This is a genomic window from Clostridium folliculivorans, from assembly GCF_024341905.1.
Taxonomy (GTDB): domain Bacteria; phylum Bacillota; class Clostridia; order Clostridiales; family Clostridiaceae; genus Clostridium_AR; species Clostridium_AR folliculivorans.
The window spans coordinates 1,195,099-1,252,769 of sequence record NZ_BQXY01000001.1; the positions used below are offsets into that span (position 1 = coordinate 1,195,099).

At 32.4% G+C, this 57,671-nt stretch carries 57 protein-coding genes and 2 riboswitches (2 of these 59 only partly in view); of the genes, 45 read left to right on the forward strand and 12 right to left on the reverse strand.

Annotated elements, in window-relative coordinates; genetic code table 11:
- The 15 genes from OCU55_RS05395 to OCU55_RS05465 form a co-directional block, all read left to right on the forward strand.
- On the forward strand, positions 1 to 2,669 hold the 3' portion of the coding sequence (locus OCU55_RS05395; RefSeq protein WP_261851279.1) for a PRD domain-containing protein. Its footprint begins 19 nt before the window's first position; 2,669 of the gene's 2,688 nt are visible here — the last part of the coding sequence; its start codon lies beyond the left edge, outside the window; the stop codon is at positions 2,667 to 2,669.
- A 63-nt stretch (positions 2,670 to 2,732) separates the two neighbouring features.
- Complete coding sequence (locus OCU55_RS05400; protein WP_261851280.1) at positions 2,733 to 4,013, forward strand: PTS sugar transporter subunit IIC; 1,281 nt, start codon at positions 2,733 to 2,735, stop codon at positions 4,011 to 4,013.
- A 33-nt stretch (positions 4,014 to 4,046) separates the two neighbouring features.
- The gene (locus OCU55_RS05405) at positions 4,047 to 4,349 is read left to right on the forward strand and encodes a PTS sugar transporter subunit IIB (RefSeq protein WP_261851281.1); all 303 of its coding nucleotides are present in this window, start codon (positions 4,047 to 4,049) and stop codon (positions 4,347 to 4,349) included.
- Between the two features lie 20 nt (positions 4,350 to 4,369).
- A complete protein-coding gene (locus tag OCU55_RS05410; protein WP_183277891.1) occupies positions 4,370 to 4,675 on the forward strand; it encodes a PTS sugar transporter subunit IIA in 306 nt (101 codons plus the stop codon).
- Between the two features lie 62 nt (positions 4,676 to 4,737).
- Complete coding sequence (locus OCU55_RS05415; protein ID WP_261851282.1) at positions 4,738 to 5,502, forward strand: ChbG/HpnK family deacetylase; 765 nt, start codon at positions 4,738 to 4,740, stop codon at positions 5,500 to 5,502.
- Positions 5,503 to 5,670: 168 nt separating this feature from the next.
- On the forward strand, positions 5,671 to 7,083 hold the full coding sequence (locus OCU55_RS05420; protein ID WP_261851283.1) for a glycoside hydrolase family 1 protein: 1,413 nt from the start codon (positions 5,671 to 5,673) through the stop codon (positions 7,081 to 7,083).
- Positions 7,084 to 7,170: 87 nt separating this feature from the next.
- On the forward strand, positions 7,171 to 8,067 hold the full coding sequence (locus OCU55_RS05425; protein ID WP_261851284.1) for an ROK family protein: 897 nt from the start codon (positions 7,171 to 7,173) through the stop codon (positions 8,065 to 8,067).
- Between the two features lie 168 nt (positions 8,068 to 8,235).
- Complete coding sequence (locus tag OCU55_RS05430) at positions 8,236 to 9,351, forward strand: alpha/beta hydrolase (RefSeq protein ID WP_261851285.1); 1,116 nt, start codon at positions 8,236 to 8,238, stop codon at positions 9,349 to 9,351.
- A 270-nt stretch (positions 9,352 to 9,621) separates the two neighbouring features.
- Positions 9,622 to 10,503, forward strand: a complete 882-nt coding sequence (locus OCU55_RS05435; RefSeq protein ID WP_261851286.1) for a LysR family transcriptional regulator — start codon at positions 9,622 to 9,624, stop codon at positions 10,501 to 10,503.
- A 147-nt stretch (positions 10,504 to 10,650) separates the two neighbouring features.
- Positions 10,651 to 11,463 (forward strand): MBL fold metallo-hydrolase, encoded by an 813-nt coding sequence (locus OCU55_RS05440; RefSeq protein WP_261851287.1) that lies wholly within the window; start codon positions 10,651 to 10,653, stop codon positions 11,461 to 11,463.
- 47 nt (positions 11,464 to 11,510) lie between these two features.
- Positions 11,511 to 11,855, forward strand: a complete 345-nt coding sequence (locus OCU55_RS05445; protein WP_261851288.1) for a MerR family transcriptional regulator — start codon at positions 11,511 to 11,513, stop codon at positions 11,853 to 11,855.
- A 15-nt stretch (positions 11,856 to 11,870) separates the two neighbouring features.
- Positions 11,871 to 12,452: a histidine phosphatase family protein gene (locus OCU55_RS05450; RefSeq protein ID WP_261851289.1), complete on the forward strand. Its 582-nt coding sequence runs from the start codon at positions 11,871 to 11,873 to the stop codon at positions 12,450 to 12,452.
- An 8-nt stretch (positions 12,453 to 12,460) separates the two neighbouring features.
- The gene (locus tag OCU55_RS05455; RefSeq protein ID WP_261851290.1) at positions 12,461 to 13,786 is read left to right on the forward strand and encodes an MATE family efflux transporter; all 1,326 of its coding nucleotides are present in this window, start codon (positions 12,461 to 12,463) and stop codon (positions 13,784 to 13,786) included.
- Between the two features lie 206 nt (positions 13,787 to 13,992).
- Positions 13,993 to 15,207: an MFS transporter gene (locus tag OCU55_RS05460; RefSeq protein WP_261851291.1), complete on the forward strand. Its 1,215-nt coding sequence runs from the start codon at positions 13,993 to 13,995 to the stop codon at positions 15,205 to 15,207.
- Positions 15,208 to 15,371: 164 nt separating this feature from the next.
- Positions 15,372 to 16,349, forward strand: a complete 978-nt coding sequence (locus OCU55_RS05465) for an aldo/keto reductase (RefSeq protein ID WP_261851292.1) — start codon at positions 15,372 to 15,374, stop codon at positions 16,347 to 16,349.
- Positions 16,350 to 16,532: 183 nt separating this feature from the next.
- Here the strand turns inward: OCU55_RS05465 and OCU55_RS05470 are convergent, their stop codons facing one another.
- A complete protein-coding gene (locus tag OCU55_RS05470) occupies positions 16,533 to 16,673 on the reverse strand; it encodes a hypothetical protein (RefSeq protein WP_261851293.1) in 141 nt (46 codons plus the stop codon).
- 219 nt (positions 16,674 to 16,892) lie between these two features.
- Here OCU55_RS05470 and OCU55_RS05475 point away from each other — a divergent pair, with 219 nt between their 5' ends.
- From OCU55_RS05475 to OCU55_RS05545, 15 genes are all read left to right on the forward strand, one after another.
- Positions 16,893 to 17,723: a DUF4351 domain-containing protein gene (locus OCU55_RS05475; RefSeq protein ID WP_261851294.1), complete on the forward strand. Its 831-nt coding sequence runs from the start codon at positions 16,893 to 16,895 to the stop codon at positions 17,721 to 17,723.
- Positions 17,724 to 17,964: 241 nt separating this feature from the next.
- Positions 17,965 to 18,750, forward strand: coding sequence for a histidinol-phosphatase HisJ family protein (locus OCU55_RS05480; protein WP_261851295.1), 786 nt, complete (start codon positions 17,965 to 17,967; stop codon positions 18,748 to 18,750).
- 295 nt (positions 18,751 to 19,045) lie between these two features.
- The gene (gene mntA / locus OCU55_RS05485) at positions 19,046 to 19,474 is read left to right on the forward strand and encodes a type VII toxin-antitoxin system MntA family adenylyltransferase antitoxin (RefSeq protein WP_261851296.1); all 429 of its coding nucleotides are present in this window, start codon (positions 19,046 to 19,048) and stop codon (positions 19,472 to 19,474) included.
- On the forward strand, positions 19,464 to 19,892 hold the full coding sequence (hepT, locus tag OCU55_RS05490; protein ID WP_261851297.1) for a type VII toxin-antitoxin system HepT family RNase toxin: 429 nt from the start codon (positions 19,464 to 19,466) through the stop codon (positions 19,890 to 19,892). The genes mntA and hepT overlap by 11 nt, the downstream gene beginning before the upstream one ends.
- Positions 19,893 to 20,168: 276 nt before the next feature.
- Complete coding sequence (locus tag OCU55_RS05495; RefSeq protein ID WP_261851298.1) at positions 20,169 to 20,522, forward strand: DnaD domain protein; 354 nt, start codon at positions 20,169 to 20,171, stop codon at positions 20,520 to 20,522.
- Between the two features lie 480 nt (positions 20,523 to 21,002).
- Complete coding sequence (locus OCU55_RS05500; RefSeq protein WP_261851299.1) at positions 21,003 to 21,296, forward strand: hypothetical protein; 294 nt, start codon at positions 21,003 to 21,005, stop codon at positions 21,294 to 21,296.
- Between the two features lie 97 nt (positions 21,297 to 21,393).
- Positions 21,394 to 21,846, forward strand: a complete 453-nt coding sequence (locus tag OCU55_RS05505) for a GNAT family N-acetyltransferase (RefSeq protein WP_261851300.1) — start codon at positions 21,394 to 21,396, stop codon at positions 21,844 to 21,846.
- 306 nt (positions 21,847 to 22,152) lie between these two features.
- Complete coding sequence (locus tag OCU55_RS05510; RefSeq protein WP_261851301.1) at positions 22,153 to 22,911, forward strand: SagB/ThcOx family dehydrogenase; 759 nt, start codon at positions 22,153 to 22,155, stop codon at positions 22,909 to 22,911.
- A 544-nt stretch (positions 22,912 to 23,455) separates the two neighbouring features.
- Positions 23,456 to 25,762: a putative bifunctional diguanylate cyclase/phosphodiesterase gene (locus OCU55_RS05515; protein WP_261851302.1), complete on the forward strand. Its 2,307-nt coding sequence runs from the start codon at positions 23,456 to 23,458 to the stop codon at positions 25,760 to 25,762.
- Between the two features lie 152 nt (positions 25,763 to 25,914).
- Complete coding sequence (locus OCU55_RS05520) at positions 25,915 to 26,238, forward strand: thioredoxin family protein (protein WP_261851303.1); 324 nt, start codon at positions 25,915 to 25,917, stop codon at positions 26,236 to 26,238.
- Positions 26,239 to 26,407: 169 nt separating this feature from the next.
- A complete protein-coding gene (locus tag OCU55_RS05525; protein WP_261851304.1) occupies positions 26,408 to 27,061 on the forward strand; it encodes a TetR/AcrR family transcriptional regulator in 654 nt (217 codons plus the stop codon).
- Positions 27,019 to 27,744, forward strand: a complete 726-nt coding sequence (locus tag OCU55_RS05530) for an alpha/beta fold hydrolase (protein ID WP_261851305.1) — start codon at positions 27,019 to 27,021, stop codon at positions 27,742 to 27,744. Before OCU55_RS05525 ends, OCU55_RS05530 begins: the two co-directional genes overlap by 43 nt.
- Positions 27,745 to 28,128: 384 nt before the next feature.
- Positions 28,129 to 28,869 (forward strand): DeoR/GlpR family DNA-binding transcription regulator, encoded by a 741-nt coding sequence (locus OCU55_RS05535; protein ID WP_261851306.1) that lies wholly within the window; start codon positions 28,129 to 28,131, stop codon positions 28,867 to 28,869.
- Between the two features lie 304 nt (positions 28,870 to 29,173).
- On the forward strand, positions 29,174 to 30,574 hold the full coding sequence (locus tag OCU55_RS05540) for a glycoside hydrolase family 1 protein (RefSeq protein ID WP_261851307.1): 1,401 nt from the start codon (positions 29,174 to 29,176) through the stop codon (positions 30,572 to 30,574).
- 263 nt (positions 30,575 to 30,837) lie between these two features.
- Positions 30,838 to 31,827, forward strand: a complete 990-nt coding sequence (locus OCU55_RS05545; RefSeq protein ID WP_261851308.1) for a bacteriophage abortive infection AbiH family protein — start codon at positions 30,838 to 30,840, stop codon at positions 31,825 to 31,827.
- Positions 31,828 to 31,953: 126 nt separating this feature from the next.
- Here OCU55_RS05545 and OCU55_RS05550 read toward each other — a convergent pair whose 3' ends face one another.
- Entirely contained in the window at positions 31,954 to 32,493 is a 540-nt protein-coding gene (locus tag OCU55_RS05550; protein WP_261851309.1) for a TetR/AcrR family transcriptional regulator, read from the reverse strand.
- 268 nt (positions 32,494 to 32,761) lie between these two features.
- Between OCU55_RS05550 and OCU55_RS05555 the strand changes: the two genes are divergently transcribed.
- The 3 genes from OCU55_RS05555 (at position 32,762) to OCU55_RS05565 (ending at position 34,729) form a co-directional block, all read left to right on the forward strand.
- Complete coding sequence (locus OCU55_RS05555; protein ID WP_261851310.1) at positions 32,762 to 33,949, forward strand: iron-containing alcohol dehydrogenase; 1,188 nt, start codon at positions 32,762 to 32,764, stop codon at positions 33,947 to 33,949.
- A 139-nt stretch (positions 33,950 to 34,088) separates the two neighbouring features.
- Complete coding sequence (locus OCU55_RS05560; protein ID WP_261851311.1) at positions 34,089 to 34,400, forward strand: hypothetical protein; 312 nt, start codon at positions 34,089 to 34,091, stop codon at positions 34,398 to 34,400.
- Positions 34,401 to 34,429: 29 nt separating this feature from the next.
- Positions 34,430 to 34,729 (forward strand): EFR1 family ferrodoxin, encoded by a 300-nt coding sequence (locus tag OCU55_RS05565; protein ID WP_261851510.1) that lies wholly within the window; start codon positions 34,430 to 34,432, stop codon positions 34,727 to 34,729.
- A 216-nt stretch (positions 34,730 to 34,945) separates the two neighbouring features.
- Here the strand turns inward: OCU55_RS05565 and OCU55_RS05570 are convergent, their stop codons facing one another.
- Entirely contained in the window at positions 34,946 to 37,486 is a 2,541-nt protein-coding gene (locus tag OCU55_RS05570) for a cation-translocating P-type ATPase (RefSeq protein WP_261851312.1), read from the reverse strand.
- 108 nt (positions 37,487 to 37,594) lie between these two features.
- Positions 37,595 to 37,690, reverse strand: a riboswitch (NiCo riboswitch).
- A 316-nt stretch (positions 37,691 to 38,006) separates the two neighbouring features.
- Here OCU55_RS05570 and OCU55_RS05575 point away from each other — a divergent pair.
- On the forward strand, positions 38,007 to 39,197 hold the full coding sequence (locus tag OCU55_RS05575; RefSeq protein ID WP_261851313.1) for an oxygen-binding di-iron domain-containing protein: 1,191 nt from the start codon (positions 38,007 to 38,009) through the stop codon (positions 39,195 to 39,197).
- A gap of 243 nt (positions 39,198 to 39,440) precedes the next feature.
- Complete coding sequence (locus OCU55_RS05580) at positions 39,441 to 40,655, forward strand: NAD(P)/FAD-dependent oxidoreductase (RefSeq protein ID WP_261851314.1); 1,215 nt, start codon at positions 39,441 to 39,443, stop codon at positions 40,653 to 40,655.
- 184 nt (positions 40,656 to 40,839) lie between these two features.
- Here OCU55_RS05580 and OCU55_RS05585 read toward each other — a convergent pair whose 3' ends face one another.
- From OCU55_RS05585 to OCU55_RS05605, 5 genes are all read right to left on the reverse strand, one after another.
- Positions 40,840 to 41,655, reverse strand: coding sequence for a hypothetical protein (locus OCU55_RS05585; RefSeq protein ID WP_261851315.1), 816 nt, complete (start codon positions 41,653 to 41,655; stop codon positions 40,840 to 40,842).
- Between the two features lie 299 nt (positions 41,656 to 41,954).
- On the reverse strand, positions 41,955 to 43,223 hold the full coding sequence (locus tag OCU55_RS05590) for an NRAMP family divalent metal transporter (RefSeq protein WP_261851316.1): 1,269 nt from the start codon (positions 43,221 to 43,223) through the stop codon (positions 41,955 to 41,957).
- A gap of 249 nt (positions 43,224 to 43,472) precedes the next feature.
- Positions 43,473 to 43,886 (reverse strand): hypothetical protein, encoded by a 414-nt coding sequence (locus OCU55_RS05595; RefSeq protein ID WP_261851317.1) that lies wholly within the window; start codon positions 43,884 to 43,886, stop codon positions 43,473 to 43,475.
- Between the two features lie 161 nt (positions 43,887 to 44,047).
- Complete coding sequence (rd, locus tag OCU55_RS05600) at positions 44,048 to 44,212, reverse strand: rubredoxin (RefSeq protein WP_261851318.1); 165 nt, start codon at positions 44,210 to 44,212, stop codon at positions 44,048 to 44,050.
- A 4-nt stretch (positions 44,213 to 44,216) separates the two neighbouring features.
- Entirely contained in the window at positions 44,217 to 44,975 is a 759-nt protein-coding gene (locus OCU55_RS05605; RefSeq protein WP_261851319.1) for a hypothetical protein, read from the reverse strand.
- A gap of 201 nt (positions 44,976 to 45,176) precedes the next feature.
- Here OCU55_RS05605 and OCU55_RS05610 point away from each other — a divergent pair, with 201 nt between their 5' ends.
- From OCU55_RS05610 to OCU55_RS05625, 4 genes are all read left to right on the forward strand, one after another.
- Positions 45,177 to 45,392 carry a heavy-metal-associated domain-containing protein gene (locus tag OCU55_RS05610; protein ID WP_261851320.1) on the forward strand — a complete coding sequence of 72 codons (216 nt, stop codon included), beginning with the start codon at positions 45,177 to 45,179 and terminating at the stop codon, positions 45,390 to 45,392.
- Between the two features lie 295 nt (positions 45,393 to 45,687).
- Positions 45,688 to 47,535, forward strand: a complete 1,848-nt coding sequence (locus tag OCU55_RS05615; protein WP_261851321.1) for a heavy metal translocating P-type ATPase — start codon at positions 45,688 to 45,690, stop codon at positions 47,533 to 47,535.
- A gap of 26 nt (positions 47,536 to 47,561) precedes the next feature.
- Positions 47,562 to 48,287: a Crp/Fnr family transcriptional regulator gene (locus OCU55_RS05620; RefSeq protein WP_261851322.1), complete on the forward strand. Its 726-nt coding sequence runs from the start codon at positions 47,562 to 47,564 to the stop codon at positions 48,285 to 48,287.
- Positions 48,268 to 48,834 carry a 5-formyltetrahydrofolate cyclo-ligase gene (locus OCU55_RS05625; RefSeq protein ID WP_261851323.1) on the forward strand — a complete coding sequence of 189 codons (567 nt, stop codon included), beginning with the start codon at positions 48,268 to 48,270 and terminating at the stop codon, positions 48,832 to 48,834. Before OCU55_RS05620 ends, OCU55_RS05625 begins: the two co-directional genes overlap by 20 nt.
- A 94-nt stretch (positions 48,835 to 48,928) precedes the next feature.
- On the opposite strand, the gene OCU55_RS05630 is transcribed toward OCU55_RS05625, so the two are convergent.
- The gene (locus tag OCU55_RS05630; RefSeq protein WP_261851324.1) at positions 48,929 to 50,509 is read right to left on the reverse strand and encodes a hypothetical protein; all 1,581 of its coding nucleotides are present in this window, start codon (positions 50,507 to 50,509) and stop codon (positions 48,929 to 48,931) included.
- A 34-nt stretch (positions 50,510 to 50,543) separates the two neighbouring features.
- Positions 50,544 to 50,627: riboswitch (cyclic di-GMP riboswitch) on the reverse strand.
- A 964-nt stretch (positions 50,628 to 51,591) separates the two neighbouring features.
- On the opposite strand from OCU55_RS05630, the gene OCU55_RS05635 reads away from it, so the two are divergent.
- The 3 genes from OCU55_RS05635 (at position 51,592) to OCU55_RS05645 (ending at position 53,465) form a co-directional block, all read left to right on the forward strand.
- Positions 51,592 to 52,608, forward strand: coding sequence for a hypothetical protein (locus OCU55_RS05635; protein ID WP_261851325.1), 1,017 nt, complete (start codon positions 51,592 to 51,594; stop codon positions 52,606 to 52,608).
- A 352-nt stretch (positions 52,609 to 52,960) separates the two neighbouring features.
- Complete coding sequence (locus tag OCU55_RS05640) at positions 52,961 to 53,290, forward strand: hypothetical protein (RefSeq protein ID WP_261851326.1); 330 nt, start codon at positions 52,961 to 52,963, stop codon at positions 53,288 to 53,290.
- Positions 53,291 to 53,306: 16 nt separating this feature from the next.
- Positions 53,307 to 53,465: a hypothetical protein gene (locus OCU55_RS05645; RefSeq protein WP_261851327.1), complete on the forward strand. Its 159-nt coding sequence runs from the start codon at positions 53,307 to 53,309 to the stop codon at positions 53,463 to 53,465.
- 242 nt (positions 53,466 to 53,707) lie between these two features.
- Here the strand turns inward: OCU55_RS05645 and OCU55_RS05650 are convergent, their stop codons facing one another.
- Positions 53,708 to 54,157: a hypothetical protein gene (locus OCU55_RS05650; RefSeq protein WP_261851328.1), complete on the reverse strand. Its 450-nt coding sequence runs from the start codon at positions 54,155 to 54,157 to the stop codon at positions 53,708 to 53,710.
- A 477-nt stretch (positions 54,158 to 54,634) separates the two neighbouring features.
- On the opposite strand from OCU55_RS05650, the gene OCU55_RS05655 reads away from it, so the two are divergent.
- From OCU55_RS05655 to OCU55_RS05665, 3 genes are all read left to right on the forward strand, one after another.
- Entirely contained in the window at positions 54,635 to 55,195 is a 561-nt protein-coding gene (locus OCU55_RS05655) for a hypothetical protein (protein WP_261851329.1), read from the forward strand.
- 80 nt (positions 55,196 to 55,275) lie between these two features.
- Complete coding sequence (locus OCU55_RS05660; protein ID WP_261851330.1) at positions 55,276 to 55,641, forward strand: hypothetical protein; 366 nt, start codon at positions 55,276 to 55,278, stop codon at positions 55,639 to 55,641.
- 95 nt (positions 55,642 to 55,736) lie between these two features.
- A complete protein-coding gene (locus OCU55_RS05665) occupies positions 55,737 to 56,123 on the forward strand; it encodes a hypothetical protein (RefSeq protein ID WP_261851331.1) in 387 nt (128 codons plus the stop codon).
- A gap of 442 nt (positions 56,124 to 56,565) precedes the next feature.
- Here the strand turns inward: OCU55_RS05665 and OCU55_RS05670 are convergent, their stop codons facing one another.
- A complete protein-coding gene (locus OCU55_RS05670; protein WP_261851332.1) occupies positions 56,566 to 57,534 on the reverse strand; it encodes an aldo/keto reductase in 969 nt (322 codons plus the stop codon).
- Between the two features lie 129 nt (positions 57,535 to 57,663).
- On the reverse strand, positions 57,664 to 57,671 hold the 3' portion of the coding sequence (locus OCU55_RS05675; RefSeq protein ID WP_261851333.1) for a MarR family winged helix-turn-helix transcriptional regulator. The gene runs 427 nt beyond the window's last position; the window shows 8 of its 435 coding nt (coding positions 428-435); the start codon falls outside the window, past its right edge; it ends in the stop codon at positions 57,664 to 57,666.

Here is a 57,671-nt window from a genome sequence, read left to right on the forward strand (position 1 = left end):
AGATTATTGACTTCATGATTAAGTGTTCAAATTCTGTTAATAGTGAAGAAGCTAAAGGAGTATCAACTCAATACTTATCAAATAGATTAGGAATGCAAAGGACCAATATAAGTAGTATATTAAATGAACTTGTTAAAGATGGTGTCGTAGAAAAAGTTAACGGTCGACCAGTTCTTTATAGAATTAAAAAGAAAACGTTGACACCACAAGGAGAGCAATCATGTTTTAAACAACTTATAGGTTGCAATGGAAGTTTAAAGAATGCAGTTCAATTGGCCAAAGCTGCAATACTTTACCCGCAACATAGTTTGCATTCACTAGTATTAGGACCAAATGGTTCTGGGAAAAGTTATTTTGTTAATCTAATGTATTATTTTGCTAAAGAAAATAAAATAATAGAAAATGAGGCGCCATTTATTAGATTTAATTGTAATAATTACAGTGATAAACCAGAGCAGATGGTTGAAATTTTATTTGGGATAGATAAAGGAAGTTTTCTTAGCAGGGCTAAAGGGGGAGTTTTATTTATAGATCATATAGAGTTACTTCCTGCTGAAGGCAGAAATATTTTAATACGACTTATTGAAAACAATTACGTAGAAGTTAATGGAATTAAAAGTGAATTCAATGCGATAATCATATGCGCTATAAATGATATAGCGAAACAAAGTTTGATTGATTACTATAGTTCATATTTTTCCATAAGGATACAACTACCGTCATTAGCAGAAAGAAATTTAAATGAAAGATTTGAATTAATTAAACACTTTTTCACAATTGAGGCTGCAAGATGTAATAAAACTCTTAATATCAATTCTGAGCTTCTAATATGTCTACTGCTCTATCAATGTGAAACAAATGTAAAACAGTTAAATAGAGATATCCAAATAGGATGTGCAAATGCTTATGTAAGAGAGTTTGAGAACAATAAAGATAATATCTCTATTCTTATGAGTGATTTTCCTTTTTATGTTAGATCTGGGTTCTTGAATTTTAAAAGATATAAATCAGAAATTAAAGAAATAATATCTGAAAATTGTAATTATGCATTTTCTAAAATAGAAGCAACTATGATTTCGTTAAGTGAAGAAAAACTGAATAAGAAAAAAAACATGTATGATTTCATAGATGAAAAGGTAAACGAATTAAGAGAAAGAGGAATTGAAGAACAAGATATAAATACTATTATAAGCATAGATGTTGAAAATCAATTTAAGAAGTATAGTAAAAAACTAATGAATCAAGTAGTAAATGAAGAGCAATTATCTGAAATAGTAAATAGTAGAGTTATATCATTAGTTAAGGACTTTCTTAACGAAGCCACTAAAAAGTTTAACAAAGTTTATCCTCATGCTATATTCTATGGATTATGTCTGCACTTAAATTCAACTTTAAATAGAAAAGATAAGTTTCAAAGATTGAGCAATGAACAGATTATGGAAGTTATCGGAAAATATCATGAGGAATATAGTTATTGTGTGAAATTTGTAAGCTTAATAGAAAAAGAATTTGCTAAAAGATTGCCGATAGACGAAGTAGTATTCATTACAATGTTTATTACGAGGGATTCTTTAGAAAAAGAAGAGAATAAATATCCAGTGGTATTATTAGCTCTACACGGGAATACGGCGGCAAGTTCACTAGTTGAAGTTATTAATAACATGGGGAGCAATGAGACATATGCCTATGATATGCCTTTAAACAAAAGTACAAACGTTGCTTACGAAGAATTGAAAACATTAATAATAAAAATACATCAAGGAAAGGGCGTTTTTGTAATTTATGATATGGGGTCCTTTGCAACCATGTTGGATATGATATCTTCAGAGACAGGAATAGAGATTAGAAAATTGGAAATCCCGATTACATTGTTAGCTTTAGATTGCAATAGAAAGATAATGCTTGGAATGGAAATAGATGAAATTCATAAGGGACTCATTAATACCTACAACAATATGATGTGTATGCAGGAAAATGTATACTATAGGGCAAAAAGCAAAAAGGTAGTATTAACCTTATGCATGAGTGGAGAAGGAGCAGCAGTACAAATCAAAAACTATATCATAAATAATATAAAGCCTCAAGACATTGAAATTATTCCATTAGCAATTACAGATAAGCAATTTCTTTTAGAAGAGGTAAATAGAATAAAGGAAAATCATAACATCATTTGTGTTATAGGAAGCTATAATCCACAGTTAATGGGAATACGATATATACCAATTACAGATATTTTTCAGAACAATGCAAAAGAATTGAGGGGACTATTAAATTTAGGCAATGAAGATATTGATGATGATGAAGAAGGCGATGATTTTAAAGTTATTTTTGATCACTTAAGCAAAGAACTAGAACTTGTAGATGTGGACAAACTTAGAGTTTATTTGCCAAAAGTAATTGGTGAAATTGGAGTGAATGAAAATTATCATCTTACTGAAGAACAAGAACTTGCTCTTATGGTGCATATAGCTTGTTGTATAGAATACATGCTAAAAAAAGTGCCAATGTCGTCTAATATACACAAGGAAAATATATTAAATGAAAATAAAGAACTATACAATTCTATCAAAAAAAGCTTTTCTGTTATAGAAAAAGAATTTGATGTAACCTTTAGTGATAATGAATTAGCAAACATAATATCTATAATGAAAATGTCACAAAAGGGTTAGAAACTTAAAAGTAGTTAGCTTTAGATTGAAACCTATTATTATTGAAAGAAGGGGAAATAAAATATGTCTAATATAATGCAGACCATGGAACAAAAGGTTATGCCTCCAATGACGAAATTGAACAATAATAAAGTTATAAAAGCACTTACAATGGGGATGATGGCTACAATGCCACTTACGCTTGGAACTTGTTTAGTTGCAATAGCTGCTAATTTTCCAATGAAAGCATGGAGTGACTTACTTGCGAAAACTGGAATTGGAGTGCAGATGAATGCAGTAATTAATGGAACTACACAGCTTATGGCATTATACATTGTAATTGCCATTGCATTTAATTATGCAAAGATTAAAGGTCATGATGGAATGACTGCCAGTATGTTGTCTCTAGGTTCATTTATTGTTTTAATGCCACAACAAGTTATGGTTGACAAGACTTCAATACTAGCACTTACAAAAGACTATTTGGGAAGTACGGCTATTTTCGGTGGAATGGTTATAGCGTTATTAATAACAGCACTATACTGTCATCTTGATAAAAAAGGTCTTGTCATTAAAATGCCTGATAGTGTACCAGAGATGGTATCAAAATCATTAAGTCCAACCTTTATCGCAATGATCATTTTCCTGATTGTATTACTTGTACGTATTGGTTTTGCTGCTACACCATATGGAAATATATTTGATTTCATAACTAAAACCGTTGGATTACCAATAATGAAATTTGGAGCATCTCCTTGGTCAGTTGTAGTTGTATTTATTATTATAAATTTCTTATGGTTCTTTGGTATACATCCAAACACAATATTAAGTGTATATATGCCAGTACTTATAACAGCAGGTACAGCAAATATCACGGCGTTCCAGTCAGGAAAACCATTACCTTACTTTGCTTTTTCAGCCTTGGCTGCATATATAGGACTTGGAGGAGCCGGTTCCACTCTAGGACTAGCGATTTGTATGTTGACTGGAAGGTCAGAACGTTATAAGACTATGGGAAAATTATCAATTGTGCCTTCAATATTTAATATAAATGAACCACTAATATTTGGTGTACCTATAATGTTTAATCCAGTTTACTTTATTCCAATGATTTTATCAACCCCAGTAGGTGCTGCGGTTGGGTTAGTATTCATTAAGCTTGGAGCTCATGCAAAAATGAATCCTACAATTCAATTACCTTGGACAATGCCACAACCTGTAGCAGCTGCTATTTCAACCGGATTATTTGCGGCATTAGGCGTTTGCTGTGCGGTTGCAGCTGTAACATTATTGTATTTCCCATTTTTTAAATACGCTGATAGACAAGCATTAAAAGAAGAACAAGAAGAAGTTATTGCAGTTTAGATTTATAGTAAATTAATAAAGGAGAGATGTAAAATGATTCGTATTTTATTATGCTGTTCAGCAGGTATGTCAACAAGTTTATTGGTTCAAAAGATGAGAAAATCAGCAGAAGAAAAAGGTATCGAGGCTGAAATATGGGCTATCCCTCAGCCAGAACTTCCAGAAAATAAAGATAAAGCAGATGTAATCTTGCTTGGACCACAAATTAGATTTGCTCTTGGTGAGGTTAGGGAAATGGTTGGTCCAGAGAAACCTGTAGATGTAATTGAACTTAGGGATTATGGAACAATGAATGGCAAAAAGGTCTTAGATTTTGCATTGTCAAAATTAGGCTAAATTAGAGAGGAGAACATGGCATGGAAAGTTTAGAAATGACTTGCTTTGAGATTATTTCATCAGTAGGTTCTGCACGTTCTTGCTATATTGAGGCAATTCAAGAGGCGAAAGTTGGAAATTTTGATAAAGCAAATGAATTAATGCAAGAAGGTAAAAGATTATTTCAAGATGGACATAAGTTTCACAAGGTATTGATTGAAAAAGAGGCATCTGGTGAAAAAGTGGAAACTAGATTATTGTTAATTCACTCTGAAGATCAGATGATGAGTGCTGAAGTACTAGAGATTATGGCACGTGAAATTATTGAACTTTATAAAAATAAATAGATACTTGGGGTGTTTTATGAACACCCCTTAATAAAACTTATAAATGAAGAAAGGAGATAAAAATGATTGATGTAATTATAAATGCAGATGATTTTGGTATGTCTGAAGCTTTTAACTACGGTGTTATTAAAGGATATAAAGATGGTGTTGTATCCTCAACTACATTGATGGTAAATATGGAGGCAGCTGAACATGCAGTATCTTTAGCTAAAAGTTTTCCTGATTTATTTATAGGGCAACATACTAATTTAGTGTTAGGTAAGCCTTGCTCCAATCCACAAGAAATTCCATCTTTAGTGGATGAAAAAGGATATTTTTGGAGTTCATCTTACTATAGAAATGGTAGCAAGAAATTTGTATATGAAGATGTAAAAAAAGAAACTATTGAACAAATGGAAAAGTTTAAGGAATTATTGGGGTATTATCCACAGCATATAGAAGGACATTCTGTTTTTGGTGAGGTTATAGAAAAAGTATTTAAGGATATAGCCTTAGAATATAATATCCATGCTTCATTATTCTCTGAAAAGCTAGAAGGATACAAAGAAACTGTGGGGCCAAACGATTTTAAAGTTATGATGGACATAATGTCAAAGGGAATTTCTGTGGATAATATACTTAATGATGATCTAAATCTCCTAAACTGTGATGGAAAGATAGTAGAACTACATTTTCATCCTGGATATTTAGATCAATTTATTTTAGATAATTCAACTCTTACTTTACCAAGGTGTAAGGATTTAGATACATTATGCGATGGCAAAGTTGTAAATTGGTTTAAAGAGCAGCCTATCAGACGTATTAGTTTTGGCGATTTAAGGTTATAGAAAAATACGCATAACTTCAACTCGAAAATTATTTTCAAAGCACATATGTGTTCTGAGATTATACTTTCAAAATATAAGTTTTAAACTGAAGTCATATATTTATATAAATAGATTTTGAAGAAGTGTAGATTAAATAAAAATTCAAAATAAAGGTTGGTGTAGTTAACAATGAATTACAAAACATTAAAAGATTTTCCTGAGGATTTTTTATGGGGGGCATCTACTTCGGCTTATCAAGTTGAAGGAGCATGGGACGAAGATGGAAAAGGTCTTTCTGTTCAAGACGTAGGCAAATACCCTGAAGGGACTACAGATTTTAAAGTAGCAAGTGACTTTTATCATCATTATAAAGAAGATATAAAGTTATTTGCAGAAATGGGCTTTAAAGCTTTTAGATTTTCTGTAGCGTGGACAAGAATATTGCCAAATGGAATAGGTGAAATAAATCAAAAAGGAATAGACTTCTATAATAATGTAATCAACGAGTTATTATCATACGGCATAGAACCAATTGTAACAATGTATCATTTTGATTTACCATATGAACTTGAAAAAAAGGGTGGATGGTCCAATAGAGAAACTATAGATGCCTTTGAAAATTACTCTAAAGTTGTATTCGAGTCTTTCGGTGATAGGGTTAAGTATTTTCTCACAATTAATGAACAAAATATGATGATTTTATTTGGAGCTATCTTAGGAACTGCAGGGGAAGATGGAGAAGATCCAGCAAAGAAGCTATATCAGCAGAATCATCATATGCTGCTTGCACAAGCAAAAGCAATGAAATTATGTCATGATATGTGTCCGAGTGCTAAGATAGGTCCAGCACCTAATATTTCCTCGGTTTACCCAGCTACATCAAAACCAGAAGATATCCTAGCAGCTTCAAATTTCTCATCTATAAGAAATTGGCTGTATTTAGATGCAGCTGTATATGGAAGATATAATAGTGTTGCTTGGAGTTATATGGAGAAAAAGGGCTGTACTCCAGTCATAGAAGATGGAGATATGGAAGTCTTAAAAGCTGGAAAGCCAGATTTTATCGCATTTAATTACTACTCAACAATGACCGTTGCTGAAAACAAGGAAGAGGATATGAATGATAAATCAAAAGCAGACCAGCAGCGTGCCTTTGCAGAAGGAGGAGTGTTTAAGGCTGCGGAAAGTGTTGGACTACCAAAAACTGAGTTTGGATGGCCAATTGATCCTGTTGGTTTCAGAAATACACTTCGTGAAATAAATGAAAGATATGATCTGCCATTAATAGTTACTGAAAATGGTTTAGGTGCTTATGATAAGGTTGAAGAGGGAGATATTATTGATGATGAATATCGTATAGATTATCTTCGTAAGCATATTGAGCAGGCAAGACTTGCAATTACCGATGGTGTAAAACTTTTCGGTTATTGTCCATGGTCTGCAATCGATCTTGTAAGCACACATGAAGGTTGTACAAAGCGCTATGGTTTTGTTTATGTTAATCGTGATGAATTTGATTTAAAGGATTTGAAGAGAATTAAAAAGAAAAGCTTCTATTGGTATAAAGATGTAATCAGCAGTAACGGAGAAAAATTAGAATAAGTTAATTGCAAAAGAAGCTCTTTAATTATTTTGGAAGAGTTTCTTTTAAATGAAGTAAATAGCTCGCAATTTAGGAAGGAATATTTTATGGAGATTTTAGTTATCGATGTAGGTGGTACTGCAATTAAGTATGCACTTATGAATGATAGTGCACAATTTATTGAAAAAGGATCATTACCAACACCTAAGGACTCAATAGAACATTTTGTGGATGTTATTGGTTCAATATATGATAAATACAAAGACAAAATTTCAGGGATTGCTATGAGCATGCCAGGTCGTATTGATAGTGAAAGAGGTTATTTATATACTGGAGGAGCGCTAGAATATAATTGCAATAAGAATATTGTATCTATCATAGAGAAACGCTGCCCTGTAAGAATAACAGTAGAAAATGACGGTAAGTGTGCCGCCTTAGCAGAAGCATGGAGAGGTAATCTTAGTGATTGCAATGATGGTATTGTAGTTATTTTAGGCACTGGTATTGGTGGCGGTATTATAAAAGATAAAAAATTGCATAAAGGAAAACAATTTGTGGCTGGAGAGTTTAGTTTCATTATTGCTGATAATGATGGAAAAAAGAAAGACTTTTCAAGATTTCTCGGAGCTCAATCTGGAGTACCAAGATTATGTAAGCTAGTAGCTGAAGCAAAAAAGCTTAATGAAGAAGAGGTTGACGGATATAAAGTATTTGAGTATGCCAATAATGGAGATAAAAAAGTGCTTGAAATACTTGATGACTATTGTTTTAAGCTTGCAGTACAGCTACATAACCTGCAGCATATTTATGATCCGGAAAAAATAGCTATCGGCGGTGGCATAAGCAAGCAAGATATACTATTTGAATATATCCAAAAAAATATAGATTGGATAGCAGATAGTTTGCCTTACATTATGGCAAAACCTCAAGTGGTCAGATGTAGATTCAATAATGATTCCAATTTAATTGGTGCATTATCTGTATTTATGACTACTAGAAATTAATAAAGAGTTACTATGTCGAAACTTAATTTATACTTGTTCGAAAATCACGCACCTATGAATTTTAGCATGTATAAATTAATAGTTGAGCTAGGAACTCTATAAAGGGCAGTAAAGTAAAAATCTATGAAATTCAGCTAAAAACAACATATTTAAAGGAAGGTATATAAATTGAGAAAATATGATGAGAAAGCCATTGAAAGACTTCAGAAGGAAACTTCTATTATAGATAATAATGGAATTAAGGTTGTTGTAAAGCCAATTCCAGGGGAAGATAGAGAAGGATATTTAGATCCACTTGAATTAGATCTTATGGAAAAGTTTTGGGCAACAAACGTAGGGGGAGAAGATAAAGCTGCAGAACCAACTTCAAAGGAAATGATGATTTCAGCAATTAGGGATAGTATGGGATTCCCAAATTATAATTTAAATACAGTTGAAATTCATACAAAATTTGAAGAGTTAACCTTTGACGAAAATAAAGTTGGATTGTGGAGGTATTATCCAAGAAAAACTGAAAAAAATAAAAAACGCCCAGCCTTCGTATTCATCCATGGTGGTGGATGGATAGGTGGAAGTGTTTATACAGTAGAAAATTTCTGTAAATTACTTTCAGAGCTTGCAGATGCAGTGGTATTTAATATTGACTATTCCCTAGCACCTGAAAAACCATTTCCAAATGGGCTGAATGACAATTATTCTGCTGTGAAGTATGTTTACGATAATGCAGAAGCTTATGGAATAGACGCTAATAAAATTTGCATTGGAGGAGACAGTGCTGGAGGTAACTATACTGCGGCAGTATGCCTAAAGGCAAGAGATTTAGGAACTCCAAAACTTGCAATGCAGGTACTAATATATCCAGCAGTAACAATGGCAGATGCTAAGGTAGAGGGATACCAGTGGAGTGAGGATTTCTTTGAAATGTGTGAGGAGCAAAAGCACATTATAAAAAACTGTATTGGACTTGGAAGACCGATAAAATTTGAGGACGATATGTTCCTTCAAAACTATATTTCAAATAAAGAGGATATTTATAATCCATATGTAAGTCCTATGCTTGCGAAATCCCATGCAAATCTTCCAAAGGCTATTTTAGCTGGGGCAGAATTTGATGGTTTGCGCTTGCATACAGAGTTTTATGCAAAACAGCTTTCAGATGCAGGGGTTGATTTTACAGTATTCCGTTATAAAGGGATGACTCATGCCTTTATAGATAAACTTGGACATGTTGCTCAAGCAGAGGATTTATGTATTGAAATAGCAAATGCTATGAAAAATCTTTAAGTAAAAAAGTACCTTATAGAGTAATTTCTATAGGGTACTTTAAGTTTTGGGCGATTATTTAATCTGAAGGCGCTAGTATGATTGTGTATTATATTTAAGAAAAAATTATAACTTAAAGTTAACTTGCTCCATTTTTATTTTAGGCATTATTAAAGCAGTGTATAATTTCAACAATATTCTTAAGTAGCGTCTTATTTTAAATTACCTGTAAAAAAGCTATAATATTAATAAAAGTGATTTTGACTTATAAAGATATATGGAGAATCAAATATGGAGATACGAGTATTAAGATATTTTTTAACAGTGGCAAGGGAAGAAAGTATTACTAAAGCCGCAGAAATACTACATATCACTCAGCCAACCTTATCCCGTCAGTTGATGCAGCTGGAAGAAGAATTAAGAGTTCAATTATTTATAAGAGGAAAGTCTAAGATAACTATTACTGATGAAGGGATGCTACTAAGAAGAAGAGCAGAGGAAATTGTGGATTTAGCTGACAGGACAGAAAGGGAATTTATTGGACAGGATAACCTTATTGGCGGTGAGATATTTATAGGTGCTGGCGAAACTCATGCCATGCATGTTCTTGCAGGTATGATTAAGAAGTTTAATAGCGAACATCCTCAGGTAAAATATAATCTATATAGTGGCAATGCTGATGATATTAAGGAAAGAATTGATAAAGGACTTATAGATATCGGTTTACTCACGGAGCCTGTTAATATCGAAAAATATGATTTTATTAGACTTCCTAATAAGGAAACATGGGGAGTTCTAATGCCCAAAGACAGTCCTTTGGCTGAAAAGGAGTATATAAAATCGGAAGATCTTACTAATATGTCAATTATAAATACTAAGCGTTCTATTGTTCAAAATGAAATTGAAAACTGGTTTGGTGCACACTATGAAAAACTCAATATCATTGCAACTTATAACCTTATTTATAATGCAGCAATTATGGTGGAAGAGGGACTGGGGTATGCCATATGTTTCGACAAGTTAGTTAATATAAATGAAGAAACCAATCTATGCTTTAAACCTTTCTATCCTAAATTGGAAACAGGAACGGTTATAGTATGGAAGAAACACCAAGTATTTTCTACTGCCACAACAAAATTTATTGAACAGATTATCAATGCTTTAAAAGCATAATTGAAGATGTAGAATAGGTATTAGAAATACTTTGTTATTTAAGATAAGATGTAGGTAACCAGATGGGGACCTACATTTTTTTATTTCAAATGAAGGTATAAAAATATAGATATAGTTAATTTTTTAAAATAAAGTGAGGGGATATATATGAGTAAATTAGAAGCTAAAAATCAAGCTCATGCACCGAAGACACAAATATTTGGAGCAGAAGCATTTGCTCTGTCAGATAAAACTATTATTCGCTGGCTAGGAAATGCAGGAACATTCGTTAATAGTAAAGGAACTTGTATTATGATTGATCCTCTTTTAGAAGGGTTCGATTTGCCACTACTTATAGACATGCCAATTTTACCTGAAAATGTGCCTCATTTAGATGGGGTATTTGTGACTCATTGCGATAATGATCATTTTAGTAGAGTTACTTGCAAGAAGCTTGCTAATGTTTGTAAAGAATACCACGCTCCACATTATGTATCGGAATTAATGAATGAAGAAAAGTTGCCTGGATTTGGACATGATATTGGAGAAGTTTTTGAAGTAGGAACTATTAAAGTTACTTTAACACCTGCGGATCATGCTTGGCAAAATGAAAAAAAGAAATATGCTCGAGTGTTTAAATTTGAAGACTACTGCGGCTTCTGGTTAGAAACTCCGGACGGTACTATATGGATTCCTGGTGATTCTCGATTACTACCTGAACATCTAGAGATGCCAACACCGGACGCAATTATTTTTGATTTCTCTGATAACTCATGGCATATTGGACTTCAAGGCGCTATTAAACTGGCAAATGCTTATCCTAATACTCCATTATTACTTTCTCATTGGGGGAGTGTAGATGCTCCAAATATGGATGCATTCAATGCTGATCCAAAGGATTTATATGGACTTGTCGAAAATCCAGAACGAATTTATGTGCTAGCACCTGGTGAGGCTTTTGCTCTTACTAGATTAAATTGAAAAACATATTGAAATAAGGTTTGACATTTTTAAAGGGAGGTATGAGATTGAAGATCAAAGAAGTAAGTGAAAAGTTCAATATTTCTATTCCAACATTAAGATATTATGAAAAAATAGGATTATTTGATCATGTGAAAAGAATTAATGGGGTTAGAGAATATGAGGACAAAGATATTAAAGATCTTAGTATGATTATTACCTTAAAAAATGCAGGACTGATCAATGAATTAATTTTAAAGTATATGGAATTGTCAAAGCAAGATGAAATCTCAAATGATGAAAGAATCTTTATCTTGAAACAACAGAGGCAGAAACTATTAGATGAAATACATCATAAACATAAGAATTTAGATTCTTTAGACTATCTAATATACAAGATAAAAAATAATTAATATCGAGATAATAAAATGGCAAAAATATTATATTTAATGAGACATGGACAAACTCTTTTTAACTTACGACGAAAAATTCAGGGATGGTCTGATTCTCCACTAACTGATAAGGGTGTAGAACAAGCAAAAACTGCAGGAAGATATTTTAAGTCTAACAAGATAACTTTTGATCATGCCTATTGTTCCACATCTGAAAGATGTGCTGATACCTTGGAGATAGTAACTGAAAACAATATACCTTACACAAGACTAAAGGGATTGAAAGAAATGTATTACGGTACTTTTGAAGGTGAAAGTGAAGATTTAAATCCAAAAACTCCTAAAGAATGCGAAACATTTTATTTGCCATACGGAGGTGAGTCCTCAAATACTGTAAGAGATAGAATGATGAAAACCCTAACTGAGATAATGGCAAAGGAAGATCACCAGAGTGTTTTAGCAGTGTCACACAGCGGAGCTTGTTTCAATTTTTTAAGAGCGCTTCAAGACCCTATGGAGGAATTAGAGAAAGGATTTACAAACTGCTGTATTTTTATATATGAATATGAAAATAAACAATTTAAATTAAGAGAAGTTATAAGACATTGCGAAAGTTGAGGTGTTATATGTTTTCAAATAGAGCACTAAAGAAACTAATTATTCCTCTATTTCTAGACCAAATTCTTATTATCACAGTAAGTATAATTGGAACAATGATGGTTTCTTATGCTGGAGAAGCAGCTGTTTCAGGGGTATCTTTGATAGATATGATTAACATGCTACTCATAAATGTTCTTGCTGCACTTGCTACAGGTGGAGCAGTGGTAGTTTCACAGTATATTGGGCGTAAAGAAAAGGAACAAGCATGTTTTGCCGCAAGTCAATTAATAACCGTTACAACAGTTATTTCTACTGGAATCATGCTAGCTGTACTACTATTTAATAAACCACTTCTATACACCCTCTTTGGTAGAGTAGACAAGGATGTTATGACTGCTGCCATTACCTATTTTGTTATTTCAGGATTATCATATCCATTTTTAGCCGTATACAATTCCTGCGCTGCATTGTTCCGGTCAATGGGTAATTCACGCATTCCTATGACTATTTCCATAGTTATGAATGTAACTAATGTAGCGCTAAATGCAATTGGTATATTTGTGTTTCATACTGGAGTTGTGGGGATTGCTCTTGCTGCACTTATTGCTAGAGGTATTGCCGCAGTTATTATGATGTATCTATCATTAAATAAAAACAATGAGATATTTATTCGCTTCTCTGAGATTTTTTCATGGCAGGGAAGCATGATAAAAAGAATCCTAAATATAGCAATTCCTAATGGGTTAGAAAATGGTATAGTTCAATTAGGTCGTGTTCTCCTTGTTAGTATTATTGCACTGTTTGGTACAACTCAAATTGCTGCAAATGGCATAACCAATAGCTTGGTTGGTATAGCCATCAGCTTTGCAACAGCAATGAATCTTGCAATAGTAACAGTGGTTGGCCAATGTGTGGGGGCAGGTGATTATGAGCAAGCTTCTTACTACAATGAGAGGCTTACAAAGGTCAGCTATATAGGAACACTTATTATTAGTTTGGCTCAAATTACATTGCTTCCTATGCTTTTAAGCTTATATACCTTGTCTCCAGAAGTTCGTCATTTAACTTATATACTTGTAGTGATTCATAACTGCTTTGCAATTTTTTTGTGGCCACTTGCCTTTACTCTTCCAAACGGGCTACGTGCTTCAGGGGATGTACGCTTTACCATGATAGTTTCTATTGGTTCAATGTTTATTTTGCGTATAGCTCTTGGGTATATTCTTGGTATTGCATTTAAGATGGGAGTTATAGGAATTTGGGTCGCTATGGGCTTTGACTGGATGCTTCGTTCTATTATATATATTGTTAGGTTTAAGAGTGGCAAATGGAAAGAGTTTAAGGTTATATAGTAGATAATAATGAAATGTTCTACTATTTCAGATTCTTTACACCTATAAGCTAATTGGGGGAATTTAAATTAACTAAAATTTCTTGACTTCGTGCTACACGAAGGTGATAGATTAAATTTATCACAGTTTTCAACAAAGGATTGATGTTAGCAATGATATTGGGGATAGGTTATCTAAACCTAAATGTACGGGGGGCATAAAAGAAAATGGATAATAAGATAAACAATACATGGAAAATTTACTTGCTGACTTTTATCAGTTTTTTATCTGGTACCTTGCAGTTTGTTATTGGCGGAATACTAGATAAAATTGCAGTATCAGTAGGAGTACCCATATCTACAGCAGGACAACTTGGTACTGCATTTTCTTTAGCTGGTGCTATAGGCACACCAGTTATTATCATGATTACTGCAAAGATGGATGGACGTAAGAGGTTACTTATGGGGCTAACTGCCATATTACTCAGTACATTTTCAACAGTAGTCCTTCCAGGCTTTGGCTTTTTGATGGTTTCTCGTATAGTGCTTGGTATAGGGATGGGCGTTTACGGAATAAGTGCATATTCGATAGTTGCAAAGCTGGCTCCACCAGAGCGTTTGGCAAGAGCGATGTCAAACCTATCAATGGGATCTAGTGCATCACTGGTAATAGGTGTTCCTATAGGTCGTGTTGTAGCAAATTCATATGGTTGGAAGAGTATATTTTGGGCAATAGGATTTTTTATTATTTTGGCAATGATAGCTGCAATAATGTACATCCCAACTTCTAAAGCTGAAGCACCTATCCCACTTGGTAATCAATTGGCCTATCTAAAGAAGCCAAGAATAGCCATGTATCTCGGTGCAGCGTTTTTCATGTTTATAAGCTACTCCGTAGTAAATAGCTATATAACTCCGTTTTTAATCGGCTTGATGCCATTAATTGAAGGGAAAATGAGCATAATATTGATGGGATTAGGAATAGCTAGTGTGGTTGGGGCAAAGCTTGGGGGATTTTATGCAGATCGGCTAGGGGCTAGAAGTACTCTAGTAGGAGGTATGGCTATACAAGCTTTTGCATTAATTTTAATATCAATTGTTCCTAAAACTGTAGTATTAATATGTCCATTGCTCATGATATGGGCTATAGCTGCATGGATCTGTGGACCGACTTTCAATTTTAATTTAATATCAGTTGCTCCAGAAGCATCTGGCATCATGCTAAGTCTTAATAGCACCTTTGTACAGTTTGGTTTTGCAGCAGGTGCTGGAATTGGAGGAATTGTACTTAGAGGGTTCTCCATAATTGCAATAAGCTGGGTTGGAGCTATTGCTGTTGTATTAGCTGCCTGTGTAGCATTAGCAGCTTTTGGACACACAAACTTATCCACCATGACAACGTTAAGTAATGAAGAGCTTGATCTAGAGCAATTAGAAAATTAGGATTTATCTAGCGTTGATAAAGCAATATCACACATGATGAAAGTTTTAAAAGCACTTGTAGATAGTATGATAAATGATTTAATCTTCGCACTTTCTCAATTGGTATAAAGGTATCGTAAAAAAGAAAAGGATTAATAAAGATTTAGAAAGAGAGGAATGTAAATATGGAATATGTTAAACTTGGAAACACTGGTATGGATGTGTCAAAGCTTTGTCTTGGCTGCATGAGCTTTGGAGATGACAAATGGATTCATAAATGGGTACTTGATGAGGATAACAGCCGTCCTATTATTAAAAAGGCTCTTGAGCTTGGTATAAACTTTTTTGATACTGCCAACGTGTACTCAATTGGAAGAAGCGAAGAAATTGTTGGAAAAGCCCTAAGGGATTATGCAAATCGTGATGAAGTTGTTATAGCAACAAAGGTACATGGAAAGATGCATGAAGGACCAAATTGCTCTGGGCTTTCTAGAAAAGCAATAATGAGCGAGATTGATAATAGTCTTAGACGTCTTGGAACAGACTATGTAGATTTATATATTATTCATCGTTGGGACTACAATACTCCTATAGAAGAGACTATGGAGGCCTTACATGACATTGTGAAAGCTGGTAAAGCTAGATATATAGGCGCTTCAGCTATGTATGCATGGCAGTTCCAAAAGGCACTTCATGTAGCTGAAAAACATGGCTGGACTCGTTTTGTATCTATGCAGAATCACTACAACCTTATATACAGAGAAGAGGAAAGGGAGATGCTACCTCTTTGCAGAGAAGAAAAAATAGCAGTTACTCCATACAGTCCAATGGCATCAGGAAGGCTGATACGTGATTGGTCAGAAACTACTAAACGCTTAGAAACAGACGCGGTTGCTAGATCAAAATATGATTCTACTGCTAGTGCAGACAAATTAGTAGTAGACAGGGTTGCTGAGATTGCAGAAAAAAGAGGCATTCTTCGTATACATGTAGCTCTTGCTTGGCTACTTCACAAATCACCAGTAACAGCTCCTATTATAGGTGCCACAAAGATTTCACAGCTTGAAGATGCAGTTGGAGCTATTTCAGTTAAGCTTACACCTGAAGAAATTGCGTACTTAGAAGAACCATATGTACCACATGTAATAATTGGGCATAATTAATTTTAGTATTGGGGAAAATTCTGCTTTGCAAAAACTCCTTCACACGAAACTAATCGAACAGAGGTGTTAACTGAGAAATGGAGATAAAAGAGAATTCTCTATAGTAATTCTATGATAAGAGGCAACTAAAAAACAGCTTGGACAAGTGTTCAAGCTGTTTTTGCATATTAGTGACTATAATAACTACTTTATATCAAACTTAGTAGTTTGTCTTTCAGTTATTTGAGCTCCGTACTTAGCTGCTAAGGAAACACCTTTGTTTAAGAATATATCTTTAACTTCTATATAAAAAGAAGTTGTTTCTAAAACTTTGTTTACTACCATTTTGTTTACCTCCTTTTTTCGTTCTCATAAGGTATATATACTTTCATCAGAAGGAAAACAGTTTTTTTGAAAATATTTTTATAAAAAGTTTTACTTTTGTGACGAACGTTTGTTTGCATATATTCTTTTTTTCTGGAAATAATATCATATATAAAGCAGTAGAATGGAAGGCGTAAAAAGGATTATAATAAGATTGAAGACGCGGTTTTTAAAAAAGCCATGGAATTCTTTAAAGACAACGCTGTAAAGTTTTTTGGTATTAATACTAAAATAACTGCACCAGCAGAAACTGAAATCAAAAATGTTGATATTAAGACTAATTACACTGATTATTTATTTCACACAGAAGATGGTGGATATCTACATTTTGAATTTCAAACCACTGATAAGAAAGAAGATATTAAAAGATTTTTATATTACGATGCGTCATTATTTTACAAGGAAAAAAGAAAAGTAAGAACAGTAGTGATTTATTCAGCAGATATAGATGATGCAGAGGTGCATATTGATGCAGGTAGTATAAAATACGATATTGAAGCATTTTATATGAAAAATTTGAATGGTGATGAAAAGCTTCAAATGCTAAAAAATAAAATAAGAAATAAAGAAAAGCTAGATAGTGAAGATATATTAACTTTAAGTTTTATTCCTTTGATGAAAAGTAAAATTAGTAAGAGTCAAAGGTCACTGGAAGGAATTGAACTTGCTAATTCAATTGAAGAAGATGATACAAAATTACAGTGCTTAACCTTATTGTATGCACTATTTGATAAATTTGGAGATAGTATTTCTAAAATTAGATTTAAGGAGGTATTTAGTATGACTGATATAGGAAAAATGATTAGAGAAGATGGATTAAAAGAAGGTATAGAAGTAGGTAAGGAAGCAGAAAAAACAGAAATTCTTATAAAGTTATTAGTAAAGAAGTTTAAAAAGCTTCCAACTGGATACGAAGAAAAGGTAAGAAAACTGCCGATGGCAACTTTAGATATTATTATTACTGAAATATTTGATTTGGAATCCTTAGAGGATTTGAATAAGTATTTGTAGTATACTGCTTTTTATAGTTAAAACTGCATATGCGTAAAAGACAGCATGGACAAGTGTTCAAGCTGTCTTTTTATAGTGGTAGTTTAATAAAACATTTTATGCCATACTTAATCCTTTAATTTTGATTGACTATAGATTATATTTAAAATATGGGCTCAAAGAAATTTATGATTATGACAATGATGCAGTAGCCTTGGCATACTACTTACAGTATTAATTGTAGACAAAGGGGGAAGATTTTATGTTAGCTGATTATCATATGCACACTAGTTTTAGTGATGATTCTGATTATGAAATGGAGGATGCTGTAAAGAAATCTATAGCTATAGGACTTGATGAAATATGCTTTACGGAGCATGTAGATCATGGCGTTAAGACTGATTTAAATTGTGATTATGAAAAATATGTAGAAGAATTTAAAAGATGCAAAGAAAAATATAAAGATCAAATAGCTATAAAACTTGGAATTGAATTCGGTATGCAGGTTCATACTATCGACCAATTTCAAAAGGATTTTGACAAATATGATTTTGACTTCGTGATACTTTCATGTCATCAGATAGATGATAAAGAGTTTTGGACATATGATTTTCAAAAAGGAAAAACTCAGCAGGAGTATAATGAAAAGTATTATGAAGAAATATTAAAAGTAATGAAAAACTACGACAATTATAGTATTTTAGGCCATTTAGATATGATAAAAAGATATGATGAAGAAGGAGAATATCCTTTTGAGAAGGTAAAGGATATTATTACTGAAATTCTAAAGCTTGCTATTGAAAAAGGTAAGGGAATCGAAGTAAATACCTCAAGTTTTAGATATGGCTTGAATGATTTAACTCCATCGAGAGACATATTGAGATTATATAAAGACTTAGGTGGAAATATTATTACTATAGGCTCGGATACCCATGAAGACAAGCATGTAGGACATAAAATAGATTATATAAAGGGTGAATTAAAGAAAATTGGATTCACCAAGTTCTGTACCTTTGAAAAGATGAAACCAACTTTTCATGAGCTATAAAAATATACAGAAGATCATGCTATATAACATTAATCACGAAACACTGGACATGAATATGGTATTGGTATAACCATTGAGAATAAGGTTTGGTTTGGACAAATGTTCAAGCTTTTTTCTTATTATGCTGGCAAAAGCTTGATTTAAATAAATTTATATATAAGAGATGATGTAGACGAAACCTTAAACTTTTATTTAAGTATATTTTAAGAAGTGTAAATATAGGTTATAATTAAAATACCAAAATAATTTGATTATAAAAGAAATATATTGATTTTGTTTAGAAAGGGGTGAATTCATGATTGATATTGAAGCAAAACTAGACGATTTGGTGAATTATTTTAAAAGTAACGAAAATATTGTAGCGGCATGGTTTATAGGTTCATACGGAACGGAAAATCAAAGTGAAGATAGTGACATTGATATTGCATTACTATTTGATAAGCCAATTGGAATTATGGATGAGATGGATATATCATGTAGAATTAGTGAAATAGTCGAGTTTGACAATATTGATACGATTAACCTGCTTTCTGCACCTATAACATTACAATTTAAGGTCATAGATGAAGGAAGAAATTTATACGAGAAGGATTATTATAAAGTCTGTGATTTTATGGAGGAAACCTTTAATAGGTATAGGGATGAAAAATATTATTTAGATAGATTTACGCAAGATTTTTATGAAAGTTATGGTGTTAGGAGTAAAAAGATTAATGGAATTTGATAAGAATAAGATAGATCAAAAGTTAATGTTTATGAATACTTGCTTAAATAAGTTAAAAAGGTTGAAATTGTTTAGTAAGAATGAGTTTCTAGAGGATTTTACAAAGGTTGATAGTGCAAAATATTTATTACAAGTTTCCATAGAAGCCATGTTGGATATATCTAGTCATTTAATTGCAAGGAATAGATGGGGTAAGCCAAAAGATAATAAAGAGCATTTTCAAATATTAGCTGATAATGGAATTATAGATAATAAAGATGTATCAGTGTATTTCAATATGGCAAGATTTAGAAATAGGATAGTTCATATGTATTTTAATATAAGTGATGAGATGATATATGATATTGTTCAAAATAACATTGATGATTTTGAAAGATTTATAGGTAATATAGTTAGTACATTAGGCAATATTGATTAATGATTAAGGATTTACGTTTGTTAATAAGACTTAATTAATCTGAAAATCTAAATAAATAGTTCTTAATTTAACATAAAAAACAGCTTGGACAAATGTTCAAGCTGTTTTTTAAAATTTACCACTCAATAAATTACTTTATATCAAATTTAGTAGTTTGTCTTTGAGTAATTTGGGCGCCATACTTAGCTGCTAAGGAAACACCTTTGTTTAAGAATATATCTTTATTTTCATGAAGAAAGTGAAGCCTTAGAAGCTAATGATAAATATAATTCTTCAGTGAATCTTGATGAAGCTGCTCAGTCTCTCTCTGACTACTATATGACCATTACTGGAAGCTCGGAAGGTCTTAACTTAAGTAATTTAAAGCTTTCAATCAAGCAGCATAAAGCAATTAATGTAAAGCATGCAATAGATAAAGCTGTAGCTTATGATAAGTTTTCTATAGGTTATATCAATGGGATATTAAGAAATTGGGAGAAGGAAGGCTACCCAAAGGATGAAGAGGATTTAGATGTGCCAAAGTTATCAAAGCAAACAGGAAAATCATTAAGGGTTACTGACTATCCTCAAAGGCAATATGATTACGATGATCTTGAGAAAAGACTGCTGGGGTGGGATTTGAAAAATTAGACTTTGCTAAATAGTCTTTTTGATGAAGATATTATTAAGGTTGGGTACATTGCTTTCTAATGGGATTTATAGTTAAATATATATAAATAAGTATTTATTTACAGAACTAAAACTTTAATGTTAGGCTATGTTTAATAATATTGTTGAAATTAATTGGTTATACAGGAGACGCTATATGAGTGAGCTATTAGAATTAAATGATTTTGTCAGATGGAATGGCGTTAAAAAACTGTACTGTTCGAACGTAGTGAGTTTACAGTTTTAGCCATGGAATATGAAAAAATCATATTAATTCTTTGCGTAAGCTCATTAAAGCGTCGGATGATTAACCAATTAATTTCAACACAATACATTAACAGCGCCTAATTTTATAGTTGGCGGTTAATAGTAAATACAGCAAAAGATATTAAAAATATACCACTTCGATCCGAAGTCTGTTTTTATTACGAAATGGTACATTAGTGTGAAGGTTGTGGAAAAATGAAATTTAATAAGTTGGATTTAATTTTAGAAGTAAAACTTAGAAATCTGAATCTTATATTTTATCTAATAGCTTTTTTGATTGTAATAATTCCTGGAGCTATAGTTGTTATTACCGATGTGCCATTTAGTTCAGCTTTTACCAAGATATCCATTGGAATATCAATGTTTTTAGTTTTGATCGGAAAAGTTCTATCAGTGCTTAAAAAGGACAAAGGGGACAAGAATATTGCTGTAGATATGAGCTTTATCATCGGAATCTTAATTGCGTTTATAGCATATGTTTTAAGGTAATTGTGACATAGAGTTAAACTACTTCGGTCTTTATGCTTAAAATGAATATTTCCAATAAGCTTATTGGTATTATTACGAAAAGAAAGGTGTGAAAAAGATGGAGGTTGTATCTATAAGAAAATCCCCTGAATATAAAGATAGAGCAATTCAATATTTTCAAAGCAAATGGGCCTCAAAAGAAAGCCTTATGGTTTACGAGGATTGTATAACAAATTGTATTACTACCTCAAATCCATTACCACAGTGGTATTTATTAGTTGAAAATGATGAAATAATCGGTTGTGCTGGTCTCATTACAAACGATTTTATCAGTCGTATGGACTTATATCCTTGGGTTTGTGCTGTATATATAGAAAAAGAGTACAGAGGACACGCATATGGATCCCTTCTGCTGGAACAGGCGAAGAAAGATGCAAAACTAGGAGGATTTTCTAACGTATATATCTGCACAGATCATATAGGATATTATGAAAAGTATGGATTTGAATATATTGGTACAGGCTATCATCCATGGGGAGGTAGTTCACGGATATATTCTGCCAATTTATGATGTGTTTTGCAAAATTCATTAAAGAGATATTGAGGGAAGATAAAGTGCTTCTCTTGTCCCTAGTTATAAGTGTTAGAGATTTCCTATATTGAAACTTAGTTAGTACTTGTTCAAAAATCACATATCTGTATTCCAGTGAAATGTACAAGCATTTCCAATAAATTATTTTAATGTTATTTACATATAATCCATTGTTATATATTTAGTGTTATTATAAAGAAAATTTTTAAGGTGATTAATGTTACGGCATTTTATAAATAACACAAGTATAATTGTAGATGAATTTAGAGTGAAGGAAGTGCAATAATGGGACGATATGATAAAAACAGGGAGTTTTTAAAAGCCAATTTTGAGATTCTTGATGATATAAAGACAGACGCACAGAAAAAATTACCTAAGGCTCCTCTTCAGAAGGAATATGATGAGAATGCAAAGCTTATAGACCTGCCTAAGCCAAGCAAGGATATACTTGTAAAATCCAATGTACTAGAATGCATTGAAGATAGGAGAAGTGTAAGAAAATATTCAGAAGAAAGCATTAGTTTAGAAGAACTTTCTTTCCTATTATGGTCTACACAAGGGGTTCAGAAGCTTATTGGAAATGATACAGCAAGCCTAAGAACTGTACCATCTGGCGGGGCATCCCATACTTTTGAAACCTATCTTATTGTGAATAATGTACAAGGACTTACTAAAGGTATATATAGATATATCCCTATAGGACATAAACTATTATTTATGTATGAAATAAATGAAATGACTAGTAAAATTGATGAAGCAACACCAAGACAACCATTTGCTCCAAATTTTGCGTCAAAAAGTGCTGTGCTATTTGTGTGGAGTACAATACCTTATAGAGCTGAATGGAAGTTTGACATAACAGCACATAAAAAGATATTGATAGATGTTGGACATGTTTGTCAAAATCTTTATATTGCTAGTGAGGCAATAAAATGTGGAACCTGTGCAATTGGGATATATGATCAAAAGTTAATTGATAATATGCTAGGACTAGATGGAGAAGACGAATTTGTAATTTATTTAGCAGCAGTTGGTAAGGTATAGTTGTGATAAGTTGATATAACTGAATGTTAAATGAATACAATACTGAAACTTAATATCCAGAAAAGAAGAAGCTGATGGAAAATGAATTAGTTTAGTTCATTTGCATCAGCTTCATTTTTATATATCCATATTATAACACAGCCTTTTACCAAATTATGTTACATGAAAAAGAGCTGATTTAAGCTAATGTGTTGAAATTAATTAAAGATGGTAACAATTATGACGAAAATATAAAGAAGGTAATATTTAAAAGTCTTTAAAGTTAGGCACAGTTGAAGTGCCTTGTTGAGGTTAATTATAATAGCTCGCTCATATAGCATCTCTTGCATAACTAATTAATTTCAATAATTTTATTAGACATAACCTAAAATTAATGTGGAATACCTTGCTATAGGTACAGGGGGGAAACCTAAGAATTTATATAATAAAGGGGAGAAAACGTTGTAATTCTAAAAAGAAATAAGGGGAAATTTGTGTTACAATGGAAATAAGATGAAGAAGATATTTCCTTAAGGCTCTTAACGTCTAAAAGGAGGGTGATAGTGTGAAAAAAAGGATTTGTATATCTGTATTGACGTTAGTTTATTTACTGTATTTATACGCTATAATTACAAATAATAATATGATTGGAGATTTGTTATCGCCTGTCCTGATGCTAGTTATTTCATGCGTTATTTTTTATGGCTTTGTAAAGAAACAGGAAGTAGCCATTTTAAAATGGCTTGGAATTTTGCTTACCTTAGCAGCTTTTTCATGGTTTTTATGCGATATTTGGTGGGGAATCCAGACCTTGGTGCTCCATAGCAATCCAGAAGAAAGTTTCATTACTGTCTATGGGTATTCTTTAACAAATCTTTTTCTGTTTTTGGCAACGGCAGTTGCAGTACGTGAAGACATAAAGAAGATGAATAAGATACAAGCCATGTTAGATGCTATAATTGTTTCGGTAAATATCGCAGTGCTTCTTTGGCTTTTTGTATTTGATCAAAATAGTGATAAAGTGGTATTGCTTTTAAATGATAAAATATCAATGGCGTCATTAATTACTGATGTTATCATATATGCATGGATCAATGTTTGGGCATTTTCAACAAGGACAATAGAGCCACCATTGCACCATCGAGTTATAGTGGCAGGTACCCTTGTATTTGTCATTACTGATTTTATTTATTATTATATTTATTTTTATTCAGACTATAAACCAAACTCGTGGGTTGATGGCGCATATGTTATTGCATTTAGCTTGATGGCAGCTTCAGCAGTTTTAAAAGGTAAAGTAAAGAAAGAAAAGCCTGATTTAATACCAGTTAAAGCTAAAAAGAGAGTATGCTGCAAGCTAGGTGTAGAACTATTTATATTATTTGTTCCAGTAGTAGTTCTTATTTTTAAAAGAAATGAAATTGAGTATTTTGTATTACTTGTGATGGCACTTCTTGTTTACTATGTACTTATTAATTTTACTCAGAAAAGTCTTTTTCAAGAGAAGTTATTAGAACTAGAAAAAAAGAATGTACTTGAATTAGAGAAAAAGGTAAAGGAAAGAACAGAGGAGATCACTAAGCTACTAAATACTGATTTTGTTACAGGACTATATAATAGAAGGTATTTTGAAGCCAGGCTATCAAAAAGTTTAAAAAATCTTCGACAGGATGAATTAATTTCATTGTTATATATAGAACTGAACAAGTCCAAATCAATCAAATATTTATACGGTAAAGATACTGCTGAAAAACTTTTGAAAAATGTATCTGAAGCTCTATATCAGATAGTGAGTAAAAATGGTGGCTTTATTGCTACTTATGGAGATGATACATTTGCAGTGAAGATAAAAGGTTATGATGCAGAGGCAGTTGCAGAAAAAATTGCAATGGAGATTATAGATAGATGTAATGAACTGTTTTTTGTAGACAACCATGGTATAAGGGTTACTTTAAATATTGGAACTTCATGTTATCCACGGGATACTTTAGATGAAAATAATTTGATAAAAAATGCTGATGCTGCAATGACGCAGGCTCGTAACAAAGGCTTCAATAGAGTTCAGGGCTATAGTGACAAGATTGGAAAGATTACTGACAATAGTCATATGATTGAGGTTAAGCTTAAAAAAGTAGTATTCGATAAAGAATTTGTTTTATACTATCAACCACAGGTCTACTGTAAGGATGGTAGCTTATCTGGTTTTGAGACATTGATACGCTGGTTTGAAGGTGGTACTAATTTTATTCCACCTCTGGATTTTATTCCTTTAGCAGAAGAGAATGGTATAATTGTTCCCTTAGGATACTGGATTATTGAAAATGCAGCAAAGCAGTATGCTTTATGGAAAGAAAAAACTGGGCATGACTACAGAATTGCTGTAAATGTATCATCAAAACAATTAGTGGAAGTGGATTTTGTTGATAGATTAGAAGCTATATTGAAAAAATACGATATTAAGCCAGAATTATTTGAAGTGGAGATAACAGAGACAATACAGATTGAAAGCAGCATTAATATCCAAGAAACCTTAAAGGAACTTAAAAAACTGGGTGTTTCTATAGCTATTGACGACTTTGGGACAGGTTATTCCTCTTTATATTATCTTAAAAATATTCCTGCTGATCGTATAAAAATAGCAAAGGAACTAATCGACAATGTAGAAAGCGATTTTTATTCCAAAGCTATTATCCAAATGGTTATCTCCGTTGCAAAAATGAAGGGTAACAAGGTAATTGCTGAAGGAGTTGAAACCAAAGAGCAGTGGGAGTGCTTGCAAAAATTAGACTGTGATGAGATTCAGGGCTACTATTTTGCAAAACCTATGCCTGCAGGTGATATCGAAGAAAAGTGGATTAAGAAAGAAAAGTAATAGAAAAAGTATAAATTAAAGACCTTTAGTTAACAGTTAAGTGCATGTTAATTAGAGGTCTTAATTGATTCAACATTAAAATCTGATATTTTGGATAAGATGGAGTGTTCGACCTTTTGGAGAAAATAATAAGTTTAGGGAGAAAATAATCGATGTTAATAGCAAATAACAATGAAGAAATTAAAAATATAATCAGTAATAATGAAATGGTGATCTTATATTTTAGCAATAAGGTTTGTGGAGCTTGCGATGTTATTAGAATTAAGATTCAAGATATATTAGAAGTTTATTCTAAAGTAAAGCTCATTGATATTAATGGTGAAGAACAAATAGAATTAGCAGCACAGCATAATGTTTTTTCCTTTCCTTTAGCTATACTTTATGTTGATGGCAAAGAAGTGATAAGAGTTGGAAGGAATGTTAATTTACTTGAACTAGAAGGTACTATTAAGAGATATTATGATATGTTGTTTTAGAAGATTTTAATTATATATTTTTAGTATTATTAGAGCTTGTCAGGCAAAATTCTGATGAGCTTTTTATTTTTTAGATATGCTCAAAAGGGTCTTGTTTAAAACGGTCAATGGAGGTAATATGACAATATAATCCATTGACCGTTTTGGTTAATGGGCATGGAGGTATCCTATGAATGAAAAGTTTTTTAAGCTTCCTCAGGAAAGGCAAAATCAGATTATAAATAGTGCGCTTAAGGTTTTTTCAAAGGCAAGCTATTATCAGACATCTACTCTTGAAATTGCTAGGGAAGCGGAAATATCAAAGGGGCTTTTGTTTTATTATTTTAAAAACAAGAAGGAACTGTATCTTTTTCTATATGAGTACTGCGTGAAGCTGTCGCTTAAAGAGATTGATGAAAACAGAAGTGTAGAGGAACGAGATTTTTTTGAAATAGTCCTGAAGTCCCAAAGGCTAAAGTGCAAATTGATGAAGAAGTATAGATATATATATGAATTTATAGTTAAAGTGTACAAAGAAAGTGATGAAGAGGTCATAGAGGACATAGCTAGATTTTCAGAACCATTGATTAATAATAACTACAAGAATTTTTTTGAGAAGATAGATAGAAAAAAGTTTAGAGAAGGAGTGGATATTCCTCTGCTTTTCCAATCGCTGCAATGGTGTGCAGATGGTTTTATGAGAAATGCCTTAAGCTCAAATAAAACCATAGACGAAATAGACTTAGAGTTTTCAAAGATATTGGAGATGTATAAACAAAATTTCTATAAGGAGGAATTCGCATGTACTACGATGAATACGGAAATAGGGAAAACCACACAATAGTATTTCTACATGGAGCAGCGGCTACAGATACCTTTTGCAATCAATATTGTTTTAAGGACAAGTACAATTTGGTTGTGCCCCATCTTTACGGAAGTGGCAAAGAAGTGGAGGAAATCTATGAACCTGAAAAGACCATAAAGGCTTTGGCTGAGCTTATACAAGGACTGGGTAAGGATAAGGTTACACTAATTGGTCATTCTCTTGGTGGTGAGCTTGCAGTGGCAATGGTATCACAATATGAATATTTGTTTGATAAGGCAGTATTTTTAAGTGCCTGGGTATGCTCAACGCAAAAGTCTATTGATAAGTATGTAAAGCTATCAAAGTATTCAAGTTTTACATTGAAATTTAGCTCTCTCATAAGGCTCCAAGCAAAATACTGGCACTATACAAAGCAGCAGGAAGATTTTATGGTTGAGTATTCAAAAAAGATAACTGCAGAGCAGTATACAGCTTGGTTCAAGAATCGTATTTTACTTGACGATAATACCAATTATCCTAATGTAAATATACCTATGCTAGCTGTATGCGGCAAAAAGGAAATTAAAGAAATGAAAACCTCCATTGAGGAGCTTGGCAAAAGAAATCCTAACTGCAAAACAATATTCTTAGACAATGCAAATCATGATTTTCCTCTAAGAAAGGCTGAGGTTATAAACCCAATACTTTTAGATTTTATTTAAAGCATATCGTATATATCCCTCACAAAGTAATGATCACATATCATGAATTTTTTTAAATGGTGTTAATCTTCTAAATTGTATCATTTATGATTACTTCAATCTTAAAAAATATCTATTCTCGTAGGAAGGATTTCAAAAGTTAATGACTTGATGAAACCTTTCTAAAGTTATGTTAGAGAGGGGGTATTAGTGATGAAGTTGAACGTGCATTTTCTTAAGTGTCAAATAGAGGTTATAAAATTAGACAGATTATATATAAAATAACTTCAAAAGCAGCAGGGCTTTATTGACAATAAATATGCTAAATGCTAATATTTTATTCATAATATGAACCGATTTGAAGATTTTTTGAACAATTTGAAATGTAAGAGGATGGATATTTAAATGATAGTTTCAGATAAATGGAATAAGGTAATGGATTATTTGAGTCAGAATAAAGCTGCATCAATTCAGGATATAATGGATAAGTTTAATATGTCTAAGTCCACAGTGAGGAGAGGTCTTATTGAACTAGAAGAACTAAAGCTGGTTAAAAGGACTAGAGGTGGAGTAGAGGTAATAGAACAAGAGATTGATTTTTCAATAACCCTCAAGGAAGCCTTTGAGAAAAATAAAGAGGAGAAAATCAAAATAGCAAAATTCGCGGCCACACTAATTAAGGACAATGATTTTGTGTTTATTGATTCAGGTTCAACCTGCTATTACTTGATTGATTATATTACAGCAAAGGATGTTACAATAGTGACTAATGGTATACTGCATATTCAAAAGCTTTTTGAAAAAGGAATCAATACCTACGTCCTTGGTGGATATGCAAAGCCTTCAGACAATATTATTTTAGGTGAGGATACTGAAAAGAAGATCAGCATGATGAATTTTGATACCTGTTTTCTTGGTACTATAGGAATTGATGCTGAAAAAGGTTTTACTACTGTAGTATCCTTTGACGGAGAGATAAAAAAGGCTGTAATTAAGGCTTCACATAAGTGCTATGTACTTGCAGATTCCTCAAAGTTTAATCTAAGAAAATTCTACTCCTATGGAGAGCTTACAGAAGCTACGGTTATAACTGATAAGAAGGTTGATTTTGAAAGCGATAAACTAAATATAATTTACGCAGAGTGATTTAAATGGATTAGGATAGCATTATAGTTTATACAGTTAAAAGATAGAATTTATTCGACAGACTCATTTCCCTAATGTACATTGGAAAAGACAATAAAAAAAATCCGCTAAAGAAGGTAGCTTTAGCGGATTTTTTTTATTGTCTAATTAGTTCAAAAGGAGAGAGGAGTTACAGTGAAAATGAATTTTCTTATTTAGAAAATTCAAAATGTGAACTGATGTGTTGAAAATATGAACCAATAATGATAATATAGAACCATATTATTAACAATAAATGATTTTATATAGAAAGAAGGAATTAAAGATGGCATTTCCAAAAGGATTTTTATGGGGTGGAGCAACTGCAGCCAATCAATGCGAAGGTGCTTATATTATAGATGGTAAGGGGTTAAATACTTCTGATGTCATGACAGCAGGTAGTGCTACCAAAGAAAGAGTTAATACAAGAGAAGTTAAAGAAGGATTATATTATCCAAGCCATAAGGCAGTAGATCACTATGGACATTTTAAGGAGGATATAGCATTATTTGCAGAAATGGGCTTTAAGGCATACCGTATGTCAATTAACTGGGCGCGTATATTCCCAAATGTTGATGATGAAACTCCAAATGAAGCTGGATTAAAGCATTATGATGAAGTATTTGATGAGTGCAGAAAATATGGTATTGAACCAGTAGTTACAATATCACATTATGAAACTCCTTTAGCATTAACAGAAAAGCATGGTTCTTGGACAAGCAGAAAAGCTGTAGATCTATTTGTAAAGTATTGTGAAACAATTTTCAATAGATATAAAGGTAAGGTAAAATACTGGTTAACCTTTAACGAAATAAACTGTATGTCTATGAATCCATGGATGTCAGGAGGAGTTTTACAAGAGGATGAACAATCCAAAATGCAGGCAGCTTACCATCAATTTTTAGCTAGTGCAAAGGCTGTAAAACTTGGACATAAAATTGATCCAGAATTTAAGATAGGAATGATGTATGGCGGATTATTTTCACATCCAAATTCCTGTGATCCTGAAGATATAGAAGCTAATACAGAATTTATGAACAAAATGCTGTTTTACTGTGATGTTATGTGCAGAGGATATTATCCAGCATATAAAGTAAAAGAGTTTGAAAGAAGTAATATTGTACTTAGTAAAGAAGCTGGAGACGAAGAAATATTAAAAGAGGGTACCGTTGACTTTATATCCTTCAGTTACTATTTCACTTTAGTTGCAGGAAAAAATACAAAATTGGCTATGGATTGCGGAAGTTTAGACACTGGTTATAGCAATCCACATCTTAAGAAGAGTGATTGGGGATGGACAATTGATCCAAAGGGTTTACGTCATGCATTAAATCTTTTATATGACAGATACCAAAAGCCACTTATGATAGTTGAAAATGGTCTAGGTGCTGCAGACACTGTAGAAGAGGATGGAAGCATTCATGATCCATATAGAATTGATTACTTAAGAGCACATATTGAAGAGATGAAAAAAGCAGTAGAAATAGACGGAATTCCACTTTTAGGCTATACTACCTGGGGATGCATCGATATAGTAAGTGCAGGAACAGGGGAAATGAAAAAACGTTATGGCATGATTTATATTGATGTAGATGATGAAGGCAATGGAACTTTTGCACGTAGCCGTAAGGATTCCTTCTACTGGTATAAAAAAGTTATTGAAAGCAATGGAGAAGACTTGGCTTAATAAGAGGCAACTTAGTAAATTTAATAACAACATTGAAAGCTGTAGAGAGTAAAAATCTACAGCTTTATATTTGAAGAAAATAAAAGGTCAATCCTAAAACTATTTTCAAAACTCCGCTAGGTTCTTATATGATGCTTTGAAAATATATATTCCATCAGGAATATATATTGGAAGTGAATGCATCGGATTTTACAAAAGGTGTAGTCAGTTATAAGTTTTACACTAAAATATGGTATAATTCAAAAAAAGAGGGGGAGATAAGAATGGATTTATTTGTTATAGGAAATGGATTTGATTTAGCTCATGGATTAAAAACTTCATATGGAGACTTTAGGGATTACTTAGAAAGGGAAAATACATATTTTCTAAGCAAATTTGAAAAGATGTATGGAATAGGAAATCCGGATTGGATAGACAAGATTGGTGAAGATATATGGAAAAAAGATGTTAAGAATATGTTGTGGCGAGATTTTGAAGGAAATCTACCAAAAATAGATGAATCAATTATATCGGATGGAGAAGATATTGAGTTAGGAATACAAGGAGAAGATTCTAGAGGAAGAGGGGATTCTGTAATAGGTGAGGTTCTTGATAAACATTGGAAAGAGGAGTTTGAATTTATTGAAAAGTTGGGTGATATAGTTTCGGATTGGATTAATCAAATAGAGTTAAAGATATCTAGAAAAGCAAAGCTAATAGATAAAGAGAACTATGATAAATTCTTAACCTTTAATTATACATTATTGTTAGAAGAAGTTTACAAGGTGAGTGATTCTAATATTTTACATATACATGGTTCTGGTGATGATAATACAATAATTGGGCACGGAGACGAAAAAGCCGCTGATGAAATGAGGAAAGAGGCGGAGGAAGCAAAAGATAATTTTAATCAATACGGGCGTAGCATATACGAGGCTATTGCAAGTTATTATGATAATACATTAAAAAAAGTTAAAGACTACATAGAATCTAATAGAAATTTCTTTGAAAAATTAAATAATATTAAATCAATACATATCATAGGTCACTCTTTAGGCGATGTGGACATGCCGTATTTTCAAGAGATAAAAAACAATGTAAATAAGGATACAATGTGGAACATATATTACTATTGTGAAAGTGATAGAGAGGTTTATAAAGATAAAATTATGTCTTTAGGAGTAAGCGAAGATAAGATTAAGCTATCACCAACTGAGTATTTTTTCAGTGGGGAAATATACGATGATGAAAGCATATCATTTTTAAATATATAGATAAACTACTTAAACCATTGAACTCCAAATAAAGATTTCGATTATTCTATAAATCTTTATTTGGAGATTCTCATCTGAAGTAGTTTATCTATTTTTTTAGGATTCAGATCTCTATAAGGTCTTCAATTATGAAATAATACTGCAAATTAATTTTGCTAAAGCTTCAGGGCTGGTATGTAGATTGTTCTCCATCCAGCTTGATTTAACATTATAGAAGCCTCCAATAAGAAAAGCCTTTATTAAGGCAAATTCTTCATCATTATACTGTGGCATAGAAGGTCTAAGTATGTCCAGTGTCTTAAGCATGATTTCATTGTAGTGTTCAACTAGTAAGTGTTCGCAACCGCTGCTTTTAACTAAGTATAGTAAGTCAGAATAGCTTTTCCAGAAGGTAAAATAAGTTAAGGTTATCTGATAGATTGATTTGTCTTCAAGGGAAAGCAATTTTTCAGATATTTCATCGCATACTTTGTTGCTGTATTCCTGTATAATCTCATCTTTGGACTTATAATGACGATAAAAAGTCTGTCTTGATACATCAGCTTGCAAGGTGATTTGCTTTATAGTTATTTCACTGTATTTATATTCTTTTAAAAGCTCCATAAAAGCATTTATGATCCATTCCTTATATTTTAAAGCGGTTTTGTTTTGATTTACATTTTCCAAAACTGTGACACTCCCTTCAATTTGTATCACTTGCGGGCAAACCCTTGAAAAGTGAAATTTAAGTAATTATAATACAAAATAAAAAGTGTTACAAGTGTCGCAGAAATTTATGTAGATTATTCAGCAAAAGTAGTTAACTATAGGGGATATTAATTGTATACCATTAGTGAAAGACAGGCTATAGGAGAAATCAGGAGAGGAACATTGGTATACAGTATTTACAGTGAACAGGATTAAGATAATAAAGGTTTTATAGGAGGAGAGAGAAATGAATAAAATATATTACAGAACACGTCAAGCGTTACTTAGCACTGTTCTTAAAGTGGCACCATCAAAGGAACCAAAACTTATAACTGGTGCTGGAAGTATGATGAAACTTCCAAAGCTAGTTAAGGACAATGGAATTGGAAGGGTAGAGATTATTACCACGGCTGGTTTTATGAGACGAGGCACTTTAAAGCCATTGTTTGAGATGCTTAAGAGTGAAAATATATCCTATACAATTTATAGTGAAGTTGAGCCAGATCCAACCATTGAATGCATCGAAAAGGCTGTAAGTTTATATAAAAAGGAAGGCTGCGAAGGAATTATTGCTATCGGAGGCGGTTCTGTTATGGATTGCGCTAAGGTGGTTGGTGCAAGAATAGCATGTCCAAATAAAACTGTATCAGATATGACAGGACTTATGAAGATAATGAAGAAAATTCCATTGCTTTTTGCAGTACCTACCACAGCAGGAACTGGTTCAGAAGTAACAGCAGGAGCGGTTATTACAGATGGAACAACACATTATAAACATACAATCATGGATTTAAACATAGTTCCAGCTTATGCAATACTTGATCCAGAGTTAACCATTACCCTTCCAAAGGATATCACAGCAGTTACAGGAATGGATGCACTAACTCATGCAGTGGAAGCCTATATCAATCGCTTTGCTCCTAAAAAAGGTAGTGAAAATGCACTTGAGGCGGTAAAGCTAATACATGAAAACCTAATTCTAGCATATGAAGATGGACAAGATATTAAGGCTCGTGAAAATCTACTAATTGGTTCCTACTACGCAGGAATAGCTATTACAAATGCTTATGTAGGATATGTTCATGCAATTGCTCATGGAATTGGAGGTCTCTATGGAGTTCCACATGGAAAAGCAAATGCGGTTATACTGCCAAGAGTGTTAGAAGGTTATGGAGAAGCAGCTTACGAAAAACTTGCAGAACTAGCAGATATAATAGGACTTCAAGGAATGACAAAAGAAGAAAAAGCAAAGGCCTTTATAAAGGAAATTGAAAATATGAATAGGCAGATGGAGCTTCCAGAAAAACTTGAGGTTGTTAAAGAAAAGGATATTCCTGAGCTTACAAAAAGAGCAATATATGAAGCTAATCCACTATATCCAGTGCCAGCTATTTGGGGAGAAGAGGAGTTTTATAAGGTTATAAGGAAGATATAATAATTAGTTTTAAACTCTCCACCTTGATATAATATAGAAGTAAAATTATCCTAATAAAAAATATGGTTAAATGGTGTAGTTATCAATCCTGGCGAATATACTAAATAAGAGAGTTATATCATACCAGGAGGAACAACAATTGATTAGATTAGATAAGAAGATTGTTATAATAATGCTGACCTTATTTTTTTTAATATCGGTAGTATGTTTAATGTCTAACAACGAATCAAAAGGAGTAGAGTATGCAGTATTTAGCTATATACTATTTTTTGATCATTCAAAAATAATAAAATATGATTATATATTTGTAAGCTGTTTAGTTTTAGGGTTTGTTTTGAATTTCATTGATATATTTTATAAAAATATGTACTTAATAAATATTTATTCCGTAATTATTTGCAGCTTGGCAATCCTTGTATATTGGAAGAAAATAGGAGTTAAAAACGAATAACGTTAGTTTTACTAATAAAGTCAGCATCTATTAATAAACTCATCAATAGTATTTATAATAGTTATATGGGTAAAATCAACACAGTAAGCAGTGATTTTAACGTTAATGATGACTGTATTTCTTGCGGAATTTGCAGTAAGGTGTGTCCTGCTAAAAATATAACTATGGAGAATAATAAACCTGTATTTCATAATGACTGTGAAAGCTGCCTTGCATGCATTCAGCATTGTCCTAGACAAGCTATCAATTACAAAGATAAGACGCAAAACAGAAGACGCTATACTCATCCTGAAGTAGGGGCTAAGAAGCTTATGGGATATTACAAATAGAAGACAGTAATTTAGTTTTTAAAACGCCTTTCAACCAAATATGGGATTAAAATCTATTTTTTAATACCAAAATAAAATGTGATAGCATAAGTGTTTAAGCTATCACATTTCACTATTATGGGTTAAAAACTTTTATAAAATCAAATTCTATTTCATCTATCATTGTAGGTTAATTTTATGAATAGTAACTTTTTAAAAATAATATTTGAAAAGAAGTTAGTGGCTATTCTTCATACTACGGTGATTTTTTAGGTGTCTTACTAATTTTACAAGTTCATACCAAGCAACTGAAACTAGTGCTATTAAAGCTGCCAAGGACAATTGCTTTATAGATAATGGAGCTAGTTTCAAAAAGCTGTTTAAAGGAGAATATAGTATTACTGCTAAACCTATTAGTGTTCCTAAATTAGCTATCCACATTATTTTATCACCTATAGCTTTCATAAATGATTTTGCTGCAAAATCACTATTTGAACTATTAACATGAACCAACAACACGTTTGAAATCAATATGATGGTAAGTCCCATTGCTCTAGCTATAGAAGCATTATCTGGATTTTGATTCAAAAACCAGTAATAGGTTCCAAAGGATGCACCAAATATAACGAAACCTTGTAGAATGCTTTTGAAAAGATTTTTAGATGTTAACATTTTTTCGTTTGGATCACGAGGCATTCTCTTCATAATATCATCTTCTGCTGGCTGACGTTCTAATACTATAGAGCAAGTAGGGTCAATTACCAGTTCAAGCAAAACAACGTGAAGTGGAAGTAGAAGTAGATTTCCTGGATTTATTCCAAGTAGAGGAGCTAGTAGCGCACTAAAGGCAATAGGTATATGAATGGTAAATACATATCCAACTGCTTTTCTAATGTTGTCATAAATTCTTCTGCCATCTCTTATGGTTTCAACAATTGTAGAAAAGTTATCATCAAGCAAAATCAAATCTGCTGCTTCTCTAGAAACTTCTGATCCACGTTTACCCATAGCTATACCAATATCAGCATGTTTAAGAGCTGGAGCGTCATTAACACCGTCTCCTGTCATGGCAACTATTTCTCCATTTTCTTTAAACGCATTAACAATCCTCATTTTATGCTCTGGAACTACTCTAGAGAAAATACTGACCTCTTTAACTCTTTCTTTAAGTTCTTCATCAGTCATATTATTAAGTTCATCGCCTGTGATAATCTTATCACTATTTGGTATATTTATTTGTTTTGCGATTGAGCTTGCGGTTATTCCATTATCACCAGTTATCATAACCACACGAACTCCAGCTTTTGTGCAGGTTCTAATGTCTTCTTTAACCGATTCTCTAGGAGGATCAGCTAGGCCAATAAGTCCACAAAACTCTAGACTACATTCCTTAATAGTTTCAGGTATCTTATCTATATTGTTTAATTTCATTTGTCCAACAGCAATGACACGAAGTCCCTTACTAGACATTTCAAGTATTTTATTTTCTGCTATTTTTCTTTCATTTATATTCAAGTTGCATATTGTTAATATACGTTCAGGTGAACCCTTTGCAGCAATTATTATACCTTCAGTTGATTCCCAAACATGTCCCATCATTTTAAGCTCATCGGTAAAAGCGTATTCTTTTATAAGCTCACCGCCAAAAATAATATCTCTTGTGAATCCTTTTTCTTCACAATATGATATCATAGACTTTTCCATTGGGTCGTAGGCATCAGCTTTGCAGCCCATCCCCATTATTTTAATCAAAGTATTTGTATCGTTAGTAGAACACCAAGTGTCTCTAACTGTCATTTTGTTCATAGTTATAGTTCCAGTCTTATCAACACAAAGAACAGAAACTGCACCTAAGGTCTCAACAGATGGAAGCTTTCTAACAAGAGAACTTTTTTTAGCAAGTCTCCAGGCACCCATCGATAGAAATACAGTTAGTATAACAGGAAATTCTTCTGGGATCATAGCCATGGCAAGAGTTACTCCAGATAATATACTTTCAATAAGTCTATCTCTAAACCCATGATCTGGTATATTAAAATAAGTTACTACACCAACAAAGATAAATAAAGCTGCTGCAATTACTGCGCATAGTTTTACTAACTTTCCTGTTTGTTTTTGAAGTGGGGTAGGGTTATTAGGTGCTGAAAGAACATTTTGACCTATCTTCCCATATTCAGTGGATGGACCTATTTTATCTACTAAGATGGTGCCTGTACCTTGTGTAACAAGAGTTCCTGCATAGCAATAATCTTTACGCCAATAATCAGTACCAGTATCTATACAGTTATCCTGAGTAACTTTCCAAACCGCTTCAGCTTCTCCTGTCAGAGAGGATTCATCAATAGCAAGTGTACTTGCCTTAAGCACTATTCCATCAGCAGGCACTTTCACACCTTCTGATATAAACATTATGTCACCAGGTACAAGGTCCAAGCTATTAATTACTTTTTCTGCTCCATCCCTCATTACCTTGATTTGTGGAGCCGATAAATCTTTCAGTGCTTTTAGGGTTTTGTCAGTTTTCCATTCTTGGATTGTTTCAATGCCTATAACTCCAATAACGAAGATAAGCATGATTGCGCCATCTTTAGGTTCTCCCAGTATGAAATATATAGCGGCAGCTACAATGAGGAGTAAAAACATAGGCTCGGTAATTACATGTAACACCTTGTGTAAAAAGTTTTCCTTTTTTTCAGTCACAAGTTCATTCTTACCGAATTTTTCTTGAAGCTCCTTGGCTTTTTGAGTGGTTAGTCCTTTGAAATGTTGTTCTGTCATAGTGTGTTACCTCCATTTTGCTTGTTTTAAGCATATTTAAGATAGCTCTATGGCATTGCAATGATCTAGAAATGTTCTAAAGGTATAAAAAAATACCCGTAGAACATTTACTGTCCCACAGGTATGTATTATCATCCTGTTGCCAATTAAGGCCCGGCCCCACGAACTTTTAAGAAAGTCCATCGCCTGCTCAGTTTGTACTGTAGATTTATATGCAGTGCAAAGAGATACATTTATTATATCATATAATACAATATATGCGAATATGATAAATTTGTTAAAAAAGATGAGGAAAATATAAATATGATTGTAAAACAGCAATTATTATTTGCTCTTCAGCTGCTAGTTTTGAAGATATACTGATAAATATTAGAAGATATGTTGGCGTTAAAACCTATTGCAAAGGTTCTCTAGGGGATACTGGCAAGGCCTAAGATCCTTACATAAAGCGAATGCTGAATATTTAACATTTTGAATGCTAATAATATAAGCAGTATTTATTTGTAAGGAGGAGTCATTTATGAAGGAACTTAGAGAAAATGTATATTGGGTTGGGGCAACTGATTGGAAGGTAAGGTATTTTCACGGGTATGAACTTTCAACTCATAGAGGCAGTACATATAATTCTTATCTAATAAAAGATGAAAAAACAGTGCTAATAGATACAGTTTGGGAACCACTTACCGATAGATTTTTGGAGAATCTCAGTGAAGTTGTTGACATAAGCAAAATTGATTACGTTGTTATGAATCATATGGAGCCTGACCACTCAGGAGCTCTACCTACTATTATGGAGTATATTCCTAATGCCACTATAATAGTATCCAAAAAAGGAGTAGAGACCATAAAGGAATATTATCACAAGGATTGGAATCTGAAGGTTGTTAGCCAAGGAGACAAGATTAATATAGGAAAACATGACCTTACTTTTATTGAAGCTCAGATGCTGCATTGGCCAGATAGCATGTTTACTTACTTAAGTGGAGAAAATATTCTGTTTTCCAATGACGCCTTTGGTCAACACTTTGCGTCTTCAGAAATTTTCAATGATCTAGTAGATGAAGCTGAGGTTTATCAAGAAGCACAGAAATACTATGCAAATATATTAACTCCTTTCAGTAAGTTTGTAACTAGAAAAATAGACCAACTAAAGGAATTAAATTTGCCTGTAGAAATGATAGCACCAAGCCATGGTATCATTTGGAGAAAAGAACCTATGCAAATAGTTGAAAAGTATTATGAATGGGCTCAGGGCAAATCTGAAAAAAGTGCTGTCATAATATATAACTCTATGTGGGGTGCTACTCATAAGATGGCTGAATTTATTGCAAAAGGTCTTGGAGAGGCTGGAGTTGAATATAAGATCTTAAACACTGGTACCGCTGATAGAAATGACGTTCTTGCAGAAGTTTTTAAAGCAAAAGGTGTTTTACTTGGTTCTTCTACAGTAAATAACGGTTTGCTCACATCCTTGATGCCGGTAATAGAAGATTTAATAGGATTAAAGTTCATAAATAAGGTTGGAGCTGCCTTTGGAAGTTATGGCTGGAGCGGAGAGTCCCCAAAGCTTTTATCTGAGTATTTGGCAAAAGCTAAAATTGAAGTAATACAAGATGGCCTAAAAGCAAAATATATGCCTGATGACGAGGAACTAGAGCAGTGTATTCAATTCGGTAAGAGTTTTGGTGAAGCTTTGCTTGCTAAATTTTAGACAGTGTAAATTATAGATAAACTACTTCATATTAGAATTTATCTAAATAAAGATTCGTAGAACCATCGAAATCTTTATTTAGAGTCTAATGATCGAAGTAGTTTATCTATATCTATTTGTTTACCACCTGACTAGTAGCTTGATTCAAATCACATTAAGTATACAAAAATAGAAGTAAAATATACTATATAGGTTTGTATTAAAGAACTTTATATTCTATATTATGAATGGTGGTGTATTGGTTTGGCAGAAAAAATAGTTATTGTTGGAGGCGGCATCGCAGCAGTAAATGCCATAAAGGCTATAAGAGAAGTTGATAATAAAAGTGAAATCCACTTGTTTGGAAATGAAAGCTTTTATCCATATCACAGAATTAGACTTACAAAAGGGCTTTTTGAGTCTATGATGGAAGATAAAATCCGTATTCAAAAAATAGATTGGTATACAGCTAATAATGTAAGTGTATACCTGGGTGCTGAAGTTATAGGTATTAATACAACAGAGAGTAAAATAATTTTAAAGGATAATATAAGCGTTTCCTATACAAAGTTATTGCTAGCTAGCGGAGCACGAAATTTTGTACCGCCTATCAACGGTATAAATAAAGATGGTGTATATTCTATAAGGCAATTGGAAGACGTACATAATATACAAAAGGATTTGGAAGGAAAAGATACAATACTCAATATCGGGGGTGGAATCCAAGGGCTGGAAACAGTATGGATACTAAATCAGCAAGGCAAAAAGGTAAAAGTGGCTGAAGTACAAGAAAGACTAATGCCAAGGCAGCTTGATGAAAAAGCCTCCGATATTTTAAAGAAAGCTATAGAAAGCTTCAATATTGAGGTGCTTTTAAATACTCAAATTAGTGAGATACTTGGTGAATCTCAGGTAAGCGGAGCCACCACAAACGGTGGAAATACGCTTAAATGTGATATGGTAATTGTGTCAGTGGGGATAAGACCAAATGTTGAATTTGTTAAAGATAGTCCTATAGAAGTATCAAAGGGAATTGTAGTTAACGATAAAATGGAAACTAATTTGAAAAATATATATGCTGCCGGGGATATAGCAGAATTGAATGGTAAAATAGCAGGTACTTGGCCTTCAGCAGTAGAACAAGGAAAAACTGCAGGATATAATATAGCGGGAAAAGAAACAAAATATACAGAGGCTATACCAACAACAACTTTAAATGCCTTTAATATTTCATTATTTTCAGTGGGAAATGTTGATGCAAAGCAGTGTACTGAAACACTAACCTATGATGATACTGATGAGAATTCTTACAAAAGACTATTTATAAAGGATGGTAAAATAGTAGGAGCTATATTAATAGGAGACACAAAAAAATCTATGGCACTGAAGAGTGTAATTGAAAGAAAAGCGGATTTTTCTTCTGTAGCTTATGCATCAATGTCCTTTAGTGATTATATTGATAGTTTAAAGAATAATTGAAGAAAATTTATGTTTTAATCTAGTTTCTTGGTAACAAAAATTCTTATACGGAATTTCAAGACTAGAGAAACAATTTTATACTGTTTGAACAAAAGAATGTATAATTACAAATAGTAAATAACCGCTCAGTAGAGCGGTTATTATTTTTATAATACTTGATGAAATATTTTTGCATTTTAAGAAGTTATTGTTTTAATATAATTGTTTCATGATGGTCTAATTCACCTTTTATTTCATTGTGTTTTAAATCAACAGTTCCATCTATATTTAATTCTGATAATTCATCATATGAATCAGCTGACTTAAAGTTCCACTCAGTGGCCTTTATAGATAATTTATCATCTTTGTAAGTACCAGCTATTTTTGCGGTTTCAAATTGTTTTGTAGCAGTAAGGGTAAGTGTTAGAACACCATCGGTTATAGTTCCTTTACTATCAATTTTATTTATTATTAATCTTATTTCGATTTCTTCACTTCCTCCTTGGTTAATAAGTCCTACCCATTTGCCTTTAATGCTTGAGACTGAACCTGTAGAAGTGGCCGAAGCAGAGGTAGACTGAGACGGAGCGGTTGAGTTTTGAGAAGTTGTTCCTTTACTAGGAGTTGAGGCTTGTGATGAGCTTGTCATACTGTAAAAATAGTATTTATCGTTAGCTTTAATTATTTCAAGTTTCAGATTCTTTTTACCGTCATTGGACTTAACAACAACATACTTATTAGAGTTATCTACTGTAAAAGTAAAATCGCTAAGTTTATAATTTGAATAGTCAGGTGCATAATCACTAAGTAAAAAATGTGTAGGGTAATCTAGAGAATCTGACTTGTTGATTGAATTAAGAGTTTTTTCATCTGCTTTTATTAAAGCGCCAATAAACATTTTTGCACATCCTTCTGGAGAAGAATTACTTCCTGACCCACTACCTCCTGAAGAACTGCTACACCCTAAAAAAGCCCCGGAACATAATACAAGGATAACAATTACTGATAGTATTTTTTTCAATTTTAAAAAGCACTCCTTTAAATACATAATCAATCTTATGATATTAAGGATAGCCTTGTAATGTGATATAAATGATTCTATTTCATACCTTAATAATTAAATACCTAATATATTATTAACCTATGAATATTAGAACTTAAATTTGTCATATGCTCACCTTTTTTTAGGTAGTATGCGGATCGGAATCTAATAGTATTGAATATATCGGTAAAGATAACAAAGAAAGTTTAGAGAATAATTGAAGAAACTTTATAGAGAGTAAACAAAAATGGAGCAGCTTGTGCTGCTCCATTTCAATCTTAAAATAGTTGGAGAACTGTGAATAAACCTAAGGAACATACCAGTATATAGATGAAAATTAAGATTACTTTTTCCCAAGTTTTCAGTGCAAAAGGCTTTGGCAGTACCTTCCATCCAAGGGCAAGTAAAAATCCTAGTACGATAGGAAGCAGTAGAGAATTCATTACTTCCACAGCTATAGTTAGGGAGATAAGGGGAATACCAACCAAAACCAAAGCTGCAGCAATAATGATTCCACCGGAGTAAAAGCTATAAAAAGCAGGAGCTTCCTTCCAGGAACAGTTTAAACTGCAAGGAAGGTTTAATATTTCTCCAAAAGCCCAGGAGGTTGCTAAAGATACTACTATGGCTGCTATAAGTGCAGCTCCTGTAAGACCTATAGCAAAGAAGGTTTTACCAAAGATGTTTCCTAAAAAAGGAGTGAGTGCGTTTCCTATTTGTTGAACACTATCAAGGGAGGTATTGGGATTTGTACGACCTATGGTTGCAGCTGTAAGCACTAGGACAGCTCCCATTACGATTTGAGTTACAATAGAGCCGAAGAAGGTATCTATTCTACTGAATTTTATATTTTCTTTAGTTAAGCCTTTGTCTACAACGGCTCCCTGCTGATAAAATATCATCCAAGGCATGATTACAGCACCAACGTTAGCTGCAACTAAAAGCCAATAGGAATTGTTATTAAAGGGCTGTTTTCCAACTAAGGCATGCATTAGAGCTGCAGTATCTGGTTTTGCAAAAATTGCAGCAGGGATAAATACAACTTCGAAGAGACCTACAATTATTGCAATTCTTTCCACACGTTTATACTTTCCGGTACAGGAAATAAGTATTAGGGCTAAAGCTGCAAAAGGCACAGTAACCCACTTGGAGACTCCAAAAAGCTCACTGACACCTGCAATTCCTGAGAATTCAGTTACTAAAGCTCCCATGGCAGCTACAAAAAGAGTTATAACAGATATCCAAGCCCATTTTGCACCGAATTTTTCTTTGATCAATTCTCCATGTCCTCGACCTGTAGTTATGCCGATACGAGTAGTAAGTTCCTGTACAAAATATAAGATAGGTATGAGAATTAATTGCAGAAGCAGTAGTTTATATCCCCATTGAGCGCCGGATTGAGCTGCAGTAATGATTGAACCAGCATCGGTGTCAGCCAGCATAACAGTTAGTCCCGGGCCTACAGTTGCTAAAAACAATAGAAGTCTGGACTTTTTTCTCACTCTATTATTTATGGGAATACTTCCTGCACTATTATTGTTCAACATAAGATCACTCCCTCTATTTAAATGATAATTATTATCATATAGTCTAATACAATATTATTATTTATATTGATGAATTTCTGTGACTGAAATCAAAATTTTTCTTTGTAAATGAAAAAAATTCTCGTTTGTAAGCTTTCGTTAGTATGCATTTTTTTCACCACTAACTAGCCACAGATTATCACCGCAAATACTATCAAAAGTAGAAGGAGTAATGTGGAAAGGTTTATGGGACATAGAATCTGAAACTTTTTAAAAAGCTCTTTCAATAAAATAGCATAGGGAATCTATTTTAACTTCTTTATTTTCTACATTAGTTTTACAAGTTTTTACCTCAATATCAAGCTGGAAGCCATCTGTATAAGCTGTGATTTTCAAACAAAACTTTTTATCTGGTTCTTGGAAACTGTCTAAAAACTTTTTGCACTTTTTAACTAAATCCATATCTTCAAGTCTTTTCAGTTCTTTAGCATTTAAGTTTTTTCTATTACTTGTAATAAGAGATAAGTCCCATCTAACATACCCATCTCCGTTAAATTCACAATCTCTTACCTTAATTTTTTTTTCAAACAATCTTCTGTTAACCTTGGCATGCTCATACAATGGCTCTATAGCTTTAAGAATTTCTGACTTATCATAGGTACAAAAGCATTGATTTACACGCAAAATCATCAACTCCCCATTAGAAAATTTAATATTAATTTTTGTAGATAAAAAGAATTATTAAAGGCAAAACAGCAGGGCAATTTAATTATATTACCCTGCTGTTTTTTTATTTACATTTTGAAATACCATAGTGAAGTCTAAAACTGGTACACACACTTTTATTAGCCTTCAGTTGCTTCAAATTGATCCTTACCTACACCACACACTGGACATACCCATTCTTCAGGTACATCTTCGAAAGCAGTACCTGGAGCCACATTATTATCTGGATCTCCAAGTTCAGGGTCATATATGTAACCACAAACTAGACATACATATTTTTGCATAATATCATCTCCTTTCAATATCTATAAATTTACTTTTGCTCCATAACCAAAGGGGAGTGTGCATATCGATAGGAGTCAAATTTGTTTCTTTTAATAAATCTGACCATATCTCTGCAACTAATAATTGAATTTTGTTATCCTTTAACATATCGGCACTGATTAAGCCTAACTTATGAGTAGCTTTTATTATGTGAGTATCCGGTGCAATAGATAGAAACTCTCTACCATTAAAAGTTGCATCCGTATACTTTTCCAATATGTGAAGCCAATAGCTGCACAATTTTATACCACTCAGGTATGGAAAACTACTCTTGTGTGTAACTTGAACTAATTTTAGAATATCTGGAATATACCATTTAGTTTCTATAAAAAGATTCCGGATATCTCCATCAAAAAGAAAACACATTGTTTCGCAGATTTTTCTCCATATCTCAGTATGCTTATTAGGCTGTAGAGCTAAGTTATATTCACATAGATATTTTTTTAGCTTTTCATTACTCATATTAATGACTAACTTTGGATCAAAGACTTGAACTGTACTAGGATCCAAAAAGGTCTTTTTAGCAGATTCCCAAAGTGAAAAAGCATTTCTTTGGTAATCAAGAGCCACAGTTAGTGTGAAAAAATTATAATTATCTATAGAACTTTTGGATAGACCAGGATTAGAATCCTCCGGAAGTATTTTTCCACCTAGATAGCCCTTTTTATACATTTCATAAATTGCATATATACTACGAAGGATGTTATCCTTTTGAGAACTCATGTGAACCACTCCTATTGGTTAGAGCTAGATTATGGCTATAATATACCATTAATATAATCATTAATATGTGATTCAAATCATCTCTTTATTATCATGATAAAAAGTTGTATTTCTAATCTAAAAATTGACTTTGGTCAAGGTTTTATTTTTATATTCCTCTTATAATGAAGCCACAAGATGAAAACGAGGAGGATTTAAATTATGATTAAAAAAACATATAAACTTGAAACTTTGACATGTCCTAGCTGTGTGCTTAAGATTGAGGGAACTGTTAATAAGATTACAGGGGTAAGCAAGGCAGAGGTGCTTTTCAATGCTAGCAAGCTCAAAGTGGAATTTGACGAAAGTATTATAGATGGAAATCAAATCAGAAACACAGTTGAAAGACTGGGTTATGAAGTATTAAGTGAAAAGTAATTATAAACTTGTGTGTCCAAGTATAAGATTAAATTATAAATTTTTACTTTATTTGGAACTAGTATATCTATTCCACTTAAGCAGATAAATTACTTCAATACTTAGACTCAAAATAAAGATTTCGATGGTTCGACGAATATTTATTTTGATACGTTTAAATATAAGTAGTTTATCTATAGATGAACCACTTCGTAATAGAATTTATATTTTTAAATTCTCACCAAAACCCGTGAGAGTTTTAAAAATAGATTTCTGATCGAAGAGGTTCATATTTATATATAAGGAGGTAGGGAAAATGAAAATAAGTAAAGGTTTGAGGGTTGCGGCTTCAGGTGTTATAATTGCTTCCGCTTTGGTATTGGAAAGGCTTAATATTAATTTAGTTATAGTAGAGGTTTTATTTACGGCGGCAGCAGTTATTGCAGGTTATGAGATAGTAGTAAATGCACTGAGAGCTTTAAGATATAAGATAATTGGAATCGATGCATTGGTTACTTTGGCGGTTATTGGAGCTGTATTAATCGGTGAATACTTTGAAGCAGCGGCGGTAACTTTTCTTTTTATGTTTGGAAATTACCTTGAAGCTAAAACACTTGAAAAAACACGGTCTGCCATAAAGGCTCTTTTGGATTTGGCACCGGATACAGCAAGAGTTCTGAGAGATGGCAAGGAAGTGGAACTTAGCTCTGATGAGGTGTTAAAAGAAGATATAGTTGTTGTGAGACCTGGAGAAAAGATTCCTGTGGATGGAACTGTTATAGAAGGCACAGCTTATATAAATCAAGCATCAATTACCGGTGAATCAATGCCGGTTAATAGGCAAGCTGAAGATAGAGTTTTTTCAGGAACCATAGTGGAATCAGGATACTTGAAAATAATAGCTGAAAGAGTAGGTGAGGATACAACCTTTGCTAGAATTCTTGAAATGGTTGAAGAGGCACAAGATAAAAAGGCTAAGACACAAAAGTTTATGGAGGTATTCGCCAAATATTACACTCCTGCAATTATGGTTTTAACAGTGATTGTTTATATTATTACTAGAGATATTGAGCTTTCTCTTACTTTGCTGGTTATAGCGTGCCCAGGTGCCCTTGTCATATCAACACCAGTATCACTTGTTGCAGGTATCGGTAACGGAGCAGGAAAAGGCATACTTATTAAAGGTGGAGATATAATAGAAAAGCTTAGAAATGTGAAGGTTGTAGCCTTTGACAAGACAGGAACTCTTACAGTAGGAAAACCTGAGATTATTAAAATTAAAGCAGTTGATGTTAGTGAAGAAGAACTTTTGAGTCTTGCAGCCAGTGCTGAGATGTATTCAGAGCATCCTTTGGCAAAGGCAATAATAAAAAAAGCAAAGACTATAGGAAGCGGTGAAATTATTCCGCCGGAAGAGTCGGAAATAACTTTGGGTCAGGGAATAAAAGCAAAGACTAGTAGCGGCACAATTTTTATTGGCAATAGAAAGCTTATGGAAGAAAATGATATTATAATAAATATAGATATGGAAAGTTATATTAAAGATGAAGAAGCAAACGGACAAACTGCAGTTTTAGTTGCAGATTCAGAAAAGCTTATAGGAGTTATCTCTATTGCAGATACTATAAGAAAAGATGCTGTAGAGCTCATCAAAAAGCTAAAGGCTCAAGGAGTTAAAAAGGTAGTTATGCTGACAGGAGACAACAACCTTGCAGCAGAAGCTATCGCAAAAAAAATAGGACTAGATGACTATTATGCTGAGCTTCTTCCTGAAGACAAGGTCTCTATTTTAAAAAAATTGCAACATGAAGTAGGTGTAACAGCAATGGTTGGAGACGGAGTAAATGATGCGCCTGCCTTGGCTTCAGCAGACTTTGGAATTGCTGTTGGAGGTGCAGGTTCAGATGTTGCCATGGAAACAGCGGATGTGGTTTTGATGTCTGATGAAATAGGCAAGCTGTCCTATGCAATTGGGTTAAGCAAAGCAACAACAAAAAATATGAAGCAAAATATAACTTTTGCTATAATTATAGTAGTAGCATTATTAATTGGGGTCCTTGGAAAGGTAGTATTTCTTTCATCAGGAATGTTTATACATGAACTTAGCGTACTAGCTGTTATAATAAATGCCATAAGGCTTTTAAAGTATAAGGAAAATTTATAATTTGATGAAGATAGGAGGTGGATTTTATGGAATGCCAACATTGTTCACAGTCAGAAGAGAAACATGAAAAAAGCTGTATAGAAAAAGTACCTATATTCAGCACACTGACTTTTGATGAAGTACTTGAGGTTTCTATGACCACTATGCACAAAGAATATAAAAAAGGTGAAAATATATATTTAGAAGGGGACGTTGGAGAAAAGCTATTTATAGTTAACAAAGGAAAGGTTAAGATAGTAAAACTTTCGGAAACAGGCAGAGAAAAAATTATAAGAGTATTAGGTCCAGGAGAGTTTATGGGCGAGTTATCCTTATTCACCCAAAACCCTTTTAAAAATAATGCTGAGGCATTGGAGCCAACTACAGTATGTATTGTTGATGGGAAAAAGATAAATGACCTCATAGAAAAGCGTCCGAGGATTGCCCTTAAGATAATAAAAGAAATGAGTTCAAGGCTAGAGGAGGCTGAAGATCAAATTCAATCTCTTGCAATAAATGATGTGGAACAACGTCTAGTGGATACCTTACTAGAAATGGCTGGTGATAGCGATTTGATTAATTTGACTATAAGCAAGAAAGATCTTGCATCACATATTGGCATGAGCCAGGAAACCTTGAGTAGAAAGCTTGCAAGTTTTCAAAAAAACCGATGGATTGATCAAGAAGGACAAAGAAAAATCATAATTCTAGATAAAAATGCTTTGAGAAATATTAGGACGGTGAACAACGATTATGGAAAAAAAAGAAATTAGAAAGAAAATACTTGAATACAGAGAAACAATAGACGAAAATCAAAGAAAAATGTGGGATGAAGAAATCTTTAAAAGTCTTATAAATAGCGACTTATATAAAAGATCAAATACAATATTTGCTTTTGTAAGCTTTAAAAGCGAAGTGGATACACATAAGATTATTAAACATGCCCTAAGTAGTGGCAAGACAATATGTGTGCCAAAAATTAATTCAAAGCAAGAGGGAATCAAAATATATAAAATAGAAAATTTTGATCAATTGAAAGAAGGATATTTTGGCATAATGGAACCTGTAGAAAGCTGTGAAGAAGTTGATAGTAGCACTTTGGATTTGATATTAATGCCAGGGGTTGCTTTTGACAGACATGGTGGAAGGGTAGGTTATGGAGCTGCCTTTTATGATAGATTTCTATCTAATATGAGTAAACAAGTTTACAAAGTAGCACTAGCTTATGATTTTCAAGTGATGGATACTGTTCCAATGGATGAGCATGATGTTAGAATTGATGGTGTTATTACAGAAAGGGAAATGATAATAACTGAGTAGAAATTATAATATGTGTTTTTTTCTATATATGCATTTAAGCCTTCACTAAAATTATTTTAGTGGAGGCTTTTTTTATTTATATTATTCGTTTGTATTATTTAGGCATTACAAGTGGAAGTGTGTAATTGACAACAACAGTTTGACCATTAAAAGTTGCATTGTAGGTCAATTGTTGTTGGGATACAAAACCAGTTCCATTTTTAGTAAAGTTAGTACTCAAGTTTGTAACTGTATAAGTAACCCCGTTTATAGTGTAATTCAATGTATAAGTTTCCTGAACATTGCCTCCATTATTACCAGTCCATTTAGATTTTATTCCACTAGCCACTGTTCCATCTACTGACGCAGGGATTGCAGGTGCAGGAGATGCAGGAACAGTAAGAGTTTGAGTATGAGTTACCCCACTGATCGTAACACTTTCTTCAACGGATGTACCAGGAGTCAATCCATCACGAGTAATAGTTTCAGTTGCTGCATTACCGTCACTATAAGTTTCATTTACCACAAAGCTTACACTGTAAGTTTTGGTTGCTGGATTGTATGTCCAAACAGGAGAATCTGCAGAGAAAGTAAAGTCTCTAAAAGCAACTGGTGGTGTAAATGAAAAATCTTCAGAATAACCAGGTGCTCTGTCATCAGATGCTGTGTAAGTATAAGCACTAGCAGCATCCACTGTCTCACTTACTGGTACAATCTCAGCATCTCCCTTACTTAGTACCTTTGTTAAATCGAATGTTAAAGTATAAGTATTGTCTGTAGGGTTGTAATTTGTAAAAGTACCTTCAGATGCTGTAAAGTCTCTTACAGTAACAGGGGTAACAAACGTAAAGTCTTGACTGTATGGGAAAAGCCCATCTGAAGATGCAGTATACACATAATCCTTGCTTGCATCAACTGCAGATTTACTTACTGTTGTTGTTTCAGATGTACCATTGCTTAGATTCTTAGTAAGGTTGAAATTCAAATCATAAGTATTGTTTGTACGGTCATAATTTGAAAAATCCTGAGAGCCAACAACAAATGATTTAACAACTACTGGAGCTTGAATCTCAAAACCTGAGTTTTCATAAGTTTCAGTGCCGCTTATACTAGCAGTAATAGGATTTGCAACTTCGCGAATTCCATCATCCCAAACATTTACAAGATTATAAGAGAATGCGAATTCATTAGTGGAACGGTCGTAGTTAATCCAATCTAGATTCGTATAATCATAAGATTTTACGAAAGGTACGTGAACTGATTGACTAACAGCTGCTGCAGTTGTATGAACTTGTCCTGCAGGTTTTCCATTTGCATAAATGGTGTAAGCTCCAACATTAAAGGACACATCGCCTGTTTGGCTTCCAACTGTTGTTTTGTATTGATAAGTCCAGGTTTTATCAGCTACTTTTGTTAAAGTTGCTTGACTACTTACATCCTGACCATTAACAAGTAAAACTAGTTTAGGTCCATCAATGACAACTGTGCCTGTAAGGGTAACATCAGTAGCACCATGTGCTAATGTAGGCACTTTATTAGCTATAATAACTCCAGTTGCCATATTTTGTTCAGTTCTGCCAGTTGTTACACTGTTATTAGAATTTGGAGCTGCATAAACAACAGCAGTGCCTAGGGAAACTATCATTGCACTTGCCATGATAGTGTAAATAAATTTTTTTGAATAAACGTTTAACATGATAATTCATCTCTCCTCTTAGTTAAATTATTTTAAGTAAGAGGGTCGGTTACACTAGTTGCTCCACATAATCCAAGTGTCCATATAAAGATTATGCTTCATAGCACCCCTTAAAAAGAGGTCCGGTTACACTACTAGCTCCGTATAGCCCAAGTGTCCACATAAAGGCTAGACTTCAAAGCATACCTTATAAAGTTCAATAATATTGAATAGACTTTTCAAAAGTTTATCAATAATTAAAATATAAGAATGTATCACACCTTTCCTAGTGATTAAAATATTTAAAAACAATATTCTTGTAGCAATAGTATAACTTATGCAAATACGTAAAATATACTGTTTCAGTGCGACAATCAATAAGGAAGTTTAGACAAATTTCTTGGTTTTAAAACAAATAACAATGGTTAAATATTTGAGGCAAATATCCACTTGCAATGTATACTGTAAGCCGTATTATAAGTAAATCAAAAATATTTTTATAAACTAAAATACTTAAGTATGTGTGACAATATATATGATTTAAAGACATAATATTTACAGTAGTAATATAATTGCTTTTTTATGAAAATTAGAAAAATCAAGGTTATAATTAAACAGCTAGCATATGACATTTTTTTATATTAGGCACAGTAGATAGATTTGATTTCACTATAGTCTATATATACTGTTCAGAGCCATACCATAATCTAAGTCCAATTAGGAAAAATCTATTGAAATTCTCCATTTTCATTAAAAATATAATTGTGATAATGCCTTAAAGCAGCATCCACTATAGTATTCATATACACATTAACATTTGGATGAGCAGCTTTTATCTCATTAAGCATCCTTGCAGTAGATTTTCTTATCTTATAGTTTCTTTGAAGATCCAGTGGTTCGCCATCAACAATTCCGTTTTCCTCTATATTCTTGGTATTAAAACAAATAACAATGTCTAAATATTTAAAGGCAATATTCTTTTGGAATGTATACTGTAAGCCTCGTTATAAGTAAATTAGGTTCCCTATTTTTATAGTGTAGAAATTTATGGTAAAATTGATGTTATTAGAAATGAAGATGTTCAATAAATGGAGGAAAATATAGTGCTACTAAAATCAGATAAAATAATGAAAGGATCAATAACTAAGATTATTGAAGAATGCTGGATAGAAAGGAATAAAGGAAATGAAAAGTACATTACATTAGAGGAATTTAGAAATATACATAAATTAATAGTTGAATATGATACAAAAAGTAAAGAGATATTTATTGATATTGTAAAAGATATTTATATTAAATTTGAGGATATCGGACAAGACTATAAAAATTTTATTAAACCTATAAATTGTCAAGGTATTGTTTTAGATGAAGATATTTATGCTGGATGGGGACGATTTAACTACATTTATAGATGTAAAGGGAATAGAAGCATTTGGTTTAAAGATGGAATGATAGAAGAATATTCAGTATACTGCACTATAGATCAAAATGGATTTCAATTTTCCCTTTCTGACCTATGTTCTTTAGATTTATTTAGTGAGGAAGCTGAAGAAGTGTTTAGTGGAGAATTTAATTATGATATGCCTATATATAAGTTAAAGTATGTTGAATATACTTTAAAAAGATTATTTTATATTAATAAAGCATATATGAAGGATTATTATTTAGAGTATTTAATGGATCCACCAGATGTTAATATTTTATCTGAGTTCTCATTAAAGTTAAGAGAGGAAGTTTGGGATTCCATATTAGAGTTAGGTAAAAGAGCAGTAGATGGAAGTGATGATGAGAAAAGCTTATTTAAATATTGTATAGAACTTATGGCAAAAGTAGGGTTAGATATAGAGTCTAGGAGTCTTATAGAGATTTTCTCCTATATTATGAAAAGCAATAAAAATGGTGCTGATATAACTTGGATGATTGATTTTTTGAAAAATGTAGGTGAAAAGGTAGATGAAAATAATAGAAAAATAGACGAAAATAATAGAAAAATAGATGAAAATAATAAAGAAGATATCATAGAATTAAAGCCAGGGATAGGCGGTGTAAATTTAAACTTAAATGAGATATATAAAAGATTAAAAAAGAAAATAAAAGGTGTGTCTGGTGGACAAAATTAGCGTATTAAAGCGTATTACATTAGAGAAGCCTTTATAGAGCTAAATTAATACAACGGGTTAAGCTGGTGATATTTCTTTGAAGCTTCTAATTAATATATTTATAAATTGAATTGATCAAAATATAATTTTTTAAAACTTGGCTATGTTTAATATAAATGTTGAAAAATTATATTTTCTGAATATTTGGGTGTAATAAGACTATATGAAGGATTACGGAGGTCTTATTATGCCAAGTGTAGCGTCACTCTTTTGTATAATTTAATACAGACACAATAGTAATGTGCAAAAAATTTTTGTTTTATATAATACATTATTAATTACAGTGTGCTTATAAAAAATAAGGTGTGGTATTTTGAATAAAAAGTATATTAAAATAGCTTTAATTACCACAATATCAGTTATTATAATATTAATAGGAAGTTTATGTTTTTTAAGGTGTTATACACCAGCAAAGAATGATATTGTCTACTCAGCAAATTTGAACAAGAAAGATTTAGATTTAGTAATATCAGATTACATAAAAAATAATTATTTTAATTTGAGTAATACATCCTCAATCAAGAAGTATGAAGCTCATAAAATTTATGGCGTAGATGAAATGTTTGGTCTTAAATATGTATATATAGAGACCTTATTTGAAGCAGGAACTTCTGGGGGGAAATCCATTAATAATTGTAGTTAAAGAGGACTCAAGTGGCATGTATTCTGTGGTAAATCATAAAGCACCTCCAGATGGTGATGAAGGTGCTTTATGGCTAAAAATATTAGTTCCTAATAAGTATCTAATAAATATGTACTCAAATGAAACAAGGAAAGAATTAATAGAAAAAATAAATTCTGAAAAAATAAGTTCTTAGGTAGAATACTGAAAAAGAAATACAGAACTTATGCTCCTATTATTGGAGAGGGTGAACGAGAAGGAATTTATATAGGTTATATTCCTATTGATCAAATCAGATATTATGGAAGTATATAGACAGTCCGTTGCTAAGGTGAATATAAATAACATTGAATAAGTAAAACAATATTAGGAACAGTAGACAGTTTGATTTTACTCTAGTATATAGCTACTGTTCCTAAAGGTCTGCTTAGGCAAAACCTATTGAAATTTGCCATTCTCATTAAAAATATAATTGTGATAATGCCTTAAGGCAGCATCCACTATAGTGTTCATATACACATTAACATTTGGATGAGCAGCTTTTATCTCATTAAGCATCCTTGCAGTAGATTTTCTTATCTTATAGTTTCTTTGAAGATCCAGTGGCTCATCATCCACTGGTGGTGTTTTATCATTTCTTATTGTCTTTAGTTTTCTGTTATCTGATATTTCATGAGATACTTTAATATTCTCTTCCTTAATCATATTTGTATTTGATGCACTAGTATCATTCTTCAGTAAAGCTTCAGCTTCTGGTGTCACAAAACTAAAAGCTCTAACAACATCTCCTCCAGTTGGTTCACCATCAACAATTCCGTTTTCTTCCATAACTTCCTCATCGTAGCACAGTTCGTGTACATCATCAGCCTTTCTTTTTTTCTTAACCATAGTTAATCTCCTTTAGAAATTTATTTTTAGAACATCAATATAAAAAATAATTCTTCAGCTTAAATATATGATTTGAAAGAACAAAATCCATCTAAAACGGCATTTTATCAGTAAATATTTAAAAAGTTACCTATTTATGTAGACAAATAGATAACTTTTTAAATATGTATATAGTTTTATAGTTAAATATGAAACTATGGAAAAAGTTTTATAGAGAAAAATTTAAATAGTTATTGTGTTGGGGCGGTTTAGATGCATGAATACTCATTTAAAGATTAAAAAAATAAGCTTATTCGTAGGGTGTTTTATAAGTTGATTTAAGCCAGTGATTTTTTTACACACAAAAACGGGCATTTCCATAACTATAGTATGTTTTGTATAACTTTGGTAAGATTAAATTATTGATTGATAATTGAAACAATACAATGCCTGATTTTTATTAGAACAGTACAAGTAGATATTAAAGGAGAATGGATTATGGGGATGGATATACTTAAGTCTGCAACTAGAAAAAATAAAGTTTATATTAGAATTAAGAGTGAATGTAAGTTTATACCGGATATTAGTGTTTTTCCTTTGTACTGTACATGTTGTAATGCGCCTCAATCAAAATTATATGAACATTTGGGATCAAGATACGGACAGGTCGGCACAGCAATATGTGAAAAGTGTGGTAAAGAGATATGTGTTACAGACCATGACAATATTGTAGCGTCAATATATATAAATAATTATCCAAGTAATGAGATATTCTTTAATAAGTTGTATCTATTAGATTGGAAGTTTGTTGATAAGCTTGATGAATTTCCGATAAAAAATACACTTGAAAAAGTTACAGAAGAACTTAAAAAATATGATGGAAATTTTATAAATGTTGATGAGCTTAGGGAAATAATAGAGAATATCATAAATATAAAAACAGATGGAAAAATGAGATTTATTACTGACGAAAGATTTTCAATTTTACCAGATGATATCAATAGATGGATAGAGTTATTATATAGGGCAAAGATAGATATCCCGGCTAAGGTTGTATGATTAATTGGTATTTATTGTAGATATATTTAAAACAAAATATATAAAGGTGGATATTATGATTTATTGGAGGAGGAAATGTTTTGGGAAGTGAGTGGAAATCAACAGAGAAAATAATTAGTAGTTTTATAAAAGAAAATGAGGGTAGAACTGTAACAACATTAGAAGCTATTGTAATGGACATTGATCCACAAAAAATTATTGGAATTAATGACAATTATGAGTATTCAGAAATAATAAATGACTACAAAATGAAGCCACTAAAAGAGTCTGTAACAAAAAATGGGTGGAGGAATATTAATATTCAAAGCTTTTGCTTATTGATGTTTCCTAACGGAGATTTAGTTGTAACTGGAGCCGGAAATCATAGGGCAGTTTTAGCTAAAGAATTAGCAATACCGTCTGTTAGAGCAATGGTAGCTAAGGTTGTTTATACGGATGAAGATTAGGGAGAAAAGATGTTAGTGAAGTTATAGGTACTTATGATGAGATAACAATGTGATTTTATTAGATTTATTTGAATTGTGGTTTGATAGGGATGTTTATGAAAATTAAAGAAAAGTTTAGTTCTAAAAAAACATTTGAAGCCTTTCCTTTAAGCGGTAAAGGGAAAAGAATAATAGTCAATTCCACTGATGGCAATCTTAATATTACTTGGGGAGAGTTGAAATTTATATTAAACAGTAGAGTAATTGACGATATTCTTGAAAATTATTTTAAAGATGATCAAGAATGGTATGTTCTTGGTGCTGGAATGACAAATCCTATAGTCGGCGGATTAGGAGAATATATTAAGAATAACCATGCACCTCTTACACCACGCCATGCTTCTGCTATAGCATCTGTAATGGTTAGCATTGGGGTAATTGAGTTTAAGGGACAAAAGCCTATTTTCATGAGGAGAATACACTTTGATTCCATTTATAAATAAAATGAGTTATTATTTATCTATAACATAGAATATTTTTAGGATATAACACGTAAATTGTAGAGCATATAACTAGTATATAAATTATTTAAAGGTATGACGAGAGAATAAAAGAGTGTCGAAACAGGAGGTCAATAAAAATGTTTATTTTTCAAGAAATTTTGATAAAATGTAATTAAGAAAAGCTTAGTGAGTCAACACTAAGCCAATCCTTAGAACATTTATTTTGTATTAAGGCTATTATATGAATTTAACATTTAATTCTAGAGAAAAGCACTAATCTTTGGCGGATGGGTGCTTTTTCTGCTTTCTATCATAACTAGAAAGTCTTTGAAATATATAAGAGAAGTCTTCATTGCAACTGAAAGCAAGGAAACTTTACTTAAGCATATTAAAACCTGAAATGAGATTATAGAAATCCTATCTCAAAATATAGATGTATATACTAACGAACTGCGACTCCATTTCTAAATTCTCTTTTAGGGAAACTAGCACCAGCAATTTTATCTTCAGGTATAGCCTTTTCTATTCTTTCAATATCATTTGCACTTAAATTCACTTTTAAAGATTTTAATGAGTCTTGAAGTGTGGCTCTTCTTGAAGCACCAACTAAGGTTATAATGTAATCACCTTTGGATAAATGCCAAGCGAGAGCAAGTTGTGGTATAGTGATATGTTTCTCATCAGCTATTTTACGCAACTCTTCTACAAGCTCAAGATTTTTGTCTATATTTTCTTCAAAGAATAAAGGAATAAATGAATTATATGCATGTGCTTTATCCTTTAACCATGTACCACTAAGTAATCCATGAGCAAGGGAGCCAAATGCAACTACACCAATACCAAGCTCTCTAGCGGTAGGTATAATGTCTTTTTCAATACTTCTATTAAATAAGGAATATTCGCTTTCTATAAAGCTTATTGGATGTACAGAATTGGCTTTTCTTAGGGTATCAGCATCAACTTGAGTAAGTCCAATATGTCTCACGTATCCAGCATTAACCAGATCAGAAATAGCTCCAATTGTTTCTTCTACTGGAATGCCTAAGTCAATTCTTGCTGGTTGGTAAAGGTCAATATAATCTAAATTTAACCTTTTAAGAGTATAAGTAAGATAATTTTTTATTGACTCCGGTCTTACATCCAATCCATACATTGCGCCATTAGGTGCAACTTGCATACCAAACTTTACTGATACATAAGCTTTTTCTCTCTTTTGGCCTTTAAGGGCTTCACCAATTATCATTTCGCTCTTTCCAGAAGCGTAGAAATCTGCTGTATTTAAATGATTTACTCCAAAATCTAAGGCTTCATGAATTGTTGCTATATTTTCAGCCTTATTGGAATCATCTCTCATACCTCCACAACCTAATCCAAGCTTATTAAGTTCTATGTCATTATTTTTATATTTCATTATAAATCCTCCAGTCTAAATGGATGTACCACTTCGTAATAAAACTTATTATTTTTAAATTCTCTCACCAGAAGCCGTGAGAGTTTTAAAAATAGATTTCGGTTCGAAGTGGTACATCTTTAATTCCTATCATTCTC

Bases quoted from the DNA above. Each gene is read 5' to 3' on its own strand.
- OCU55_RS05470 (WP_261851293.1), bottom strand. From the start codon at position 16,673: ATGGTAGTAAACAAAGTTTTAGAAACAACTTCTTTTTATATAGAAGTT.
- OCU55_RS05500 (WP_261851299.1), top strand. From the start codon at position 21,003: ATGAAATTTAATAAGTTGGATTTAATTTTAGAAGTAAAACTTAGAAAT.
- OCU55_RS05530 (WP_261851305.1), top strand. From the start codon at position 27,019: ATGTACTACGATGAATACGGAAATAGGGAAAACCACACAATAGTATTT.
- OCU55_RS05620 (WP_261851322.1), top strand. From the start codon at position 47,562: ATGGAATGCCAACATTGTTCACAGTCAGAAGAGAAACATGAAAAAAGC.
- OCU55_RS05475 (WP_261851294.1), top strand. From the start codon at position 16,893: ATGGAATTCTTTAAAGACAACGCTGTAAAGTTTTTTGGTATTAATACT.
- OCU55_RS05510 (WP_261851301.1), top strand. From the start codon at position 22,153: ATGGGACGATATGATAAAAACAGGGAGTTTTTAAAAGCCAATTTTGAG.
- OCU55_RS05665 (WP_261851331.1), top strand. From the start codon at position 55,737: ATGAAAATTAAAGAAAAGTTTAGTTCTAAAAAAACATTTGAAGCCTTT.
- OCU55_RS05425 (WP_261851284.1), top strand. From the start codon at position 7,171: ATGGAGATTTTAGTTATCGATGTAGGTGGTACTGCAATTAAGTATGCA.
- OCU55_RS05625 (WP_261851323.1), top strand. From the start codon at position 48,268: ATGGAAAAAAAAGAAATTAGAAAGAAAATACTTGAATACAGAGAAACA.
- OCU55_RS05400 (WP_261851280.1), top strand. From the start codon at position 2,733: ATGTCTAATATAATGCAGACCATGGAACAAAAGGTTATGCCTCCAATG.
- OCU55_RS05610 (WP_261851320.1), top strand. From the start codon at position 45,177: ATGATTAAAAAAACATATAAACTTGAAACTTTGACATGTCCTAGCTGT.
- mntA (WP_261851296.1), top strand. From the start codon at position 19,046: ATGATTGATATTGAAGCAAAACTAGACGATTTGGTGAATTATTTTAAA.
- OCU55_RS05545 (WP_261851308.1), top strand. From the start codon at position 30,838: ATGGATTTATTTGTTATAGGAAATGGATTTGATTTAGCTCATGGATTA.
- hepT (WP_261851297.1), top strand. From the start codon at position 19,464: ATGGAATTTGATAAGAATAAGATAGATCAAAAGTTAATGTTTATGAAT.
- OCU55_RS05590 (WP_261851316.1), bottom strand. From the start codon at position 43,223: ATGTTGAACAATAATAGTGCAGGAAGTATTCCCATAAATAATAGAGTG.
- OCU55_RS05480 (WP_261851295.1), top strand. From the start codon at position 17,965: ATGTTAGCTGATTATCATATGCACACTAGTTTTAGTGATGATTCTGAT.
- OCU55_RS05405 (WP_261851281.1), top strand. From the start codon at position 4,047: ATGATTCGTATTTTATTATGCTGTTCAGCAGGTATGTCAACAAGTTTA.
- OCU55_RS05415 (WP_261851282.1), top strand. From the start codon at position 4,738: ATGATTGATGTAATTATAAATGCAGATGATTTTGGTATGTCTGAAGCT.
- OCU55_RS05420 (WP_261851283.1), top strand. From the start codon at position 5,671: ATGAATTACAAAACATTAAAAGATTTTCCTGAGGATTTTTTATGGGGG.
- OCU55_RS05540 (WP_261851307.1), top strand. From the start codon at position 29,174: ATGGCATTTCCAAAAGGATTTTTATGGGGTGGAGCAACTGCAGCCAAT.
- OCU55_RS05450 (WP_261851289.1), top strand. From the start codon at position 11,871: ATGGCAAAAATATTATATTTAATGAGACATGGACAAACTCTTTTTAAC.
- OCU55_RS05535 (WP_261851306.1), top strand. From the start codon at position 28,129: ATGATAGTTTCAGATAAATGGAATAAGGTAATGGATTATTTGAGTCAG.
- OCU55_RS05570 (WP_261851312.1), bottom strand. From the start codon at position 37,486: ATGACAGAACAACATTTCAAAGGACTAACCACTCAAAAAGCCAAGGAG.
- OCU55_RS05655 (WP_261851329.1), top strand. From the start codon at position 54,635: ATGGGGATGGATATACTTAAGTCTGCAACTAGAAAAAATAAAGTTTAT.
- OCU55_RS05505 (WP_261851300.1), top strand. From the start codon at position 21,394: ATGGAGGTTGTATCTATAAGAAAATCCCCTGAATATAAAGATAGAGCA.
- OCU55_RS05410 (WP_183277891.1), top strand. From the start codon at position 4,370: ATGGAAAGTTTAGAAATGACTTGCTTTGAGATTATTTCATCAGTAGGT.
- OCU55_RS05440 (WP_261851287.1), top strand. From the start codon at position 10,651: ATGAGTAAATTAGAAGCTAAAAATCAAGCTCATGCACCGAAGACACAA.
- OCU55_RS05555 (WP_261851310.1), top strand. From the start codon at position 32,762: ATGAATAAAATATATTACAGAACACGTCAAGCGTTACTTAGCACTGTT.
- OCU55_RS05460 (WP_261851291.1), top strand. From the start codon at position 13,993: ATGGATAATAAGATAAACAATACATGGAAAATTTACTTGCTGACTTTT.
- OCU55_RS05645 (WP_261851327.1), top strand. From the start codon at position 53,307: ATGTATTCTGTGGTAAATCATAAAGCACCTCCAGATGGTGATGAAGGT.
- OCU55_RS05615 (WP_261851321.1), top strand. From the start codon at position 45,688: ATGAAAATAAGTAAAGGTTTGAGGGTTGCGGCTTCAGGTGTTATAATT.
- OCU55_RS05605 (WP_261851319.1), bottom strand. From the start codon at position 44,975: ATGAGTTCTCAAAAGGATAACATCCTTCGTAGTATATATGCAATTTAT.
- OCU55_RS05525 (WP_261851304.1), top strand. From the start codon at position 26,408: ATGAATGAAAAGTTTTTTAAGCTTCCTCAGGAAAGGCAAAATCAGATT.
- OCU55_RS05455 (WP_261851290.1), top strand. From the start codon at position 12,461: ATGTTTTCAAATAGAGCACTAAAGAAACTAATTATTCCTCTATTTCTA.
- OCU55_RS05670 (WP_261851332.1), bottom strand. From the start codon at position 57,534: ATGAAATATAAAAATAATGACATAGAACTTAATAAGCTTGGATTAGGT.
- OCU55_RS05650 (WP_261851328.1), bottom strand. From the start codon at position 54,157: ATGGTTAAGAAAAAAAGAAAGGCTGATGATGTACACGAACTGTGCTAC.
- OCU55_RS05520 (WP_261851303.1), top strand. From the start codon at position 25,915: ATGTTAATAGCAAATAACAATGAAGAAATTAAAAATATAATCAGTAAT.
- OCU55_RS05630 (WP_261851324.1), bottom strand. From the start codon at position 50,509: ATGTTAAACGTTTATTCAAAAAAATTTATTTACACTATCATGGCAAGT.
- OCU55_RS05465 (WP_261851292.1), top strand. From the start codon at position 15,372: ATGGAATATGTTAAACTTGGAAACACTGGTATGGATGTGTCAAAGCTT.
- OCU55_RS05575 (WP_261851313.1), top strand. From the start codon at position 38,007: ATGAAGGAACTTAGAGAAAATGTATATTGGGTTGGGGCAACTGATTGG.
- rd (WP_261851318.1), bottom strand. From the start codon at position 44,212: ATGCAAAAATATGTATGTCTAGTTTGTGGTTACATATATGACCCTGAA.
- OCU55_RS05435 (WP_261851286.1), top strand. From the start codon at position 9,622: ATGGAGATACGAGTATTAAGATATTTTTTAACAGTGGCAAGGGAAGAA.